Here is a 57370-nt window from a genome sequence, read left to right on the forward strand (position 1 = left end):
GCGGAGAGGGCGCGCGGCGTGGGCGGCGGTGCGGGTCAGGCGGTGGCGTCGGGGGTGTCGGTGAGCAGGCGGTAGCCCATGCCCGACTCGGTCAGCAGGTGTGCGGGACGGCCGGGATCGACCTCGAGCTTCTTGCGCAGCTGCGAGATGTACAGGCGCAGGTAGCCGGTGTCGGCCACCTGCTCGGTGCCCCAGATGTCTTTGAGGAGCGCCTGCCGGGTGACGAGCGACCCGGGGTTGCGGGCGAGGAACTCGAGGATCCGCCACTCCGTCGGTGTCAGGTGCACGCGCTCGCCGCCGCGTGTGACGGTCTTCGTCGACAGGTCGACGACGACGTCGCCGAAGCTCACGACGGGTGTTCCGGATGCCGCGCCCCGGCGCCGGGACAGCGCACGCAGCCGTGCGAGCAGCTCGTCGATCTGGAACGGCTTGGTGACGTAGTCGTCGGCGCCGGCATCCAGTGCCTCGACCTTGTCGGCCGAACCCGTGCGGCCGGACACCACGATGATGGGCGCACTGGTCCAGCCCCGCAGCGCCTCGATGACCTGGACGCCGTCGAGCCGCGGCATCCCGAGGTCCACCATCACGATCTCGGGGTGCTCCTTGGCGGCCAGTGCCACGGCCGCCGCCCCGTCCGGAGCCGCGACCACTTCGTAACCGTGCGCGGCCAGGGTGATGCGCAGCGCCCGGACGAGCTGAGGATCATCGTCGGCGACCAGTACCTTCACGACACGACCTTCACGACAGCACCCTCATGACCGCAGCATTGCCGGACCGAGCCTTCATGCGAGCGGCCTCTTCTCTGCGGGGACAGGTTCGGCCACGGGCAGTGCGATGACCATCGTGAGGCCTCCTCCGGGCGTGTCCTCGGGGGTGAGCGTACCGCCCATGCCCTCGGTGAACCCCTTCGACAGGGCGAGTCCGAGACCGAGTCCCGCGGTGTTGTCGGTGTCGCCGAGTCGCTGGAAGGGCGCGAACATGTCGTCGCGGCGTTCGTGCGGGATGCCGCCGCCGTGGTCGACGATGCGGATCTCGGCGGTGCCGCCGAGGCGGCTCGTGGCGACGCGGACGCGGGTCGCCGCGGGGGCATGACGCACCGCGTTCGCCAGCACGTTCACGAGCACGCGCTGCAGCAGCACGGGGTCGGCCGTCAGGGGCGGAAGGTCGGGATCGAGCGCGAGCTCGACCGCGTCGGGGCCGGCTCCCAGTTCGTCCAGCGCCGCGAGCACCACGCCCGGGGTGTCGACGGGCTGCAGCGACACCGCCAGCACCCCCGCCTGCACCCGGCTGACGTCGAGCAGGTCCGTGACGAGGGCCGACAGTGTCGCGAGCGACTCGTCCGCGGTGGCGATCAGCTCGGCGCGGTCCTCCGGCGAGAGCTGCGCCCCCGCGGCGCGCAGCCCGCCGACCGCCGCCACGGCGGCGGCCAGCGGCCGGCGCAGGTCGTGGCTGACCGCCGACAACAGGGCGCTGCGCACCTGGTCGGTCTCGGCGAGCACGCCGGCCGTGCGTGCGGTCGCGGTGAGGTCGGTGTGCTCGAGGGCGGCCGAGAGCTGTGCGGCCACGGCGTCGATGAGGCGGCGCTCGGACGCGTCGAGGTCGTGGCCGTGCAGCTCGAGCATGGCGGGAGGGCCGCCGTTGCGGCGGGCGACGGTGACGGCCTCGTAGCGTCCATCGCGCAGAGGTTCGCCGTCGGTGGCGACGACGGTTCCATCGGCGTCGACGAGGCGCACACCGGCGAGGCCGAGCGATTCACGGGTGCGGCTGATGAGAGCCGGCACCGCCGATTCGCCGCGCAGCACGCTGCCGGCGACGTTCGCCAGCAGCTCCGCCTCGGCCTCCGCACGCCGCGCGGCCCGCGCGGCCCGTGCGGCGCGATCGACGATGAAGCTGACGAGCACGGCGATGATGACGTAGAGGATCAGCCCCCAGACATTCCGCGGATCCGCGATCGAGACCGTGTAGTAGGGCTGGACGAAGAAGAAGTTGAGCGTGAGTCCTGACATCACCGCGGCGAAGAGCGCGGGCCAGATGCCGCCGACGAGCGACACCAGCACGACGAGCAGCTGGTAGGCGAGCACGTCGCTGATGATCGTGTCCTCATTGCGGATCGAGACCAGCAGCCAGGTCAGCAGGGGTCCGCCGACGATCGCCAGCAGGAAGCCGAGCACGCGGCGCTTCACGCTGAGCGCGCCTCCGGTCATGCGCGGCAGCCGGAACCGGTCGCCGGCCGCGGCGTGGGTCACGATGTGCACGTCGATGTCGCCGGACTCGCGGATGACCGTCGCACCGATGCCCGGCCCGGTGAGCGCGGATGCGATCCTGCCGCGGCGACTGACGCCGACGACGAGCTGCGTCGCGTTCACGGAGCGGGCGAACTCGACGAGCGCACGCGACACGTCGTCGCCGACGACCTGGTGATAGGTGCCGCCGAGCGATTCGACCAGCGTCCGCTGCTCGGCGAGGGCGCTCGGGTCGCCCGACCGCAGGCCGTCCTGGCTCGAGACGTGCACCGCGAGCAGTTCGCCGCCCGCCGAGCGGGCCGCGATGCGGGCGCCCCGCCGCAGCAGCGTCTCGCCCTCCGAGCCGCCGGGGAGCGCGACGACCACGCGCTCCCGCGCCTGCCAGGCGCCCTCGATGCCGTGCTCGGCACGGTAGGACTTCAGCGCGCTGTCGACCTCGTCGGCCAGCCAGAGCAGCGCGAGCTCGCGCAGCGCCGTGAGGTTGCCGAGCCGGAAGTAGTTCGAGAGTGCGGCGTCGATCCGCTCCGCCGGGTAGACGAGCCCCGCCGACAGGCGGTCGCGCAGCGACTGCGGCGAGAGGTCGATCACCTCGACCTGGTCGGCGGCCCTGACGACGGCATCCGGCACCGTCTCCTGCTGCGCGACGCCCGTGATCTTCTCGACCACGTCGCCGAGCGACTCGATGTGCTGCACGTTGACGGTGGTGATGACGTCGATGCCGGCATCCAACAGGGCATCGACGTCCTGCCAGCGCTTGTGGTGGGGCAGCCCGGGGGCGTTGGTGTGGGCGAGCTCGTCGACGAGGGCGATCTCGGGATGCCGCGCCCGCACCCCCTCGAGATCCATGTCGGTCAGCTCCACCCCGCGGTGCGAGACGGTGGCCCGCGGCACGACCGGCAGGCCCTCGGCGAGTGCGGCGGTGGCGGCGCGGCCGTGGGTCTCGACCACGGCGATGACGACGTCGCGGCCGTCGTCGGCGAGCCGCCGGCCCTCTTCGAGCATCTCGTACGTCTTGCCGACCCCGGGCGCCGCGCCGAGCAGCACCCGCAGCTTGCCGCGCTTCATGTGGTCACCCTACGTCCCCTCCTGGTGGTCGCGGCTCCCGCGTGGCGTGCGAAAAGACGGGTCGGTGACCCGACACGCCGGGCTGCGGCATCCGTCGCCCGCGTGTCGGCGTGACCGACCCGACTTTTCGCATCCGGGTGCGGGGGGATGACGGATGCCGGAGGCTGCGATCGCTCATGAGCCCAGGGCGTCGAGGGCGAGGTTGAGCTCGACGACGTTCACGCGGGGCTCACCGAGGTAGCCGAGGTCGCGCTGCTGGATGTGCGCCTCCACCAGGCTACGCACCTCGGCCTCGTCGAGGCCGCGCGCGGCGGCGACCCGCGGCACCTGGAGCAGGGCGTACGCCGGACCGATGTGCGGATCGAGACCCGAGCCGGAGGCGGTCACCGCGTCGGCGGGCACCTCGGAGGGTGCGACGCCCTCGAGCTCGGCGACCGCCGCCTGGCGCTCCTCGATCGCCGCGATGAGGTCGGCGTTCTCAGGGCCCTGATTGGAGCCGCTGGACGCCCCGCCGTCGTAGCCGTCGCCCGCGGCCGAGGGACGGGATTGGAAGTACTCGGGCAGCGCGTCGCCATCGGCATCCGTGAAGGCCTGCCCGATGAGAGCCGACCCGACGGTGTCGCCCGCGGCATCGTGCACCGGCGACCCGTTCGCCTGCCACGGCAGCGCCAGTTGCGCGATGCCCGTGACGACGAGCGTGTAGCCGACGCCGAGAGTGAGGGTGAAGACGAGCATCGCGCGGACGGCGACGCCGATGGTGCGGACGGTGGTGCGGCTGGACGTCGACATGGTGTCTCCTGGGTGCTCGGGTGTCAGAAGCCGGGGATGAGGCTCACGACGAGGTCGATGAGCTTGATGCCGATGAAGGGCGCGATGACGCCTCCGAGGCCGTACACGAGCAGGTTGCGGCTGAGGATCTGCGACGCGCTCGCCGGGCGGTACTTCACGCCGCGCAGTGCCAGCGGGATGAGGAAGACGATCACGATCGCGTTGAAGATGATGGCGCTCATGACAGCGGATGCCGGCGAGCTGAGGTGCATGATGTTCAGCGCCGCCAGCCCGGGGAAGATGCCCATGAACATGGCGGGGATGATCGCGAAGTACTTCGCGATGTCGTTCGCGAGCGAGAACGTCGTCAGTGCGCCGCGCGTGATGAGCAGCTGCTTGCCGATCCGCACGATGTCGATGAGCTTCGTCGGGTCGCTGTCGAGGTCGACCATGTTGCCGGCCTCCTTCGCGGCCGAGGTGCCGGTGTTCATCGCGACGCCGACGTCGGCCTGTGCGAGCGCCGGGGCGTCGTTGGTGCCGTCGCCCGTCATCGCGACGAGGTTGCCGCCCTCCTGCTCGCGCCGGATGAGGGCCAGCTTGTCTTCGGGTGTCGCCTCGGCCAGGAAGTCGTCCACCCCGGCCTCCTTCGCGATCGCGGCGGCGGTCAGCGGGTTGTCGCCGGTGATCATGACGGTGCGGATGCCCATGGCACGCAGCTCGTCGAAGCGCTCGCGGAGGCCCTCCTTGACGATGTCCTTGAGGTGCACGACGCCCAGGATCCGCGCTTCGACAGGCTCAGCGACCGGTTCCTGTGGCTCAGCGACCGGTTCCTGCGGCTCAGCGACCGGTTCCTGCGGCTCAGCGACCGGCTCCTGTGGCTCAGCGCCCGGCCCTCGCCCCGGTCCCTGAGCCTGTCGAAGGGTCGCGACGACGAGCGGGGTGCCGCCCGACTGGGCGATGGCGTCGGTCTCGGCCGCCAGCAGTGCACGCGTTGCGGCCGACACGGGCGATCCGGATGCCTCGAGCCATGCGAGCACCGCCGATCCGGCGCCCTTGCGCACCTGGGTGCCGTCAGCGAGGTCGACGCCGCTCATGCGGGTCTGCGCGGTGAACGGCACGACCGTGGATCCGTCGGGCTCGGCGACCTCCTGCCCCCGCAGCCGGGCGAGCTCGACCACCGAGACGCCCTCGGGGGTGGGATCGGCCAGCGAGGAGAGGGCGGCCGCGCGGGCGAGCTCGGCATCGCCCACCCCCGCCATGGCGACGAAGTCCGACGCGCGGCGGTTGCCGTACGTGATCGTGCCGGTCTTGTCGAGGAGAAGCGTCGTGACGTCGCCGGCCGCCTCCACCGCGCGTCCTGACATCGCCAGTACGTTGCGCTGCACGAGCCGGTCCATGCCGGCGATGCCGATCGCCGACAGGAGGGCGCCGATCGTGGTGGGGATGAGGCACACCAGCAGCGCGACGAGCACCGGGATGCTGACCGGGGCGCCCCCGGCGAAGCCCGCGGCGGATGCGGCGGCGTAGGAGGCGATCGGGTTCAGGGTCAGCACGACGATCACGAAGACGATCGACAGGCTCGCCAGCAGGATGCCGAGGGCGATCTCGTTGGGCGTCTTCTGCCGGCTCGCGCCCTCGACGAGCGCGATCATGCGATCGACGAACGTCTCGCCGGGCTTCGAGGTGATGCGCACGACGATGCGATCCGAGAGCACGCGCGTGCCGCCGGTCACGGCCGAACGATCGCCCCCCGACTCGCGGACGACCGGAGCGGACTCGCCGGTGATCGCCGACTCGTCCACGGTCGCGATGCCGTCGATGATGTCTCCGTCGCCGGGGATGAGCTCGCCGGCCGACACGATCACCACGTCGCCGAGGTGCAGCTCGCCCGAGGACACCTGAACGGTCTCGGCGCGGCGGGCCGCGGCATCCGTCTTCTCGTCGTACGAGGCGACCAGGCGCGCAGTCGTCGAGGTGCGTGTGCGGCGCAGCGTCGCCGCCTGCGCCTTGCCGCGGCCCTCGGCGACCGACTCGGCGAGGTTGGCGAACAGGACCGTCAGCCAGAGCCAGACCGCGATCCCCCAGGTGAAGCCGAACGGCACCGGGGTGCCGCCCGACTGCTCCGGGCCGCCGAGGAACGGCTCGGCGATCGCGATCGCAGTGGTGAGGGCGGCGCCGACCCACACGAGGAACATGACGGGGCTCCGCCACAGGGCCGCGGGGTTCAGCTTGCGGAGCGCTCCCGGGACCGCGGCCCAGAGCTGCGCCGCGCTGAAGGCGCGAGACGACCCCTTCGGCCGGGGCGGGATCGAGCGGCCGACGGGGGTCGGCAGAGGTTCGGGAATCGAGACGAGGGTGGGGGTGGACATGAGTCAGACGAGCCCTTCCGCCAGGGGACCCAGCGTGAGAACGGGGAAGTACGTGAGTGCGGTGATCACGACCGCGACGACGGCGAGGAGGCCGACGAACTGCGGACGATGAGTCGGGAGCGTTCCGGCGCTCGACGGCGTCGACTCCTGTGCGGCGAGCGAGCCGGCGAGGGCGAGCACGAGCACGATCGGCACGAAGCGCCCGAGGAGCATGGCCACGCCGAGCGCGGTGTTGAGCCATGGAGTGTTCGCGGTGAGGCCGGCGAAGGCGGAGCCGTTGTTGTTCGCCGCCGACGTGAACGCGTACAGCACCTCGCCCAGGCCGTGCACGCCCGGATTCCAGATCGACGTCGACTCCACATCCGACCGGATGGCCGGGATGCCGAAGCTCAGTGCTGTACCGGTCAGCACGAGGAGCGGGGTCACGAGGATGTACAGGCTGGCCAGCTTGATCTGCGTGGGCCCGATCCTCTTGCCGACATACTCGGGCGTCCGGCCGACGAGGAGCCCGCCGACGAAGACGGCGATGACGGCGAGCACGAGCATGCCGTACAGGCCCGAGCCCACCCCGCCCGGTGCGACCTCGCCGAGCATCATGTTGACCATCGGGATCATGCCGCCGAGGGCGGTGTACGAATCGTGCATCGAGTTGACCGCACCCGTGGAGGTGAGCGTGGTGGCGCCGGCGAACAGCGTCGAGCCGAAGATGCCGAACCGGGTCTCCTTGCCCTCCATCGCGGCGCCCGCGAGCTGCGGAGCGGTGCCGAGCCCGAGCGACTCGAGCCACGTCACCGCGACGATCGACACGACGGCGATCGAGCCCATCACGGCGAGGATGGCGTAGCCCTGCCGATCGTCGCCGATGATGCGGCCGAAGGCGCGGGGCATCGCGACGGGGATCGCCAGCAGCAGCAGGATCTCGAGCACGTTCGACCAGGGGGTCGGGTTCTCGAACGGGTGCGCCGAGTTGGCGTTGAAGAACCCGCCGCCGTTGGTGCCGAGCAGCTTGATCGCCTCCTGTGATGCGACCGGGCCGCCCGGGACCATCTGCGAGCCGCCTGTCACCGTGGCGACCTCGGTGAAACCGGCCGTGTTCTGCACGACGCCCGCGACCACCAGGGCGATCGCGGCGACGAGCGCGAGCGGCAGGAGCAGGCGGGTGATGCCACGGGTGAGGTCGACCCAGAAGTTGCCGATCGTCGCCGAGCCTCGGCGGGCGAACCCGCGGACGAGCGCCACCGCGACGGCGATGCCGACGGCCGCCGAGACGAAGTTCTGCACCGCGAGGCCCGCGAGCTGCACCGTGTAGCCCATCGTGAGCTCGGGGGAGTACGACTGCCAGTTGGTGTTCGTGACGAACGACACCGCGGTGTTGAAGGCGAGACCCTCCGGTACAGCGGGAAGGCCGAGCGAGTACGGCAGGAGACCCTGGAACCGCTGCAGTGCATACACGAACATCACGCCGACCGCCGAGAACGCGAGAACCCCGCGGGTGTAGGCCTGCCAGGTCTGCTCGGAGCGGGGATCGATCCCGACCAGCCGGTAGAAGCCGCGCTCGATGCGCGCGTCGCGACCCGTCGTGTAGACACGGGCGATCCAGTCCCCGAGCGGCCGGTACAGCAGCGCGAGGATCAGCAGGACGGTCAGGAGCTGCAGGATGCCGGTGGCGAGGGCTGCGGCATCCATCAGAACTTCTCGGGATCGAGGAGGGCGACCAGCAGGTACGCGATCGCGGCGAGGCCGAGAAGGCCGGCGATGAGCGAGAAGACGATCATCAGCGTGCCTTCCGGCTCAGGTCGCGCGAGGCGGCGGGGCGGGAGTGGCGGCCGAGCCGGTCGACGCCCACGGCGATCAGTCCGACGAGCGCGAACAGCGCGAGCGTCATGGCGAGGTAGAGGACATCGAGCACGTGGACTCCCGGTGACGGCGGTCCGCGCGGGGCGAGCCGCGCGGTCGTCCCCCGTGCGGAGGACGTGATGTCGATGCAACCCGCCGGCGGGCGCGCAGGTCGTCGTCCTCACGGAATCCGAACGACCCCGGAGCCGACCCTCACGCTCTTCTGACGCCGCCGTCCTCGCGGGCGTTGAGGTGATGTCGCTCCGACGTCGTCAGATCGCGAGCTCCCGGGAGATCAGATGATGGCGTGACCCGCCGCGGCCAGGATGCTCCGCGCCCGGCCACTGTCCGCAGCGGGGACCATGAGCACGTCTCCGTCGAACGTCGAAACGACGAACACCGGACAGGCTGCCGCGGCGAGCGGGGCGACCAGTGACGCGACCACACCTGTCAGGCCGAACGGGATGGGGCCACCCGCATACAGTCCCACCCAGGGGCCGTCGAGCTCCGCGCCCGCAGGTGCGAGTTCGACAGGGCACACGATGGAGACTTCCTGAGGCGTGCGGGTGAACGATACGAACCCGTCGGCGGGATGTGCAGCGAGCAGTTCGCCAGGAACGGGACCGTCCGCCGGGAACCGGGCGATGACATAGCTGCCGGGGAGGGACCGCAGTTCGACAGTGGGGGTGCGCATGCGTGCATCCTCGTGAGATCGCGCGGAAGGCCTCGGAAGCAGGCCACGGCATCGCGCCGGACTAGTATGGCACGCCCTTCGAGAGTGCGGTGTGAGCCGTGGCGCGGGCCGCGGCTCATGCGGCGTTGACGTGACGCCAATGTGATGTCACTCTGACGTCATGCAGATCGCCAGTCACGTCGAGGAACTTCAGCGGCAGCTCGCAGCGGCTGCGGCCGCCGGCGGGAGCGACACCGCCGAGCTCGCGGCACGGCTCGCCGCGGCGCTCGAGCCGGCCGCACGGCTGGCGATCCTCGAGGCGCTGTCGGAGGCGGCGGGGGAGATCACGCGCGAACTCGCACCGGGCTCCGTCGATGTGCGCCTGCGAGGCCGCGAGGTCGACTTCATCGTGTCGCGACCGGCCGCGGTGGCTCCACCCGGCGCGACCCCGAGCGGCCCCGGCGCGACCCCGAGCGGCTCCGTCCCCGTCGCAGGGGCGGCGGCCGCGGCATCCGTCGACGACAGCGACGACGCGACCGCCCGCACCACCCTGCGCCTGCCCGACTCGCTCAAGGTCCGCGCCGAGGCGGCGGCCGCCGCAGAAGGCCTGTCGCTCAACGCGTGGCTCGTGCGCGCCGTCACGACGTCGCTCGATCCCGCGCCGGGCGCCGCGGTGGGCGCGAGCTCGTCGTACACCGGCTGGGTGCGCTGAGAGGGGTGTGCTGATGACGACGTTCCCGGTGTCAGGCCCGGCCGCCGTACGGATCGAGCTGCAGATGGGGCGCATCGACGTCGTCGCCGAGTCGCGCCGCGATCTCGCCGTCGAGATCGGTCCCGCCAACCCGCATCGAGGCGGCGACCGCAGCGCCGCCGACGCCGTGCGGGTGATCCAGTCCGGCTCGGATCTGCGCATCGTCGGACCCGTGCGCTTCACCCTCTTCGGCTCCGGAGACTCCGTGGACGTCTCGGTGCGCGTCCCGACCGGCTCCGATGTCTCGCTGGCGCTCAAGTACGGCTCGATCCGTGTCGCCGGTGCGGTCGGCACGGCGCGCATCGCCCTCGACTACGGCGATGCCACCCTCGAGCGCACCGGCCGCGCCGACCTCGGCCTGGGTCACGGCGAGCTGCGGGTCGAGCACGTGCGGGGCGACGCCGACGTGAGCATCAGCTCGGGCCGGGCGCGCATCGGCATCGTCGACGGCGCGCTGCGGCTCAAGGGATCGGATGCCGGCATCGACGTCGGCTCGGTGTCGGGCGTCGCCGACATCGCGACCTCCAGCGGCGTCGTCCACCTCGGCGATCCCGGGCCCGCGCTGACCGTCCGCTCGGCGTACGGGCCGGTGCGCATCGGCGATCTCAACGGCGGCACGGCACGGGTCGAGGCGTCCTACGGAGCCGTGACGCTGGGCATCCGCTCGGGCACCGCCGTGTGGCTGGACGCCGCGAGCCAGCACGCCACGGTGCGCAACGAGCTGGCCGCCGCCACGGGCCCGGTCGACGGGGAAGCCTCGCAGGAGATCTACGCGCGCACGGGCTACGGCGACATCACGGTGCACCGCACGCATCCCGTCGCCGGCTGACCTCCGCCCGCGGTTCGGCGCCTGCGCTTGTCGAAGGCGCTTCGACAAGCTCAGCGGGCCGACCTCGGGGTGCAGCGACCGACGTAGGGGCGCAGCGACGGGTCGGTGTCAGGCGCGGGCGGCCGCGTCCTCGAATGCGACCCAGGCGAGCATCGCGCACTTCACGCGGGCGGTGAACTTCGAGACGCCCGACAGCGCGGCGGCGTCGCCGTACACCTCTTCGTCGAGCGGGATCTCGCCGCGCGAGCGCAGCGCCACACGGAAGCCGTCGACGAGAGCGGATGCCTCGGCCCGCGGCATCCGTCCCTCCTCCTCGATCAGTGCGGCGAGCATGGATGCCGACGCCTGCGAGATGGAGCAGCCGGCGCCGTCCCAGGTGACCTCGTCGACGGTGGTGCCGTCGTCGGACAGGCGCACGCGGAGCGTGATCTCGTCGCCGCAGATCGGGTTGCGCTGGTACGAGCTCGCGACCCGGCTGCCGTCGGCCTCGTCCGCGGCGGCGGACTCGCCGGCGAGGACCTTGCCGTGCGTACGCTTGGAGTGATCGAGGATCAGCTCCTGGTAGAGCGACTCCAGGCCGTTCATGAGCCGGCCCCGAAGAACGTGCGCACGCCCGACAGGGCGTCGAGGAAGACGTCGACGTCGTCGGCGGTGTTGTAGAGCGCCGTCGAGGCCCGCACCGAGGCGGTCAGGCCGAACCGGCGGTGCAGAGGCTGGGCGCAGTGGTGCCCGACGCGCACCGCGACGCCGCGGGCGTCGAGGAACTGCCCGACGTCGTGGGCGTGCACGCCCTCGACGTCGAAGGCCCACAGTCCGACGCGCTCCGCCCCAGGCGCGTCGCCGAGCAGGCGGATGCCGGGGATCGTGCGCAGTCCCTCGCCCATCCGTGCCTCGAGCGACTTCTCGTGCGCGTGCACGGCACCCATCCCCACACCGTCGAGGTACCGGACGGCCGCCGCCAGCCCGATCGCCTGCGACACCGGCTGCGTACCGGCCTCGAACCGCTGCGGCGGCGGGAGGTACGACGCCTCGTCGAGCGTCACGGTGGTGATCATCGAGCCGCCGGTGAGGAACGGCGGCAGCGCCTCGAGCGCGTCGGCCCGGCCGTAGAGGCCTCCGACGCCGTACGGCCCGAGCATCTTGTGTCCCGAGAACACCGCGAGGTCGACCCCCAGGCCGGGGAGGTCGAGCGGCAGGTGGGGCGCCGACTGGCAGGCGTCGAGCACGGTCACCGCGCCGACGGCCTTCGCCATGGCGACGAGCTCGGCCACGGGGTTCACGATGCCCAGCACGTTCGAGACGTGCGTGAAGGCGACGACACGCGTGCGCTCGCCGATGACGGCGGCTGCGGCATCCAGGTCCAGCGTGCCGTCGTCGTGCACCGGGATGTGCCGCAACACGGCGCCGGTGCGCGCGGCCAGTTCCTGCCAGGGGATGAGGTTGGCGTGGTGCTCGCTCTCGGTCACCACGATCTCGTCGCCCGCACGCAGTGCGAACCGGGCGCTCTGCGGGGCGCCGCGGCCGACCGAGGCGTTGCCGATCGCGTACGCGACGAGGTTGAGCCCGGCCGTCGCGCCGCTGGTCCAGACGAGCTGCTCGGCGGGAGCGCCGACGAAGCCGGCGACGGTGGTGCGGGCGTCCTCGAAGAGCTCCGTCGCCTCGGCGGCGAGCGTGTGTGCGCCGCGGTGGACGGCCGAGTTCGCGCGCGTGAGGAAGTCGACCTCGGCGTCGATGACCGCCTGCGGCTTCTGGCTCGTCGCCCCCGAATCGAGGTAGACCAGACGCTCGCCGTTCACGCGCTCGCCGAGGATCGGGAAGTCCGCGCTGAGGGCTGCGGCGTCGGGGAGCACGACCGGCGAGGGGGCGGGGGCGGAAAGGGTCACCCTTCCAGGCTACGCGGGATGCCGCGTCCCGGCGCCGGATCGACCGACGGGCGGCTCGGTGCCAGGGCTTCCGCCGCGGCCGGCGCTCCGGGCTCAGGGCTTCGCGGAGACGGGTGCGCTGGGTCGGGGCCCTGGCGACCGGCGCTCCGGGCTCAGGGCTTCGCGGAGACGGGTGCGCTGGGTCGGGGCCCTGGCGACCGGCGCTCCGGGCTCAGGGCTTCGCGCCGACCTGGGGTTTGGTGGCGTCCGCGCTCTCTGGCGGTCCCGCCGGGCGGATGACCCGTCGGCCCACACGGTGCGCATCGGGCGCCGACAGCTGTCCCGAACGGTCGTCGCCGGGAAGCGACCGCGAGCGGCGGCCGTAGATGAGCTCGGACGAATCGAGCAGCCACGGCACCAGCGTGATCGAGACGCCGTGCACGAGCATGAGCTGCTGCGCGATGCGGCGCGCGCGACGGTTGTGCAGCAGCGACTCCCACCAATGGCCGACGATGTACTGCGGCAGGTACACCGTCACCACCGCCGACCCGTGCTGCGCACGGTACTGCTTCACGAACTCCGCGATGGGGCTCGCATAGGTGCGGTAGGGCGACTCGATGATCTTCAGCGGGATGGGCATTCGGTGCGCCCGCCATTCCTCCTCGAGGGCCGCCGTGTCCTCCTTCGTCACCGAGATGTGCACGGCGAACGTCTTGTCGTGCTTCGCGGCCAGGGCGTAGTCGACCGCCTTCACCACGGGCTTCTGCAGCTTGTTGACCAGGATGAGGGCGACGTCGCCGGTCGAGCCGAAGTGCGTCTGGTCGTCCATCGCGATCTCGTGCTCGACGTCGCGGTAGTAGCGGTGCACGCCCACCATGAGGAACGACAGGATCGGGATCGCGAGGAACACCAGCCACGCGCCGTGCGTGAACTTCGTGATGGTGACGATCACGAGGACGGATGCGGTCATGGCCGCCCCGAGCGAGTTGATGAAGAGGCCCTTGCGCAGGCCGAACAGGTCGGTGCGGACCGCCTTGCTGTCGCGCTGATCGGCCGGAAGCAAGCGGATGTCTCGGATCCCTCGGGTCCAGTGGCGGATCATGCCGATCTGGCCGAGCGTGAACGAGACGAAGACGCCGATGATGTACAGCTGGATCAGGTTCGTGAGGTTCGCCCGGTAGACGATGAGCACGGCGATCGCGACGAGACCCAGGATGATCATGCCGTTCGAGTACACCAGGCGGTCGCCGCGGGTGTTGAGGGCCTTCGGGGCGTACCCGTCGCGAGCGAGCACCGAGCCCAGCAGCGGGAAGCCGTTGAACGCGGTGTTCGCGGCGAGCAGGAGCACGACCGCCGTCGCCGCCTGGATGACGAAGAAGGGGATCGAGTTCATCCCGAACACCGCCGACGACACCTGGGCCATGAGACTCGGCTGAGGGTTCGAACAGTCGAAGCCGATGAGATCGCAGGGGTTCTCGGCGTAGTGCACGCCGGACATGAGCGCGATCGCGGTGAGGCCGGCGAAGAGCAGGATCGCGATGCCGCCCATCAGCGCGAGGGTGGTCTGCGCGTTGCGCACCTTGGGCCGGCGGAACGCCTGCACGCCGTTCGACACGGCCTCGACGCCGGTCAGGGCCGAACAGCCGCTCGAGAACGCCCGCAGCACCAGCAGGATGACGGCCGCCTGGGTGAGGTCCTGGGTCTCGACCGAATACTGGGCGCTCGAGGCCACCGGCGGATTGCCCATCAGCACCTCGAAGAGCCCGACGACGATCATGACGCCGACCGACCCGATGAAGACATAGGTCGGGATCGCGAACGCACGTGACGCCTCGCGCACACCCCGCAGGTTGACGACGACGATGAGGATGACGAAGCCGACGGCCAGCTCGACACGGAACGGATTGAGGCCCGGCAGCGCCGAGATGATGTTGTCGACGCCCGAGGCGACCGACACCGCGACCGTGAGGGCGTAGTCCACGGCGAGCGCCGAGGCCACGATCACACCGGGGATCTCGCCGAGGTTCTTGCGGGCGACCTCGTAGTCGCCGCCCCCCGACGGGTAGGCCTTGATCAGCTGCCGGTAGCTGATCACGACGACGATGAGGAGCACGACGACCGCGGCCGCGACCCACGGCGCGAAGGCGAGGAAGGCAAGGCCGCCGGTCAGCAGGATCAGGAGCAGTTCCTGCGGGGCATACGCGACGGACGAGAGCGCGTCCGAGGCGAAGATCGGCAGCGCCATCTTCTTCGGCAGAAGGTGCTCGTCGGTGTCGGTGGAGGCCAGAGGGCCGCCCAGGATGAGGCGTTTGGCTTTCGGCGCCTCGTCGACCGACGGCTCACGACTTTCGTTCGTCACGGCGGGCCAGGTTACTCGTGAGGAGTTCGTGAGGACGCATCAGGATCGGCATCCTCACGGAATCCATACGGCCCCCTCGTCTGGGACACTCGAATCGTGGATGAACAGGTGATTCTCGGCCTGCTCGCGATCGCCGCGGGGCTCGCCGTCGGCGTGCTCCTGTTCGTCCCGTTCGTCGCTCTCAGCTACCGCAGACGTGGCGGCTTCGGCGCCGGCCGATTCGTCCTGTGGGGCGCCGCCCTCGTGTACGTCATGGCGATCTGGACGTACACGCTGCTGCCGCTGCCCGACCCCGACACGATCCGGTGCGCGGGCGTGAACCTCGACCTCACGGCGTTCGTCGGCGACATCCGCGGGGCGATCGCGCGCCCCGGACGCACCCTCACCGACCCGGCAGTGCTGCAGCTGCTGCTGAATGTTGTGCTGTTCGTGCCGCTCGGCTTCTTCGTCCGGGTGCTCGGCGGCCGCGGCATCCTCACCGCCCTCCTCGTCGGTCTCGGCGTCTCGGTGTTCATCGAGACCACGCAGCTCACGGGCGTCTGGGGCCTCTACCCGTGCGCGTACCGCGTGTTCGACGTCGACGACGTGCTGACCAACACGCTGGGTGCGCTCGTCGGATCGGTGCTCGCGCTCGCGGTGCCGCGGCGGCACTGGGGCACGCCCCGGTTCGCCGACGCCGATGATCCGCGCCCCATCACACGCCGGCGCCGCTTCCTCGGGATGGTGTGCGATGTGCTGGCCGCCTGGGTGCTGGGTGCGGCGGTCGCCGTCGGATTCCAGGTGCTGCTGTATGCCCTCGGCGCCGATCGGGCGGTGCGCGAGGGCACGGCCGCCTCGGTCGTCGCCGGCGCCGTGCCGATCGGGGTGTGGCTCGTCGTGACCCTCGCGACCGGGCGCACGATCGGCGACCACGCCGTGCAGCTGAGATACACCGGCGGGCAGCTTCCTGCCGCACTGTCACGGCCGCTGCGGTTCCTGGGCGGCATCGGCGGGTACCTTCTGCTGAGCGCCCTGCCCGGGGCCTGGGGCGTCGTCACGGGCGCCTTCGCGCTGATCTCGGCCGTGCTGGTGCTCACCACCGACGACCGCCGGGGCCTCCCCGGCATCGTCTCGGGCCAGAGCCTCGTCGACGCCCGCGAGCGCGTCGAGCGCTGACCGTCAGGACTCACCGCCCGGGCCGAACGGCCGAGACGAGACGCCCCGCCCGCCGGTCGGCCTCTGTTGACGGTCCGCCCCGGCCGGCGGTCGACCCTGCCCGCCGGTCGGCCGCTGCCGACGGTCCGCCCCGCGCCCGCGGCATCCACTCGTCAGGAGCCGGGTGTGTCCAGGAACTCGCGCGCGGCGACGACGAGGGCATCCACGCCGCGGCTCAGGGTCGGCTGCAGCACCGGTGCGAAGAACGGCGAGTGGTTCGTGGGGATGTCGTGCTCGACCGTGCCGGCGGCCAGTGCCTCGGCGAACGCGGCCGGGTCGACCCCGCCCCAGAACCAGAACACCAGCGGCACGCCGGCCTCGCGGGCGAACCACGAGACGTCCTCGCTGCCGGTGAACATGCCCGGGTCGATGACGGTGCCCTCGCCGAACGCGGCGTCGAAGGCGGCGACGAGGCGGTCGGTCGCGGCGACGTCGTTGATGGTCGGCGGGAGGGTGTGGTCGGTGACGATGATCGGCGGCTCCTCGGCGCCGGAGGCCTGCGCCTCGGCGCGCACGATGCGCTCGACCTTCTCGAGCACGCGTGCGCGGGCCTCGTCGTCGGGGTAGCGCAGGCTCAGCTCGAGCTTCGCCTCCGCCGGGATGATGTTGTTCTTCAGCCCCGCGTGAATCGAGCCGACGGTGACCACCGCGACGTCGCGCGGGTCGACCTCGCGCGAGACGATCGTCTGCAGCCGCATGACCGTGGCCGCCGCCATCACGACGGGGTCGATGGTGGCCTGCGGGCGTGAGCCGTGGCCGCCGCGACCCCGCAGGGTGACGGTGAGGCCGTCGGATGCCGCCATCTGCGTGCCGCTGCGCACGCCGATGGTTCCGGCAGGCAGCGGAGTGACGTGCTGGCCGAGCACGATGTCGGGCTTCGGGAACCGGTCGAGCACGCCGTCGGCGATCATCGCCTGCGAGCCGGCGCCGTACTCCTCGGCGGGCTGGAAGACGGCGACGATGGTGCCTGACCACTCGTCCTTCGTGGCGACCAGCCGCTCCAGCGCGCCGAGCAGCGCGGTGACGTGCATGTCGTGGCCGCACGCGTGCATCACCGGCACGTCCGTGCCGGACGGGTCGGTGCCGCGGGCGGTGCTGGCGTAGTCGAGGCCGGTCTGCTCGGGCACGGGGAGGGCGTCCATGTCGGCGCGCAGCCACACGACGGGGCCTTCGCCGTTGCGGATGACGGACGCGACGCCGGTCTTGCCGATGCCCTCCTCGAACTCGACGCCGAGCTCGGTGAGGTGCTGTGTGATGACTCCGGCGGTGCGGGTCTCCTGGAAGGACAGCTCAGGATGCCGGTGCAGATCGATGTAGAGCGCTTCGAGGTCGAGGGTCATGCCGTCGAGCCTATCCGCGGCGCACCCGGCGCCCCCACCGGGCCTCCCGGGTCCCGACGCGGCCCGGCGGCCGGTCACGGCGCGCCGGGCGTCAGGCGGGGAGGCGGGCCGTGGAGCCGCGCACGATGAGGTCGAACGGCAGTTCCCCAGGGCGATGCGTCGGAGCCTCCTCATCCGGCGACTCGAGGGCCTCGAGCATCGCGTCCGCGGCTCGCTCGCCCTGGCCGAGAGGGAACTGGTCGACCGTCGTGAGGCGGAAGAACTCGCCCAGCTCGTGACCGTCGATGCCGATGACCGAGAGGTCCTCGGGTACGCCGTAGCCGAGCTCGCGCGCGGCCAGCAGTGCGCCGATGGCCATCTCGTCGGAGGCCGCGAAGATCGCGGTGGGGCGGCTTCCGGGCCGCCCGAGCAGCTGCTTGGCGGCACGGAACCCGCCTTCGATCGTGAAGTCCGCCGGCTCGAACAGCGACGGGCGCACGGTGACGCCGGCATCCGCCAGCGCCAGCTCGAAGCCCTGGCGGCGCTGCGTGGGGATGTGGAAGTCGATGTCGAACTCGGGGCTCGCGCCGATATGCGCGATCTCGCGATGACCGAGCGCCAGGAGGTGCTCGGTCGCCAGGCGGGCGACGGCGACGTCGTCGACCGTCAACGTGGTGAGGCGCGGGTTCGGCCCGCCGATCGCGATCACCGGCAGGTCGAGGCCGACGAGGAGCTCGGTCTCCTCCTCGCCCAGCTCGAGCGAGATGGCGATGATGCCGTCCACGCGCTGCCGCCGCAGGAACGTGTCGAAGATGTCGCGGCGTTCCGCGCGATCCGCGGTGAGGCTGTACAGGGTGATGTCGTAGCCGCGGCGCATGAGCGCCGACGCGATGCCGCTCAGCACCGTCGAGAAGAACCAGCGGTCGAGGAACGGCACGAGCACGCCGATGTTGCGCATGCGGCCGGAGGCGAGGCTCGACGCCGACGCCGACACGACGTAGCCGAGGCTCTTCGCCGCGGCTTCGACCTTGGCCTTGGCGCCGGCCGAGACGTGGCCACGTCCGCTCAGTGCGCGGGAGACCGTCGCGGTCGAGACGCCCGCCTGGCGGGCGACCTCGTCGATGCTGACCACGTCGTCACCTCTCTTCGCTCCCGTTGACTTGCCCCATATGTACAACACGCCCGGCGTGTCGCGGACATATACGGCACGTCAGCGAGGGGGTTGCTGCGTCACCGCGGGGTCAGGCGGTGGCCACCCAGACCGTCGTGTCGGCGGGGAGCCTGCCGGCGGTCAGCGGACCGCTCGACGCGATCACGTTACCGTCCGGCAAGGCGATCGGCGTGGAACCGGTGTTCGCGACCACGGTGACATTCCCGTTGCGGAATGCCACGGCATCCGTTCCGTATCCGTCGACCCACTCGAGCGAGCCGGCACCGAGCGACCGCGCGCGGCGCTCTGCGAGCAGCGTGCGGTACAGCTCGAGCGTCGATCCCTCGACGCCCGACTGCGCGTCGCGGGCGAGCGTCGCCCACTCGGCAGGCTGAGGGAGCCACGACGCACCGCTGTCGTTGAAGCCGTAGGCCGGGGCATCCGCGTTCCACGGGATCGGCACGCGGCAGCCGTCGCGGCCGTACCGCTCGCCGTTCGTGCGGAACCAGGTCGGGTCCTGGCGGGCGTCGCCGGGGATGTCGATGACCTCGGGCAGCCCGAGCTCCTCACCCTGGTAGAGGTACGCAGAGCCGGGAAGTGCGAGCATCAGCGTCGTGGCCGCACGGGCGCGGGCGAGACCGACCTCGGGGATGGGCTGTCCGGGTGAGTCGGGACCGATGCCGTGCCCCTGGGGGTTCTCGGCGGTGAGCGCGAGCCGCGTGGCGTGGCGCACGACGTCGTGGTTGGACAGCACCCACGTGCTCGGCGCGCCGACGCCCGGGAACGCCTTCAGCGACACGTCGATGACCTTGCGCAGGTCGGCGGCGTTCCACTCGGTCGAGAGGTACGGGAAGTTGAAGGCCTGGTGCATCTCGTCGGAGCGCACCCACTGCGCGGTCCGCTCGGCGGTCGGCAGCCACGCCTCGGCGGCGAGGGCCCGGTCGCCCTGGTACTCCTCGAGGATCTTCCGCCAGTCGCGGTAGACCTCGTGCACGGCATCCTGGCCCCAGTAGGGCACGTTCTCCTCTTCGCCGCCCATCGAGCCGGCCTCGGGGTCGGGGATGTAGTCGGGGAGGCCTTCTGCCTTGATCAGACCGTGGGCGACGTCGACGCGGAAGCCGTCGACGCCGCGGTCGAGCCAGAAGCGGAGGATGCGGCGGAACTCCTCGCGGACCTCTTCGTTGGACCAGTCGAAGTCGGGCTGCGACGAGTCGAAGAGGTGCAGGTACCACTGGCCGAGCCGACCGTCGGGCTCGACGACGCGCGTCCACGCGGGGCCACCGAAGACCGACTCCCAGTTGTTCGGGGGAAGCTCGCCGTGCGCGCCCTGTCCGTCGCGGAACATGTAGCGCGCACGCTCGGCGCTGCCGGGAGCGGCGACGAGCGCCTGCTGGAACCACTCGTGCTGGTCGGACGAGTGGTTCGGAACCAGGTCGACGATGACACGGATGCCGCGGTCATGGGCTCCGGCGAGCATCGTGTCGAAGTCGGCCAGCGTGCCGAACAGCGGGTCGACGTCGCAGTAGTCGCTGACGTCGTAGCCGGCGTCCTTCTGCGGCGACCGCTGGAAGGGGCTCAGCCAGATCGCGTCGATGCCGAGGCTCTTCAGGTCGTCGAGGCGCGACGTGATGCCGGGCAGGTCGCCGATGCCGTCGCCCGACGCGTCAGCGAAGGAACGGGGGTAGATCTGATAGATGACGGCGGTGCGCCACCACTCGCCGCCGATGGGGGCGAGGAACGCGTCCGTGCGCTCAGCGGTCTCTGCGGAAGTCATGCGGCCAGTGTACTGCAAGCGCTTACAGTGCCTCGCGCGGCGGTTGCGGCATCCGTGGTCCCATCCTCGATCGAGGATCAGCCCTGCGGCGCCCGGGTTGCGTCCTCAGTTGAGGACGAGAGCCGAGACCTGCGGCACCCGGTTTGCGTCCTCAGTTGAGGACGAGCCGAGACCTGCGGCGCCCGGTTTGCGTCCTCAATTGAGGACGAGAGCCGAGATGAGGACCGACTCGCGGTGCCTCGTCCCTCATTCCCGCCAAGTTCCTCAGTTGAGGAACCATGCGGTGTCCTCAGTTGAGGAACGACGTCGGCGCACGTGGGCGACGTGGCCGGGTTGCGGCATCCGCTCGTTATCGGCCAACTGCCGAATGTCGGAGTTCTCCCGCCCCCTCGTCCGCATCTCGGCAGAACTCCGAGATCGAGCGGATGCTGGGACTCGGGGATCTGCCGGCACTCGGGCGTTTTCGAGGCAGGGGTCCGATCGCGGGCAGATCGCCGAATTCGGGCCCCTGGATGAGGCCGGGTGTGAATGTCGGGGGTTCTCGCCTCGTCCGTATCTCGGCAGAACTCCGAGATCGAGCGGATGCTGGGACTCGGGGATCTGCCGGCGCTCGGGCGTTTTCGAGGCAGGGGTCCGATCCCGGGCAGATCGCCGAATTCGGGCCGCGGGGTGAGGCGGGGTGGGAACGTCGAGTTCTCGCCTCCGTCCGTATCTCGGCAGAACTCCGAGATCGAGCGGATGCTGGGACTCGGGGATCTGCCGGCGCTCGGGCGTTTTCGAGGCAGGGGTCCGATCCCGGGCAGATCCCCGAATTCGGGCGACGGGGTGAGGCGGGAGGCCGGGCGTAGGGTGGGCGGGTGCTCTCCGAAGCCCTCACGCGCGCCGAATCCCTGATCCGCACGATCCCCGACTACCCGGAGCCGGGGGTGCTGTTCCGCGACATCACGCCCCTGCTGGCGGATGCCCGGGCGCTCCGCACCGTCGTCCACGCGATGATCGCGCCGTTCGAGGGGTCGTTCGACGTCGTCGCCGGCGTCGAGGCGCGGGGATTCCTGCTCGCCGGCGCGGCGGCGATGGAGGCCGGCGCGGGCCTGGTGCCGATCCGCAAGGCGGGCAAGCTGCCGGTGCCCGCGGCATCCGTCACCTACGCGCTGGAGTACGGCACCGCGACGATCGAGGCCCACGACGACGTCGCGGGTAGCCGCGTGCTCCTGGTCGACGATGTGCTGGCCACCGGCGGCACCCTTGTCGCGGCGCATCAGCTCGTCTCCGAGCTGGGCGGCGTGGTCGTGGGCACGGCCGTGCTCATGGAGCTCACGGCCCTCGGCGGCCGCGAGGTCGTCGGCGACGTGCACACGGTCTTCACCGCCTGACCTCGTCTTCGAGCCGAAGGTCTGCGCCGGGTGCGGGGCGTTTCGTCTCGCTCGTTCCTCGCTCGCTCAACGACCGGAACACGGACTCTCGCTCGCTCAACGGCTGGCACGCCGGAACACCGACCCCGGTCGTTGAGCGAGGGAGCGCGAGCGACCGAGACGAAACGCGGCGGGTCAGACGTACCGCAGCGGCCCAGCGGTCACCGGCGCATCGGCCCCTTCCCGGGTGCGGGGCGTTTCGTCTCGCTCGTTCCTCGCTCGCTCAACGACCGGAGTAGAAGCGCCGGCGACCGAGACGAGCCGCATCGCGCCGGCGAGCGGCGGCGGGTCATACGAAGGCCGGCAGGTCCACCCACGCGCCGGGCGCGGCATCCGCTCCGTCTCGCACGACCGTGCCCTCGATGAGGCCGTACGGGCGGTCAGCGGCGTAGAAGACCTCGTTGGGGTTCTCGAGCCCGAACGGCGACAGGTCGTACGCGAAGTGGTGCTTGTTCGGCATCGCGAAGCGCACCTCGGCGATCTCGGGGCGTGCCTCGATGGCGGCCTTGCCCATCTCGAACAGCGTCTGCTGCAGCGCGAGCGAGTGCACGGTCGCGAAGGTCGACAGCAGCACGCCGACCACTTCGGCGTACAGGCCGTTGTAGTCGATGCCGGCGGCGACGGCGTCGGGGAGGAACCGCCACCGCCCCGTGACCGAGGTCGCCATGATGCGGTCGGTCGCCTCGGGGAGGGTCGTGTACCGGTCGCGCGGGAACCCCGAGAACTCCGACCCGGTCGACTTCAGCACGGTCAGGTCCTTGACGCCGCCGGTGACATGAGTCGCGCCGTCGATCTTCTGCACGGTGGCGAGCCGGGTGCCCTGGCCTCGCCGCACGAACGAGTGGTCGTGCGGAACTCCGTCGACGACGATGCGCTCCCACTCGTACTGCTCGGCCTGCCAGAGGCCGCCCTCGATCCAGTCGAACGCCGACACGAAGTGGTCGCCGAGCTTCAGCAGGTACTCCTCGGGAGAGGGGATGCCGTGCTCCTTCGCGAAGGCGAACGCGGTGTTCTTCTGGGTGTCGGTGGCGACGATCATCGCGTTGTCGCCCTCGAGGAACGAGCTCGCCAGCGCCGCTCCCCGCAGCTGCGAGGTGACGCTCAGGTCGACGATCTCGTGGCGGGGCGTGTCACGGTAGATCCGCACGACGCGGTTCTCCGCCTTGCCGTACTTGTTGGCGCCGAGGCTCACCGAGACCATGACTAGCTCCCTCTGTAGGTCGAATACGCGAACGGGCTGAGGAGCAGCGGCACGTGGTAATGCCGGTCGGTGTCTTCGACGGTGAAGGTCACGGTGACGAGCGGATAGAACGACGCGATGCCGCGGTCGGCGAACCACGCCCCGGTGCCGAAGGTGAGCGCATACATGCCGGGCTCGAGACGCTCGGGGCCGAGGGCGGCCCGTCCGTCGGCGTCGGTGAATCCCTGGGCGACGCCGGAGGTGCCGCCGCCGGGCAGGTGCCGGGCGAGGGACACGACGACGTTCTCGGCGGGGGTTCCGCTCGACGCGTCGAGGACGTGGGTGGTGAGGTGGCTGCTCATGCGTTCATCCTTGCGTCACGGTGGCCCGCAGGCGCAGCAGGGCGATCTCCGCGAGCTGGCTCAGGGCTTCGCGCGCCTCGGTCTCGTCGTCGTTCGCGAGCCGGCGCTCGAGCTCCGCGAGCATCTCCTCGGGCGAGCGGCCCGCAGCGCGGATGAGGAACACGCGACCGAAGCGCGCCTCGTAGGCGGCGTTGCCGTCGGCGATCCGCGCGGCGACGTCGTCGGCGGCATCCGTCATCGAGGCCTGTTCGCGACGGGATGCCGCGGCCCCGGCATCCGCACCGGTGACGCGGGCGCCGATCCGGGGGTGATGCGCGAGGGCGGCGTCGAGATCGGCGCGCGTCCAGTCGCGGGCGGCGGATGCTGCGGCGGTCGCCAGCTCATCGACGTCGCGGTACGGCCTGCCGTCGACGACGGCATCCACCCATGACGGGATCGCGGCCCACACCGCGACGCCGGCACGGGCCGCCTCGGTGTCGAGCGCGTCGAAGTCGTCGATGTTCATCGCCGCCCTCCCACACCTGACGCGCCGGCCATGCCGGTGGCCCACTCACACATGACCGGCCACCGCGTGCACGAGGTCGGAGATCTCGCGCTTGTACTCGTTGAAGTCCGGACTCGTGATGTCGCGCTCGCCGGGCAGGTCGATGGTGACGACGCGGCTGATGTGACCGGGCACTCCGTGCGAGGCGCCGCCGGTCATCACGACGACGCGGTCGGCGAGGAAGACGGCCTCTTCGATCGAGTGGGTGACGAACACCACGGTCGTCTTCGTCTCGATGTGGATGCGCTTGAGCTCCGTCTGGAGGTCAGACCGGGTGAGCGCGTCGAGGGCGCCGAACGGCTCGTCCATCAGCAGGACCGTGGGCTCGTTCGCGAGCACGCGCGCGATGGCGACGCGCTGCTGCATGCCTCCCGAGAGCTGGCCGGGGTACTTGTCGGCGAAGCGGGTGAGACCGACGGTGCGGATGAACCGCTCGGTCAGCTCTCGCACCCGCGCACGAGGCAGCCGACGCCGGCGCGGACCGTAGGCGACGTTCTCGTGGACGGTGAGCCAGGGGAACAGCCCGTAGTCCTGGAACACGACACCCCGTTCGGGGCCGGGCGCGGTGATCGGCGCGCCACCGACGGTCACCGTGCCGCCGGTCGCCGCTTCGAAGCCGGCGAGGATGCGCAGCACGGTGCTCTTGCCGCAGCCGGAGGCGCCGACGATCGCCACGAACTCGCCCGAGGCGATGTGCAGGTCGACGTCGGCGACGGCCAGTACGCCGGCACCCTCCGGGCCGTAGCGCTTGGAGAGGTCGCTGATGTCGACCTCGGCGGTGGTGATGGTGGTGTCGCTCATGGCGGGTCCTGTCACTTGATCAGCGGGCGGCCGCGGGTGAACAGCCGGAACGCGCCCATGAGGATGCGGTCGGAGAGGAAGCCGGCGACGCCGACGACCATCATGCCGACGACCACCATGTCGGTGCGCACCACGTCGCGGGCGAGGATGATGTTGGCGCCGAGGCCGACGCTCACCCCGACCCCCTCGCCGAGGACGAGCACGACCCAGGCGATCCCGAGACCCACCCGCATGCCGTTGACGACAGCCGGTGCGGAGGCCGGGACGACGACCTGGGCCAGCACCTCCCAGCGGCGGGCTCCCAGCATCCGTCCGGCCTCGATGAGGCGCGGCGGGACCTCTTTGGAGCCGCTGATGGCGCCGAGGACGATCGGGAAGAACGCCGACAGCGCGATGAGGAAGATCGTGGCCTGGTCACCCCACCCGATCAGGAGGCCGACGAGCGGCACCCAGGCGGTCGCGGGAATGGGGCGGAAGAGGTTGATGAACGGATCGAAGAGCGCGTCCATCGTGTAGTAGCGGCCCATCAGGATGCCGAGGGGCACGGCGATCGTCGACGCGATGGTGAACCCGACGAGCACGCGCAGCGAGGACGTGCCGAGGTTGACCCACAGGTCGCCCGAGAAGGCGTCGTCGTGGACGCCGCCGAAGGCGTAGTCCCAGAGCGATGCGACGACCTCGGCGGGAGAGGGCAGGAACCCCATGCGGATGCCGACGACGGGGATCTCCCACGCCTGCTCGCGTCCGACCTGCCAGAGGACGAGGAACAGGATCGGCACGATGCTGCCGAGCAGCACGCGGTTCAGTGCGGAGCCGCGGGCGAACGGTCGGGGCCGGGGGCGCGGCGCAGGCGAGGGAGCGGGGGCGAGGTCGGTCACGATGGCCTGGGCCACGATGACCTCCTTTCGAGCGGATGCCGGATCCGGCGGTGGTGCGGTGCGGTGAAGCGGTGCGGTGAGGGGAGGGCGGTGGCGGCGCGGGGCCCGCCGCCACCGCCTGACGTCACGGGGCGAACGTCGTATCGACGATGTCCTCGCCCGTGGGTGCGTCCGTGATGAGGCCGATGTCGGCCATCGCGGAGGCGAGCGCCTCGAGCTGGCCGACGTACTCGTCGGACAGGTCGGAACGCAGCCAGAAGTTCTCGAGCGCGGAGGCGAAGACCTCCTCATCGCCGCCGAACTCCTCGACCATGCCCGGCAGCCACTCGTCGATGTTGTCGGCCATGTACTCGGTGGTGGCGGCGTGGGTGTCGACGACCTTCTGCACGAGCTCGGGGTTCTCCTCGATCAGTGCGCCGGTGGTGATGAGACCGATGTTGACCTTGCCGATGGGCGTCGAGTACGGGTCGACGACCTCGGTGCCGCCGTTCGCCTTCGCGATGGAGACGCCGATCTCGACGCCCATGAATGCCGCGATGTCGCCGGCCGCGAAGGCGGAAGCCATCTCGGGCACCGGAATGACGGTGAGGGCGAAGTCCTCGGGGGTGAGGCCGGCGTCCTCGATCAGCAGCCGCAGGGCGACCTCCTGCGCCGAGCCCTGGACGATGCCGATCTTCTCGCCGACGAGCTCGTCGAGCGACGACTCGCCGTTGCCGATGAAGCCCGAGCCGCCGTCGGCGGCGCTGGCGACGACCTTCAGGTCGCGGTCCTGCGAGATGGAGGCGATCGTCGGCGTGACGCCCGAGATGGCGAAATCGATCGATCCCGACACGAGGGCGTCCGAGAGCGCCGGCGTGGTGTCGAGCGTGACGACCTCGAACTCGACGCCGTCGACGGCGTGGTCGTTGTAGAGGAACGGCTGGTAGAAGTGCGGCTGGCCGCGGAGCGTGCCGATCTTGACCGTGACGGTCTCCTCGCTCGACGAGCCGCCCGACGACGCGTCGGCGGCGGACGAGGAGCCGCTGCAGCCGGCGAGTGCGAGGACTGCGGCGGTGGCGAGGGCGGCAGCGCCGGCGAGGCGCTGGGTGAGGGTGCGATGAGAGTGGGGGCGCATGGATGGGACTCCTGGATGGGCTCCGGCGACGGAGGGCGGGGGATGCTGTGTGTGGGACTGGCCCCATTCAAGGACGCCCGTTCGCGCGGGGCGTGAAGGCCGTGTAACGAGCGTGTTAAGTGATCGCTTAACGCCCCGATCGGCCCCGCCGCCCGCCGCGCGGGGTCTCGGCCATCGTCGCCGGCGTCATACGATGTGGCGCACAGCCCGGCCGGCAGCCGGAGTCAGGAGACCGCCCATGGGTGAGGTGCCCACGCAGATAGGACCGCGCCTGCGCACGCTCCGGATCGCCACGGGGCGGTCGCTGTCGTCCGTCGCGCACGAGCTGGGGATCTCGTCGAGTGCCCTGTCGCAGATCGAGACGGGGGTCATGCAGCCCTCCGTCAACCGGCTGATCGAGCTCGTAGGGGTGCTCCGCGTGCCGGTGTCGGCGATCTTCGACGACCCCGGCGTCTTCGCCCCGCGACCGCAGGACGATCGCGCCGACGTCACCGAGCAGCTGCCGGGCGTGCTCGTCGCGTATGCCGAAGGGATGTCGCCTGCCGAACTGGCCGAGGGGGTCACGTATCGGCGGCTCTCGCCGGCGTCGCTGCCGGGAGTCGACTGGTTCGAGTCGACGTATCCGCCCGGCTCGTCGTCGAGCATCGACGGCACGATGCTCGTACACGCGGGGTACGAGAGCGGATGGGTCGCCCGGGGCGAGCTGACCTTCGAGTTCGCCGACGGAAAGGTGCGGCTGGGCCCGGGCGGGTCGCTCTCGTTCCCGGCGTCGCGCCCCCACCGCGTCCTCAACGACACGGCCGAACCGGCCGTCGCGATCTGGCTCACGCTCACCGGGCCGGGCACCGGCGCAGCCGTCGGCGCCGGGGGCGATGCCGGCGCCGAGCCCTAGTCACGAGGGTGTTACACGGGAGAAACCCGCGCGGCGATATTAAGCAATAGCTTTACGGATGCCGCACCCCTGCGCCGCGGCATCCGTTCATCGACACCCTCTGGAGATCGCCCATGACCTCTCCCGCCACCCCGCACCGGCCGGGGATCGAGACGCGATGACACGCGGGCGTTCGGTCATCCGCGCCCAGCGCACCTGGATCGGAGGGTCGTTCCGGCCGGCCGCGGTCGTCGTCGAGCGAGGGATCATCGCCCGGATCGTCGATGTGCGGGCGCATGTCACCGGCGCACGCACGGTGCTCGTGCCCGACGACGCGGTGCTCCTCCCGGGACTCGTCGACTCGCACGTGCACGTGAACGAGCCGGGCCGCACCGAGTGGGAGGGCTTCCGATCGGCCACTCTCGCGGCCGCCGCGGGCGGCGTCACGACCATCGTCGACATGCCGCTGAACTCTCTGCCGCCGACCACCACGCCGGAGGGGCTCGAGGTCAAGCGTGCAACGGCCGGGCCGTCGGCGTTCATCGACATCGGCTTCTGGGGCGGGGCGGTGCCCGAGAACCTGGGCGCCCTCGCGCCCCTGCACGAGGCCGGAGTGTTCGGGTTCAAGTGCTTCCTCTCCCCGTCGGGCGTCGACGAGTTCGGCCACCTCGACCGTGCGCAGCTGCTCGCCGCGATGACCGAGATCGCGGCCCTCGGCTCGCGGCTGATCGTGCACGCCGAGGACCCGGCGCTGCTGCACGACCACGGTGCGCTCGGCCGTGAGTACGGCGCGTTCCTGGCGTCGAGGCCCGCCCGGAGCGAGGCATCCGCCATCGACGCCGTGATCGACGCCGCCCGGCGCACCGGCGCCCGCGCCCACATCCTGCACCTGAGCGACGCCCACTCACTGCCCGCGATCCGGGCGGCCAAGGCCGAGGGGGTCGCGCTCACGGTCGAGACGTGCCCGCACTACCTGACGATCGCCGCCGAGGAGATCCCCGACGGCGCGAGCGAGTTCAAATGCTGCCCGCCGATCCGCGAGGCGGCGAACCGCGACCTGCTCTGGGAGGGCATCGTCGACGGCACGATCGACGCGATCGTGAGCGACCACTCGCCCTCGACCGTCGACCTGAAGCGCTCCGGCGGCGGTGACTTCGGCCTGGCGTGGGGCGGGATCTCCGGACTTCAGGTGGGTCTCGCGGCGGTGTGGACCGAGGCGCGGAGCCGCGGCATCCCGCTCGAGACGATCCTGCCGCTCTACACGACCGGGCCGGCCCGGGTCGCCGGGCTCGACGACGTCGGGACCATCGAGGTCGGTGCGCCCGCGCACCTGACGGTGTTCGGCGTCGACGACCCCTTCGCGATCGACGCCGCGCGGCTGCTGCACAAGAACCCGATCACCGCGTACGACCGACGCGTGCTGACCGGCCGCATCCGCCGCACGTGGCTGCACGGCGAGTCGGTGTTCGACGTCACGGCGGGCGGCCCTGGCGAGGCGCCGCGGTTCCGCGGTGAACCGCGCGGCCGCCTGCTGCGGGCGGCGGCCCGCGGCGATGGTGCCGGCAACGCGGGCCTGCCGGCAGACGCGCCGGGAACGAACCGGCAGACGCCGACCAGCCCGACCGCGCCGCCGGTGCTGCAGCGCGGCACCGGGCTGATCCCGGGCGATCACTACGTGCCGGCCGCGCCGGACACCGTGATGTGGGGCAGGCTGCCGTGCGGGACGGATGCCGCGGTGCTGACGATCGCGCCGGGTGACACCGTGACGTTCGACACCGTCAGCCACGAAGGCATCCTCGAGGATCAGGGCAAGGACCCGCTGGCCTTCTTCACGGGTCACGGCGTGGCTTCGGCATCCGTCCTCGACGATGCGATCGAGATCGCCGCGACCCTGTCGCGCGACCCCGCCGCCGACGGGCCGCACGTCGTCACGGGCCCCGTCTTCGTCGAGGGCGCCGAGCCCGGGGACCTGCTGAAGATCACGGTGGAGCGGCTCGTTCCCCGCGTGCCGTACGGCGTGATCTCGAACCGTCACGGCAAGGGCGCCCTCGTGGGCGAGCTGCCCCGGGGTGCGGCGAACGTGAGCGTCTTCACCCCGGTGGAAGAGCGCGCGTCGGGGCTCGTGGGTCTCCTGCCCGTGACCGAGGGCGGGCAGCGCGTCGTCGAGTTCCCGCTCGCCCCCTTTCTCGGCACGATGGGCGTCGCGGTGGCCGGCGCGGAGCGGCCGCACTCGGTTCCGCCCGGCGCGCACGGTGGCAACATCGACATCAACCTCCTCACCGAGGGTGCGGTGCTGTACCTCCCGGTGCAGGTGCCCGGGGCGCTCGCGTACGTCGGCGACCCGCACTTCGCGCAGGGTGACGGCGAGGTGGCGCTGACCGCGCTCGAGGCATCCCTGCGTGCCACGCTGCGCTTCGAGGTGGTGCCACGCGCGACCGCGCTCGCCGAGTTCGGCGAGGTGGCCGGCCCCCTCGCCCGCGCGGGCGGCTATCTGGTGCCCACCGGACTCGACCCCGATCTGAACATCGCGATGCGCAACTGCGTGCGCGCGGCGCTCTCGCTGCTGCAGGCGCGCTACGGCATGGACGAGCACCTCGCCTACGCGTACCTCTCGGCGGCGACCGACTTCGACATCTCGCAGGTGGTCGACATCGTGTGCGGGGTGCACGCGCGCATCCGCGAGGCGGACTTCGCGGGGGCGGATCGTGGCTGAGCCCACGCGGGGGACCGTCGTACCCGGTGCCGAGTCGGTGCCAGGCGACCTGCTCGCCGCGTTCGAGCGGTACGAGACGGCGATCGTCGCCGACGATGTCGCCGTGCTCGACGAGACGTTCGCGCCCGGTCCCGATACGCTCCGCGGTGACAGCGCGGGCCTCCTCGTCGGGCACCACGCGATATCGGCCTTCCGCGGTACGCGCGGCGGCGTCGCGCCGCGGTCGATCGAGCGCATCGAGCACCGGGCGCTGGGGACGGATGCCGCGCTCCTCGTCTCCGTCTCGCGCTACGCCGGCGGAGGCCGAGGCCTGCAGACGCAGGTCTGGCAGCGCATCGACGGGGCGTGGCGGATCACCGCGGCCCACGTCTCGCCGCGCCCGCAGCCGCTGGACCGCACCGTCTGGCGCACGGTCGGCGACCCGCTGTGGCAGGGCGCGTGGGAGGGAGCGCTGACGGGGCTCACGATCGCGGTCAAGGATCTCTTCGCGATCAAGGGCTATCGCATCGGCGCCGGCAACCCGGCCTTCCTGGACTCCGCGCGCCCCGAGACCACCACCGCCCCGGCGGTCAGCGATCTGCTCCGCGGCGGGGCATCCGTGCGCGGCATCGCCCGCACCGACGAGTTCGCCTACTCGATCGCGGGCGACAACGTGCACTACGGCACCCCGCCGAACGGCGCGCTGCCCGGGGCTCTTCCCGGCGGCTCGTCGAGCGGGCCGGCGAGCGCCGTGGCCACCGGCCAGGCCGACATCGGATTGGCGACCGACACCGCCGGGTCGGTGCGGGTGCCGGCCTCGTATCAGGGGCTGTGGGGACTCCGCACGACGCATGGCCTCGTGCCGCGTCAGGGCCTCCTCCCGCTCGCGCAGTCCTTCGACACCGTCGGGTGGCTCACGCGCGACGGCGACACGCTGCAGCGCGTCGTGGACTGGTGCCTCAGCTACGACGGTGCGTCGTCGGCGAGCGAGGGCGCCGAGCCCGACGGAGAGCCGGCAGCGGAATCCGGCCGCGGACGCTGGGGCGAGTCCGGCGCCGACCTGCCGTGGCGCTTCGTCGTGCCCGACGAGGCGCTCGCCGCAGCCGAGCCGGCCACGCGCGACGCCGTCGCGTCGCTGCTGGCTCGACTCGCCGCCGCACCCGATGGTCCCGCCGTGTCGCGCGCATCGCTCGGCGACCTCGACGCCTACCTCGTGCCCTTCCGCACCGTGCAGGCCGCCGAAGCCTGGCGCAACAACGGCAGGTGGGTGCGCGAGCATCCTGGCGCCGTCGGTCCGGCTGTGGCCGAGCGGCTCGCCGCCGCTTCCGCCGTCACCGCCGAGGACGAGGCATCCGCTCGCGCCCTTCTTGCGCCGCTGCGTGACCGTGTGCGGGAGCTGGTGCAGTCCTCGGTGCTGCTCCTGCCGACCGTGCCCGGCCCGGCGCCGGCACGCGGCCAGAGCGGTGAGGGCATCGACGCCGTGCGCCTGGCCACGCTCCGCATGACGACGCCGGCCGCCGTCGCGGGACTGCCCGCCCTGTCGGTGCCGCTCCTCACGGTGCCCTCCGTCCTCGGCCCCGCGCCGGTCGGGCTCTGCCTCGTCTCGCGCGAGGGCACCGACATCGCGCTCGTGCGCCTCGCGCGGCGCCTCGCCGCGGCCGTCTCAGCTTCTGGAGTCACGCCATGACCGACCTTCCCGGACCGATCGACCCGCCCGCACGGCTCCTGATGGGCCCCGGTCCGATCTCGGCCTATCCGAGTGTGCTGCGTGCGATGTCGGCGCCCCTCGTCGGGCAGTACGACCCGTTCATGACCGCGACCATGACCGAGACGCAGGAGCTCTACTGCGGTGTCTGGGCCACGGGCAACGAGGCGACCCTGCTGATCGACGGAACCTCGCGCGCCGGCATCGAGGCCGCGATCGTGTCGCTCGTGCGCCCGGGCGACCGCGTGCTGGTGCCGGTGTTCGGCCGCTTCGGCCATCTGCTCGCCGAGATCGCCGAGCGTGCCATGGCCGAGGTGCACACGATCGAGACGGCCTGGGGTCAGGTCTTCCCGGTGTCGGTCATCGAAGAGGCGATCGTGCGGGTGAAGCCCACGCTCCTCGCGCTGGTGCAGGGCGACACGTCGACCACGATGAACCAGCCGCTCGACGAGATCGGCGCGATCTGCGCACGGCACGGCGTGCTGTTCTACACCGACGCGACGGCGACGCTCGGCGGCAATCCGTTCGAGGCTGACGCCTGGGGGCTGGATGCCGCCACCGCCGGTCTGCAGAAATGCCTCGGCGGCCCGTCGGGGTCGTCGCCGCTCACCCTGTCGGACCGCGCCGTCGAGGTGGTGCGGTCGCGCACGCGGGTCGAGGCGGGCATCCGCGAGGCCGACGACGTCTCGGCGGCCGATTTCGTGCGCTCGAACTACTTCGATCTCGGCATGATCCTCGACTACTGGGGTCCGCGGCGCCTCAACCACCACACCGAGGCGACGTCGATGCTGTACGCCGCCCGCGAGTGCGCGCGGGTGCTGCTGATCGAGGGGCGGGATGCCGTCATCGAGCGTCATCGCGTCGCCGGGGCGGCGATGCTGGCCGGCGTCCAGGCCCTGGGCCTGGAGGTGTTCGGCGACCTCGCCCACAAGATGAACAACGTGGTCGCCGTCGAGATCCCGTCCGGCGTGCCGGGCGATGAGGCCCGCCGGGTCATGCTCGAGGACTTCGGCATCGAGATCGGCACCTCCTTCGGGCCCCTTCACGGCCGGGTCTGGCGCATCGGCACCATGGGCTACAACGCCCGCGAGGACGCCGTGCTGACGACGCTCGCCGCCCTTGAGGCGGTGCTGCGGCGGTTCGGCGCGTCGGTGCCGGCCGGTGGCGGGACGGATGCCGCGGCCGACGTCTTCCGGAGCTCCTGACGATGGCCCTGCTCGCGGTCGACCGCGACCGCATCGCCGCGGCGGCGCGTCGCGTGATGGCGCGGTGCGACGAGCTCGCGCGCGTGTCGGCGACGAGCCGCGGGATCGAGCGCGTGTACCTGTCGCCCGAGCACGCACGGGTGAACCGGCTCGCCGCGGAGTGGATGCGCGAGGTGGGGATGGCGACGAGCCAGGACGCCGCGGGCAATCAGCTCGGGCGGATCGCGCCGGCGTCGGGCGATGTCGATGCGCCGGCACTGCTGCTCGGCTCGCACCTCGACACCGTGCCCGACGCGGGACGCTTCGACGGGATCGTCGGCGTGCTGATGGCCCTCGAGGTCGCGCGCCTGCTGCGGGCACCCGGCGACGGGCCGGCCCGCACCGGCCTGCCGTTCGCACTCGAGGTGATCGCGTTCTCGGACGAGGAGGGCACCCGCTTCGGCAAGGCGCTGCTCGGCTCGTCGGCCGTCGCGGGGACGTGGGACGACGAATGGTGGACGCTGACGGATGCCGACGGCACGAGCCTGCGCGAGGCCTTCCTGGAGTTCGGGCTCGACCCCGGACGCGTGGGCGAGGCGGCGCGTCGGCCCGCCGAGCTCGTGGGGTACCTGGAGGTCCACATCGAGCAGGGCCCTCAGCTCGACCGCCGCGGCGAGTCGCTCGCGGTGGTGTCGTCGATCGCGTCGGCGCGGCGCTTCCAGCTCACCATCGAGGGCGAGGCGCGCCACGCGGGCGGGACGCCCTACGACATGCGGCGCGACGCGCTGCTCGGCGCCTCCGAGGCGGCGCTCGCCGTCGAGCGCCTCTGCCGCGCCGAGCATCACATCATCGGCACCGTCGGTCAGCTCGAGGCATTCCCGGGGGCGGTCAACGTCGTGCCCGGCGAGGCGCGGCTGTCGCTCGATCTCCGGGGCGAGTTCGACGGTGAGCGGGATCGCGTGTGGCTCTCGATCGAACGCGAACTCGACGCGATCATGGGGCGCCGGGGCCTGCGGTGGCGGGCCCACGAGGTGCACAGCGCACCCGCCGTGTTCTGCGCGCCCCTGCTGCAGGATGTCGTGCGCGAAGGCATCCTGTCGACGCTCCCGGGCGACGGTGCCGGCGAGCCTGCCGTCCTGTTCAGCCCCGCGGGACACGACGGCATGGCCATCGGCGCGATCACCGACGTCGGCATGCTGTTCCTCCGGAACCCCGACGGCATCAGTCATCACCCCGACGAGGCGGTGTCGGCCGGCGACGTCGCCCGCGGCATCCAGGCCCTCGCAGAGTCCGTGCTGCAGCTCGCCGCCGATCGGTGAACCAGACGCGGCTCCGCACCCCTCCGCGAAACCGGGGAATGTCGTCGAACCCGAGGACATCGCCCTATGGTTCGACGGAATTCCCCTGGTTCGCGTTCGCGAAGGCGGAGGATCGCGTTCGCGCGGTGGTGCGGGCCGCAGCTCAGCGCCCGGAGGTGGGCATGCCCATGCGGGCCAGCACGACGTTCTCGACGACCTGGACGATGTTGTAGAGCAGCAGCGTCACGATCGTGATGAGCGCGACCGACGCCCACAGCTCGTCGAAGCGGGCGGAGGCGCTGAACTTCTGGATCATCCCGCCGATGCCCTGACCCGTCGACAGCCACTCCGCGAGCAGGGCTCCGGTCACCGCACCCGGCACCGAGACCCGTGCCGCTGCGAAGAGCGACGGCAGTGCTCCCGGGACGTTCACCTTGCGCAGCTGCGTCGCGCGACCGCCGCCGTAGACGTGGACGAGGTCGAGGCTTTCCTTCGACGCCCGGCTGAGGCCGAACATGATCGAGGCGAGCGCGGGGAACAGGACGACGATCGAGCCGATGACGGCGACGGATGCCGGGGTTCCGCGTCCGGTGATCAGGATGATGACCGGGGCGATGGCCACGAGCGGCACCGAGCGCAGCAGCAGCGCGAGCGGCATGACGCCCATCTCGACCGACCGCGACAGCGAGAAGGCCAGGGCGAGGACGACGGCCACGAGCATGCCCACCACGAACCCGATCGCGGCATCGGTGAGGGTCTGTGCCAGCAGCGGCATCATCTCGGCGCGGTTCGCGGCGGCCTCGTCGGACGTGAAGAAGAACTCCCACACGTCGGCGGGGCCCTTGGCGACGTAGGGCGAGATGCCGGTGAGGTTCACCACCGCCCACCACAGCGCGAGCACGATGACGAACGTGAGCAGGGCGTTCAGCAGTGAGCGGCCGACCGTGCGCGAGACCGCGGTGGCGCGGGCCGAGCGCGGCACGGAGGTGGTCGGCGCGGAGGGGGCAGGAATCGTCGCGGTCATGCCGCCACCGCCTTTCCGGAGACCCAGGGCGTGACCGCTCGCGCGACCAGGCCGACCAGCGCGTACCCGATCAGCGCGACGATCGCCGAGAGCAGGAACACCGCCCAGACGCGCGCCGAGTCGAGGTCGCCCTGCAGGCGGATCAGGGTGATGCCGACGCCGCGGTCGGTGCCTCCCATGTATTCGCCGAGGATCGCGCCGAGGAAGGCGGAGGGCACGGCGATCTGCAGCGCGTTGAGGATCGCGGGTGTCGCAGCGATGAGCCGCACCTTGCGCAGCTGCGTGAACCGCGATCCGCCGTACACCCGCACGACGTCGAGGCTCGAGCGGTCCGCCGCCCGGAAGCCGAGCAGGGCGCCGACCACCGTTGTGAAGAAGACGGCGAGAGCGGCGAGGAAGATCGCCGTCGCACTCGGATCGCCGGCGCGCTTCGCGCCGCCCAGCACCACGATCGCGATGCCCCCGACCGCGACCACCGGCAGGCAGTAGCTGACGACGGCGATCTGCACCACGACGGTCTCGATGCGCGGCACCAGCAGCACCGTCGCCGCCACCAGCAGCGCGATGCCGTTGCCCCACGCGTAGCCGATCAGCGCCTCGGTGATCGTGACCTGGAAGACGCTCCAGTACGCGGCCAGCCCGTCCTGCCAGATCGTCTGGAACACGACGAACGGCGACGGCACCGGCGTGAACGTGGTGCCCGGCGGCGGCTGGAAGACGGTGACGGAGAACAGCCACCAGGCGGCGATCAGCGCGATCGCGCCGATGAGCCCCGCCAGCCAGCCGGGGAGGGAGCGCCCGCGCATCAGGACTCCGCGGCGGCGCGGCCGTCCGCGCCGAAGAGCAGCTCCGACGCGCGGTCGACGAGGAGGTGGAACTCGGGGGAGCGCTGCATGTCGGGCGTGCGCGGATGCGGCAGGTCGACCTCGATGATCTCCTTGATGCGGCCGGGACGCGGCGACATCACCGCGACACGGTCGGACAGGAAGATCGCCTCCGAGACGCCGTGCGTCACGAGCAGGGTGGTGGCCGGCTTCTCGGTCCAGATCCGCAGCAGCTCGAGATTGAGGTTCTGACGCGTCATGTCGTCGAGCGCGCCGAACGGCTCGTCGAGCAGCAGGACCGAGGGCTTGAGGGCGAGGGCGCGCGCGATCGACACGCGCTGGCGCATGCCTCCCGACAGCTGCGCGGGCTTCGCCTTCTCGAAGCCGGTGAGGCCGACGAGGGCGATGAGCTCGTCGATGTAGGCCTTGTCGACCCGGCGGCCGGCGATCTCGAAGACCAGCCGGATGTTCGCCGCGACGCTGCGCCACGGCAGCAGCGCGTGGTCCTGGAAGGCGATGCCCAGTTCGCTGTCGCGGCGCAGCTGCGCCGGCGTCTTGCCGTCGACGAACACCTCGCCGGTGGTGGGCGTCTCGAGGTCGGCGAGGATGCGGAGGATGGTCGACTTGCCGCAGCCCGAAGGGCCGAGCAGGGCGAGGAACGACCCCTGGTCGGTGTGCAGGTGGGTGTCCTGCAGGGCGGTCACGCTCTGCCCGCGACCCGTCTGGAACGTCTTGCTGAGTCCATCGATGCGGATGCCGGTGCCCGGGGCGGGCGCCGCCGGCGAGGTGTCCCCCGCCGGCGACGCCGCGGCCGCGGCATCCGTCGCCCTGGTGCTGTTCAGGTGCGTGTCGGTCATGATGATTGCCGCCCGGTCTCGGGGACTACGGCAGGTAGTCCTTGAGCTCGGGGTTCTCCTCGTAGATCTCGTCGATGATCGTCGTGTCGAACAGGTCGTCGACCGAGACGTCCCAGCCGGCCGCGGCGAGCGACGCGACGGTCTGCTCCTTGAGCTCGTCCGAGATCGTGAACAGGCCGTTCGCCTCGGTCTCGTCTGTCGAGATCAGCAGCTTCTCGGCCTCGAGACCCTTGGCGGTCTTGACATGGTCGAGGGCGCCGAAGACGGCCTCCAGGCCGTCCTCCGACTCGGATGCCGCCTCGTTGTAGTACGTCTCGATGAGGGAGACCGTGTCATCGGTCGACTCCTGGAAGACGTCGGTCCAGCCCTTGATCTCGGCGATCAGAAACGCCTTGAGCAGGTCCTTGTTCTCCGCGAGGAACTGGTCGGTGACGCTGAACGCCTCCGCGACGTACGGCACGCCGTTCTCGGCGTAGGAGAGGTTGGTGACTTCGTAGCCGGCGAGTTCGACGGTGAGGGCCTCGTTCGTCAGGTAGGCCATGAAGCCGTCGACCTCGCCGTTCATCAGCGGGGTCGGGTCGAAGTCCACCGGCACGACGGTGACATCGGCCGGGTCGATGTCGTTGGCGTTCAGCAGCGCGGCGAACACCGAGGCGTTGGAGTCCTGCACGCCGATGGTCTTGCCCACGAGGTCCTGCGGCGTGGTGATGTTGCCGCCGTCGGCGAGGGACAGGATGGTGAAGGGGTTCTTCTGGAAGGTGGTGCCGATGATCTTCAGCGGCGCCTCCTCCTCGGCGACCGCGGCGCCGATCGAGGCCGCGTCGCTGAGGGCGACCTCGACGGTGCCCGAGAGCAGCTTGGCGACGCCGGTGTCGGGTCCGGAGATGCCGATCACCTCGTCGAAGCCGGCCTCGTCGTAGTAGCCGTTCTCGTAGGCGTAGAACTCGCCCGCGAACTCCTCGTTCTTGATCCACGAGTACTGGACGCTGATCTCGCCGTACGAGGCCTCCTCTTCGCCACCGCCGCTCGCACCGGGCGCGGAGCCCCCGGATGCGCAACCTGCGAGGACGAGGGCGGAGGTGAGGAATGCAGCTGCTGCGGCCGCGATGCGGCCGGGCCGCGTCAGGTTGCTGTGTCGTGCCATCGGGTGTGGCTCCCCTTCTGATGCGATGTGATCTGAGCGACGCTATGACCTCGACGTTTCGCCTCGTGCGCCCCGGTGTTTCCGGGGTGTGACGAGGTGCGCCGAGTGGCCGAACCGACGGCGGGGAGCTCGGCTTCAGCGGCCGACGGATGCCTCGACCGGGACGGATGCCGCCGCCCCGGCGCCGTCGTTCACGAGGCGCCACACCCGCTCACGGGTGAACGGCTGGTGGTACGGCCGACGGCCCACGGCACGTGCGATCGCGTTGCCCACGGCTGCGGCGACCGGGTTGTAGGGGGACTCGCTCATGGACTTCGCGCCGAACGGCCCCACCGAGTCGTGGGTCTCGGCCAGCAGCACCTCGGTGGTCGGGACGTCGGCGAACTGCGGCACGCGGTACAGGCGGAACGCAGGATTCGCGACGGCCCCCGTGTCGTCGATCAGCACCTCTTCGTAGAGCGCGCTGCCCAGGCCCTGCGCGGCACCGCCCTCGATCTGCCCCCGGCACTGCGCCGGGTTCATCACGAACCCCGCGTCGGCGGACTGCACCGACTGCAGCACCCGCACCGTGCCGGTCTCCGGATCGACGGCCACGCGGACGGCGTGGACGTTGAACGACAGGCTCCGCTCGTCGCCGTGCTCGCTGCCGGTGCCGACGATGCCCTCCGCCGTCCGGTGTGCAGCCACGGCGGCTCGCACCAGTTCGGTGTACGAGACCAGGCGACCGCCCGCCTGCACCCCGCCGGGAGCCAGGCGCACGGCGTCCGTGCCGGTGATCCGGCGCGCGGACTCGAGCATGCGCGTCTTCAGCTGCCGGCACGCGGCGGTCAGCGCCTTGCCGGCGCCGGTGACGCCGGCCGAGGCGAACGCTCCGGTGTCGTGCAGGACGAGATCGGTGTCGGCGCCGCGCAGCACGATCCGCTCCGGCGTGGCCTCGAGCACGGTCGCCGCGATCTGGCGCATCACGGTGCTCGTGCCGTTGCCGAACTCGGCCGTTCCCACTGCGAGTGCGATCGTGCCGTCGGTGCGGAGCGTCGCCGACGTGTGCGCGTGGTGGCCGCCGGGGGCCATCGCGGCGATGAACGACAGCGCCATGCCCTCGCCGACGAGCCAGCCGTCGGGCGCCGTCACGCCGTTGCCGCGACGCAGCGCGCCCTGCGCCAGATCGAGGCACTGGTCCAGGCCGTAGCTGCCCCACACCAGGTCTTCGTCGTGCTCATCGCGCACGGTGAGAAGCGGGTCGCCTGCACGCACGGCGTTGAGGCGGCGCAGGTCGAACGGATCAATGCCGAGCCGCTCGGCGAGCATGTCCATCGCCGACTCGACGCCGAGGATCACCTGGCCGAGCCCGTAGCCGCGGAAGGCCCCGGACGGCACGTTGTTCGTGTAGACGACCTCGGCGTCCACGCGCTTCACCGAGCAGCGGTAGACGTTGATCGACTCGGCGCAGCCGTGGAACATCACGCCGATGCCGTGGTTGCCGTAGGCGCCGGTGTCGCTCAGCACGTCGAGTCTGATGGCCGTGAGGACGCCCTCCGCCGTGGCGCCGAGGGTCACGCCGACCCGGAACGGATGCCGCACGGAGGCGCGCCGGAACTCGTCGGCGCGCGTGAACTCGTACGCCACCGGGCGTCCGGTGCGCAGCACGGCGAGGGCGACCAGGTCTTCGGCGAACATCTCCTGCTTGCCACCGAAGCCGCCGCCCACGCGTGCCGCATGGACCCGGACACGCTCGCGGGGCAGCTCGAACAGCCGCGCCAGCTCGTCGCGCACGAGGAACGGCACCTGCGTGCTCGAGCGGATGACGAGCCGGCCCTCCTCGTCGAGGCGGCCGACCGCGCCGTGGGTCTCGAGCTGCGCGTGCGAGACACGGCTCGTCCGCCACGTGCCCGTGACGGTGACCGCGCTCGCCGCGAGGGCCGCGTCGACATCCCCGCCGATGCCGTCGTGCAGCGTCGAGAGGACGTTGCGGGATGCCTCGGCCACGCGATCCTCGGCCGTCAGGCCGGCGTGCAGCACCGGTGCGCCCGGACGCCGCGCGTGTTCCGGGTCGAACACCGCCTCGAGCACGTCGTACTCGACGGCGATCAGACGGCAGGCCTCGTCGGCGGCCTCGGCCGTCTCGGCGACGATGGCGGCCACCCGCTGCCCGACGAAGCGCACGACGTCGTCGAGGATGCGGGTGTCATCGGGGTCGTCCTCGCGGTGCTCGTGCCGCGCGGTGGAGAACCGCCGCCCCGTGACGTTCTGGTGCGTGAAGACGGCGACGACCCCGGGCACCGCACGCGCCGCCGTCGCGTCGATCGAGACGATGCGGGCGTGCGCGTGAGGCGAGCCGACGACGCGGAGCACGAGCGCCTCGGCGGTGTCGGTGTCGAACGTGAAGGGCTCGAGTCCCTGCACGATGCGGCGGCCGGGCTCGGGCCGCACGGACTGCCCGACGTGCCCTTCGACAGGCGCAGGGACCGGGGGTGCAGGCTCAGGGACCGGGGGTGCGGGCGCAGGGACGGTCGATCCGGTCGCGGGGACGGTCGACCCGGTCGCTGGGACGGTCGATCCGGTCACTGAGCCTGCCGAAGCGCGCCCGGTCTCGCGCACCGGGCCGAGCACCGCCGCGTGGATCGCGTCTCGCACCGGCCGGTATCCCGTGCACCGGCACAGGTTGCCCTTCATGCGCCGGTCGAGGTCGGGCAGGTCGTGGGGACCCAGCGTGGAGGCGGTCACGGCCATCCCGGGAGTGCAGAACCCGCACTGGAATCCGAAGTGCTCGACGAGCGCCTCCTGCACCGGGTGCAGGTCTTCGCCGGGTGCCAGCCCCGCCGCCGTCGTGACCGAGGCGCCGTCGGCACGCACCGCCGGGATGATGCACGAGTGCACCGGCACGCCGTCGAGGATCACGCCGCACGCGCCGCAGTCTCCGGCGTCACAGCCCTTCTTGACCTCGTGATGGCCGGTCTCGCGCAGCAGCGTCCGCAGGCACTGCCCGGCGCGAGGCTGGGCCTCGATCGGCTCGCCGTTGACCTCAAGCCTCATGACGCAGCCTCCTCGACGGCCAGTTCGCGGCGGATCCGTTCGGCCAGCACGACGCTCATCGCGCGCCGCCAGTCGGCGGCTCCCAGCGGGTCGCTGTAGTACCCCGGCGCGCCCTCGATGACCTCGGCAAGGAGCGCCTCATCCGGCACATGCGGGAATCGGAATACGACCGGCCGCTCCGTCGCCGCCGTCACCGTGACCACGCAGCCGCCGTCGACGTCGAGCCGCCCGGTCACCACCGCGCCCGATCGTCCATGCTCAGCGAGGGCGACCTTGCGCAGCAGCAGCCGCGATCGCATCGCGTGCGCGGGCAGCTCCAGTGCGCGCAGCACCTCCCCACGGCGCAGCGAATTCTCTCCGTTGCCGGTGATGAGGTCGGCGACGGGCAGCGTGTACTCCCCGCCCCCCGCGGTCCACACCTCGGCGGTGCCGTCCAGGGCGACGGCGAGCGAGATCATCGCACCCGCGGCGAACGAGCGGCACACGTTGCCGCCGACAGTGGCCGTGTTCCAGATCTTGAACGACGCGAGCAGCGCGTTCGCCGCGTCCGGAATGACGGATGCCGCGGCCCACTCCGCAGGCACGCCCTGCGCCCCGCGGCCTTCGGCCCATGCGACGAGGTCCGCGATGGTGCACGTCGCTCCGATGCGAAGGCCCTGGTCGGTGATCTCGAGGGCGGGCCATCCCATGGTCGTCAGGTCCACGAATCCCGTCGTTCCGGGCTGCTGCTCGCTCATGAGCCAGGTGCCGCCGGCGAGGAACGTCTCACCCGCCACGAGGCGCAGATCGTCCCGCGCGCGCGCCCGGCGGTACGAGGTGACCGAGGTGATGTCCACGCGCGTCCTTCCACTGCGACTGCCGGCGTCGCCCCTCGAGGGGCGCTCGTCGACAGTCAAGCAATGCGCCGTTTCGCCGGTGTTTCGCCCGATTGCGGGCGCGCGGCGATTCCGCGGCGACGAGCCGCCGAGGCCGCGAGGAGGCGTCAGTCGTCGTGATCGCCGCCGGCATCGACCGGGTGCGGGGCAGTGGCGGGGCGCGGCCCGTGATGAGGGATCTGCTGCGGCGAGTCGCCACGGGACCGATGCGGCGGCTCCGGCGGAGCCTCCGCTCGCACGCGCCCCTCGAAGGGGATCAGTGGATCGGCCCGACCGGAGCGCTTCGGGAAGCGCCGGCCCGTCACGGTGCTCGCGGTGATCTTGATCGCGAAGAGCTTTCGCGTGGGACTCCAGGACTCCAGCTCGCGCACGCCGCTGCGGCGGAGCTCGTCGTCGCTGGTGACGCGAGCCGCCCGGCCGCGGACGACGACGCTCCACAGCGAGTCCGCTGTGTCGCCGTCGACCTCGAACGCGACCAGCGGATGCTGTGCGATGTGCAGGAGCTTCGCGTCGCGGGCGGTGCGCACGAAGAGCGAGCCCTCGTAGCTGGTGAAGTTCACGGGGAAGACGTCAGGCGCGCCGTCGGCGTGGATCACGGCGAGCCGTCCCAGTCGCGCCTCCTGGAGCAGCGTCCAGCATTCCGACGTCGGGAGGCGCTCCACCTGCGCGGGCGCACCGGGAGCAGCCTCCTCTGCGGCCGATGCGGCCGCCGTGTCCGTCTCGCGCCCGCCCGATCGGGAATCATCCATCGCCGCTCCTCTCCTGCTTCGGTCATACCCCCGACCGGCGCGATACGGAAGGGCCCCCGGCGTGCCGGACGGCGCGGCGCGGCATCCGTCGCCGTCCTTCCGCACCCCGGTCGCAGTGCCGCTGGTCGAGGGCTGTCCGTCAGAGACGCTCCGCGAGAGCGACGGATGCCGCGGCCACCTCGCGAGCGAGACGCCCCTCGTCCACGGTGACCAGCGTGGCGTCCTCGACCACCGTCCTGCCGCCGACGTAGAGGCGCTTGAGCGGCGGCAGTGCCCCGAGTCCGAGGGCTGCCACCGGATCGAGGATGCCGGCGTGCTCGATGCGGTCGACCTGCCACACGGCGATGTCGGCGAGCTTGCCGGGCTCGAGCGAGCCGATCTCGTGCTGTCTGCCGAGCACGCGGGCGCCGCCCATCGTCGCGATGCGCAGCCCGTCGCGGACGCTCATCGACTCGGAGCCGGTGCGCAGGCGGTTCATCAGCACGGATTCCCGGATCTCGATGCCCAGCTGCCCCGACTCGTTCGACGCCGAGCCGTCGACCCCGAGCCCGACCGGGACGCCGGCGTCGAGCAGCGCCCGCACCGGCGCGATGCCGGCGGCGAGCCGCGCGTTCGACGACGGGCAGTGCGCGACCCCGGTGCCGGTCGCGGCGTAGCGCTCGATCGCGGCGGCGTCGAGGTGCACACCATGCGCCATCCACACGTCGTCGCCGAGCCACCCGAGGTCTTCGAGGTACTGCGTCGGCGTCCGGCCGAAGTGCTCGGCGCAGTACGCGTCCTCCTCGACCGTCTCGGACGCGTGCGTGTGCAGCCGCACGTCGAGCGAGCGGGCCAGCAGCGCCGCCTCGCGCAACAGATCGGCCGTCACCGAGAACGGCGAACAGGGGGCGATCGCGATCCGCACCATCGCGTCGAACGACGGGTCGTGGTAGCGCTCGACCGCCTCCTGCGACGCCTGGAGGGCGGCATCCGTCGTCTCGACCGCGAAATCCGGCGGGAGCCCGCCCTGCGACTGCCCGAGGTCCATCGACCCGCGCGTCGCGTGCAGGCGCACGCCGATGGTCGACGCCGACTCGACGAGCGCGCCGACGATGTCACCGGACCCGCGGGGGAAGACGTAGTGGTGATCGCCGACCGTGGTGCAGCCCGACCGCGCGAGCACCGCCATCCCGCCCGCGGCGCCTATGCCGGTGAGTCCCGCGTCGATACGGGCCCACAGCGGGTACAGCGCCGTGAGCCAGTCGAACAGGATCGAGTCCTGCGCGTAGCCGCGCGTCAGCCACTGGTACAGGTGGTGGTGGGTGTTGATGAGCCCCGGCGTCACGAGGCAGCCGCGCGCGTCCACGATGTCGGCGCCCTCGCGCCAGCGCCCGTCAGCGCGTCCGGCGCCGACCGCGGCGATGAGTCCCGCCTCGACGACGACGTGCCCGCCGGCGTGCTCCGTGCCGACGGCGTCGACGGTGACGATGTGCGCGTTCTCGATGATGGTGCGGGTCACGGGGCTCCTGACGGGAGACGGATGCTGCAGCCCGAGGTCTCGCGGGCGGCAGGGGACTGCGGCGCAGGGGCTGCGGAGATCGTGGCGTCCGCCGACGTCTCGTTGGAGGGAGCCTCGCCCGAGGGCGACTCCGCAGTATGCGGCGCTGCGGCAGCGCGTCGCCGGTGGAGCGATCCCGAGCGCGTGCTGAGGGGGAGGCCCGATCCACCGTGCCGCGTCGCGATGATCTCGGCGAGCACCGAGATCGCGGTCTCCTCGGGGCTCGCCCCGCCGAGGTCGAGGCCCAGGGGCGACCGCACCCGCGCGATGTCTGCCGCCGGGACGCCGGCCTCGCGCAGCAGCGCCGTGCGGTGCGCCACGGTGCCCCGGGCTCCCATCGCGCCGACGAACCCGACCGGGAGAGCGAGAGCTGCGGCGAGGGCAGGAACATCCAGCCGCTCGTCATGGGTCAGGACGCAGACGGCCGTCCGGTCGTCCACGACGGACGCGTCGAGCGCGGCGAGGTGCTCGTGGGGGAGTCCGACGACCAGCTCGACGGCGGCAGGGAACCGCTCGCGCGTCACGAGCGTCTCCCAGACATCGCACACGGTCACCGCGAAGCCGGCGGCCGTGGCCACGCGGCACAGGGCCGCCGCGTGCTCGCCGGCGCCGATGACGATGAGACGGGATGCCGGAGCGTGTGAGAGCACGAGGACGTCGCGGCCGTCGAGCGCGCCGGTGAGCACGACGGTGTCGCGATCACGGATGGCGGCGTCGAGCGCGCCTGCCGACTCCGAGGAGCCCGCGATCGCGGAACGCAGTGCGCGCTCGTCCAGCATCGTGCCCGCGACCGGCCCGGCGAGCACGAGGCCGACGGTGATGCCGTGGCCCGCCGCGGCCGCCTCGAGCGCCTCGATGACCGAAGGCTCGGGGCGCACGGCGTAGGCCGCGACATCCACGCTCCCGCCGCAGGCGAGTCCCGCGGCGTGGGCGGCGTCGTCCGAGAAGCCGAGGCGCGCGGTCCGGGGTGCGCCGTCGCGGCGGGCGCCGTGCGCCAGCAGGATCGCGTCGCCCTCCACGCACCCGCCCGAGATCGACCCGATCACGCGTCCGTCCGCCGTCACGGCCATAGTCGCGCCGGCGCCGCGCGGTGCGCTCCGGGCCACCCCGGTGACCGTCACCGCCGCGACCGCGACGCCGTCCCGCAGCAGCGGCAGCAGTTCACGGGCGCGTTCGAGCATGCGCACACGCTAGGCCCGCTGTGTTTCGCGCGGACTACGCTCAGGAAACGCCGTCGGCACCGCGGCGGCATCCCATCCGGAGGAGGCCCGTTCGTGCGCATCTGCGGGATCGTGCTCGCGGCGGGCGCGGGGACCCGATACGGGTCGCCGAAGGGTCTCGCGCGCACGGCGGACGGCGAGCCCTGGGTCGCTCGCGCCATCCGCACGCTGCGGGACGGCGGATGCGACCAGGTGCTGGTGGTCGTCGGGGCGCGCGCCGACGAGGTCGCCGCGCTCGTGCCGGACGCCCGCGTGGTCGAGGCCGCAGACTGGGCCGCCGGACTCTCGGCGTCGCTGCGAGCGGGACTGCGCGCGGCGCAGGGCTCGGCATCCACCGCCGATTCGGTGCCCGGAGCCGATCACGGCGCGTTCGACGCCGTGATCGTGCTGCCCGTCGACACGCCCGACGCGCCGGCCGCCGTCGTCCGTCGAGTCATCGCGACGCTTCGCCGCGGAGCGCCCCTCGTGCAGGCCGTCTACGAGGGCATGCCGGGGCATCCTGTCGCGATCGAGCGCTCGCACTTCGCCGCGCTGTCCGAGGCGTTGGGGGGAGACCGTGGTGCGCGTCCGTATCTCGTCACCGGCGGCGTCGTCGAGGTCGAGTGCGGCGACCTCTGGTCGGGCGCCGACATCGACCACCGGTGACGCCCCGCGGCGCGTCTCCCGTTCCGGTCGTTGAGCGAGGCGAACGCGTTCCTCGTTCCGGTCGTTGAGCGAGGCGAACGCGTTCCCCGTTCCGGTTGTTAAGCGAGGGAGCGCGAGCGACCGAGACGAAACGTCTCGGGTCTCGCTGCAACGCCGGGTGCGGCGCGTTTCGTCTCGCTCGTTCCTCGCTCGCTCAACGACCGACGGCACACTCCCGGCGCGGCCGTCGAGCGAGGCGAACGCGTTCCCCGCTCCGGTCGTTGAGCGAGGGAGCGCCCGCGACCGAGACGAAACGTCTCGGGTCTCGCTGCAACGCCGGCTGCGGCGCGTTTCGTCTCGCTCGTTCCTCGCTCGCTCAACGACTGGGTGACTCGCGTTCTCCGTGTTCTCTCACCCGCTCGACGGCACACTCCCGTCCCGGTCGTTGAGCGAGGGAGCGCGAGCGACCGAGACGAAACGCCTCGAGCCGACGTTCAACGCCGGCTGCGGCGCGGGCCGTCAGAGGAGCAGCGTTGCGATGAGGATCGCGGCGCCGAGGAAGGCGCACCAGCCGCGCACGTGGTTGCCGATCGTCCATTGGCGGGCCGTCGCCCGCCAGGTCCGCTGCGCCGCCGCGTCGTCGGGCGACAGCCGGTCCACGGCGGTGTTGCGGGGGATGTGGAAGCCCGCGGTCACGAAGAAATGGGCGATGATCAGCACATCGCCGACGAGACGCCAGGCCGGGACCGCGCCCTGCCAGGCGACCAGCTCCGCGATCGCCGAGGCGACGGCCACCGCGGTGGACCCGACGAACAGCAGCAGGAACACCGGCCCGACGGACCGGTTGATCTGCTGCATGACACGCAGCGCCGCGTCGTCGGGCGAGCGTGAGAGACCGGGCATGACGAGCAGCGAGAAGCCGAAGTAGACGCCGCCCATGGCGGCGCCGAGGAGAGCGGCCGACGCCGCCAGTGCGTCCTGGATGTTCACGTTCCGTCCCCCGGGATCAGGCGCCGAGCACCACGTTCAACGGCGGCTCGCCCGCGACCAGGCGTTCGATCTGCGTGCGCACCAGCTTCGCGACGCGCGGGCGCATCGCGCTCGAGGCCCCGCCCACGTGCGGCGTGATGAGCACGCCGGGGAGGCTCCAGAGCGGGTGTCCCTCGGGCAGCGGCTCGGGATCGGTGACGTCGAGCGCTGCCCGGATGCGGCCACGGCGGACGTGATCCACGAGCGCCTCGGTGTCGATGAGCGAGCCGCGGCCGACGTTGATGATGAGCGCGCCGTCGGGCAGCGCCGACAGGAAGGCGTCGTCGACCAGCTTCTGGGTCGCGGCGCCGCCGGGCAGCGTGAGGATCACGATCTCGGCGCGGGGGAGCAGGGTCGGCAGCTCGTCGACGCCGCGCACGGTGACGCCGTCCTCGTCGCGCGCATGCGAGGCGACGGGCGTGAGCTCCACCTCGAAGGGTGCGAGGCGCGCGGCCACGGCCTTGCCGACGCCGCCGTACCCGAGCAGGAGGACCCGACGGTCGGCGAGGCTCTGCGCGAAGACCGGCGCCCACCTGCCGGCGGCCGTGTCGATGGCGAACGCGTCGAGGTGCCGCTGCGCGGCGATGGCGAGGCCGACGGCCAGCTCTGCCGTGGAGGTCTCGTGCACGGAGGCCGCGTTGGCGAAGGTGAGCCCCGCGGGCAGGATGTCGGCCACGCCGTCGTATCCGATCGACTGGCCCTGCACGAGGCCGACCTCGACGCCCTCGAGGCGCTCGAGCACGCGCGCCATCGACATGTAGGGCGGCACGACCATGTCGAAGCGGTCGCGCGGGGCCGCGGCATCCATCGGCCACACCACCAGTTCGACGCCGGCGGGGAGCTCCCCGAGATCGGCGGCGAGTTCTTCGGTGGGGACGCTGACGACGAGATTCGGGATGCCGGTGCTCACCCTCTCCACGCTACCGGCGAGGCGCGGGCTCGGCGTTCGCGCGCGGCGCTACGCTCTCGGCCAGCGGGCACCGCGGCCCGAGCGGTGTCCCGACCGAGGAGGCGGACATGGTTCCCGAGATCAACTACTGGGCGGTGCTGATCGCGACAGCATCGAGCATGGTCGTCGGTTCGATCTGGTACACGCCGAAGGTGTTCGGCACGCGCTGGGCCAAACTCGCGAACGTCGACATGAACCGCCCCGGCGCGAGCGCCGTCGTTCCGATCGTCGTCACCGTGATCGTGAGCTTCGTCACGGCATGGGTGCTCGCCGGCGCCTCGTCGATCGCGTGGCACTTCTACGGGGGCGGTTACCTGCTCGCCGCTCTCGGCACGGGTGTCATCCTGTGGGCGGGCTTCACGGCCGCGCGGTTCATCACGCATGACGCCTTCGAAGGCCGACCGTCGTCGCTGACGGTGATGAACATCGCGCACGAGCTGGTGACCATCGTGATCATGGCGCTCATCATCGGCGTCTGGCCGCCCGCCGGCACGGTCTGAGCCCTCCGTCTCCACGCGAGAGTGCAGCTGGTGGACGAGGGATAGGGAACGCCCCTACCCCTCGGCGACGAGATGCACTCTCACCGAATGGGATGCCGCGGCTCAGGCCGCGGCGCCGACCACGGCGGCGATGGCCGAGGTGAAGAACGACAGGCCGTCGACGCCCGACCGCATGGCGACCGCGGTGTCGGGGCCGAAGCCGGGCTCGACCGCGTGCTCGGGGTGGGGCATGAGGCCGACCACGTTCCCGCGCTCGTTGGTGATGCCGGCGATGTCGCGGAGCGACCCGTTGGGGTTCACGCCGACGTACCGGAACACCACGAGACCCTCGCCCTCGAGGCGATCGAGCTCGTCCTCCGAGGCGATGTACCCGCCGTCGGCGTTCTTCAGCGGGATCACGATCTCCTGGCCGGAAGCGAAATCGCTGGTCCATGCCGTGTCGTTGTTCTCGACGCGGAGGCGCTGGTCGCGGCGGATGAACTGCTGGTGCGCGTTGCGGATCAGGCCGCCGGGCAGCAGGTGCGCCTCGACGAGCATCTGGAAGCCGTTGCAGATGCCGAGGATGGGCATGCCCTGGGCTGCGGCATCCTTCACCTCCGACATGATCGGTGCGAGCGCCGCGATGGCTCCGGCGCGCAGGTAGTCGCCGTAGCTGAAGCCGCCGGGAAGCACGAGGCCGTCGACGCCGTCGAGGTCGTGCGAACCGTGCCAGAGGGCGACGGGCTCGCCGCCCGCGATCTCGATCGCCCGCTGCGCGTCGCGGTCGTCGAGCGAGCCGGGGAAGGTGATGACGCCGATGCGGGCGGTCATTCCACGACCTCGATGCCGACGACGTCCTCGATCACCGCGTTCGACAGGATCTCGTCGGCGATGCGCTGAGCCTCGGCGAGCACCTCGTCGGTGACCTCGCCCTCGACGGTGAGCTCGAATCGCTTGCCGATGCGCACCGCGCTGAAGTCGGAGACCCCGAGGCGTGCGAATGCGCCCGAGACGGCCTTCCCCTGCGGGTCCAGAAGCTCGGCCTTGGGCATGACGTCGACGACGATGGTGGGCATGTGACAGCTCCGGATGTCGCGGGCAGGGATCCCCTCCAGTCTACGGGCCGCGGCATCCGTCGTATCGACGCCCGTCTTTCCGGGCCGTGACGCAACCGTGACCAAACCATGGGAGCGCTCCCTTGACTTCGTGGGAGCGCTCCCGTAGCGTGACCTCTCGATCGATGGGACCGCTCCCACGGTCGCACCACGGCACGGATTCGTTCCGCGCCGAACCTGCAAACACACGACCCTGACAACACAAAGGAGTGACAGTGAACGCACGCGCCTTCCGCAGAAGCGCTGTGGCAATCGCCGCATTCTCGGCTTCGGCCATCGTTCTCGCCGGCTGCGCCAGCAGCGGCAACGACGACGCCGGCAGCGAAGACGGCCAGATCACGCTGACCCTGGCGACCTTCAACGACTTCGGCTACGACGATGAACTCCTCCAGGAGTACATGGACGAGAACCCGAACGTGAAGATCGTCCACAACAAGGCGGCCATCACCGATGACGCCCGCACGAACTACTTCGCGAAGCTCGGCAAGGAAGGCCTGGCCGACATCGAGGCCGTCGAGGTCGACTGGTTCGCCGAGGCGATGCAGTACTCCGACCTGCTCGCCGAGGTGCCCGACAGCGCCAAGGGCCGCTGGGTCGAGTGGAAGGAAGAAGCAGCGACCGACGCCGATGGGCGTCTCGTGGGCTTCGGCACCGACATCGGACCGCAGGCCGTCTGCTACCGCGCCGACCTGTTCGCCGCCGCCGGACTGCCCTCCACGCCCGACGAGGTCGCAGGCGCGATCGACGGCGACTGGAACACGTTCTTCGACCTGGCCGACCAGTACAAGGCCGCGACCGGCAAGCCGATGATCGACGCCGCGAACTCCGCGTTCCAGGGCATCGTCAACCAGATCGAGTTCCCGTACGACGAGCCTGACGGCACCGTCGTGGCGACCGACAACCCGGACCTCGAGGCGGCGTACAACCTCGTCGTCGAGCGCGCCATCCCCAACTCGGCCTACTCGGGCCAGTGGTCGGACGACTGGAACGCCTCGATGGCCAACGGCGAATTCGCCGCGATGCTGTGCCCGCCGTGGATGCTCGGCATCATCTCGGGCAACGCACCCGAGGTCACCGGCTGGGAGATCGCGAACGCGTTCCCCAACGGCGGCGGCAACTGGGGCGGCTCGTACCTGACCGTCCCGGCCAACGGCAAGAACGTCGATGAGGCGCTCAAGCTCGCCGACTGGCTGACCGCTCCGGAGCAGCAGGAGAAGACCTTCGTCAACGTCGGCGCGTTCCCGAGCGCCATCGACGCGCAGGCCGCTCCCTCGATCACGGACTCGACGAACGAGTACTTCGCCGACGCCCCCACCGGCTCGATCTTCGCGGAGCGGTCGGACGCGATCACGGTCACGCCCTACAAGAGCGCTGACTACTTCAAGTACAACACTGCGCTGCAGGACGCCATCACCCGCGTCTTCGACGGCACGGAGGACGCCCAGACGTCGTGGGACAACTACGTCGCCGAAGTCGAAGCGTTCTGATCGGTCGACACCGATGACATGTCCGCTCGCGCGGCCATGATCTGACAGCAGTACCGGAGTGCGTGCGGGTCCACCGCGACCCGCACGCACTCCCCCCAGCGCCCATCTCTCCATCCGGATCGGAGCCCCCCGGTGACCTCGACCGCAACCCGCCCCACGGCATCGGGGCCGGCCGATCGGCCCACACCCGAACGCGCCCCGCGCGTCCTGTCCTTCTCCCACCGCGTGAGCCGCTGGGACCTGAAGTTCTCGCCCTACCTCTACATCTCGCCGTTCTTCATCCTGTTCGCGATCGTGGGACTCTTCCCGATCGTCTACACGGCGATCATCTCTTTCCAGGAGTGGGACCTCGTCCGCAACTCCGGCACGTTCGTCGGCTTCGACCAGTACACCTGGATCCTGTCGCAGGCGGACTTCTGGATCGCCCTGCGCAACACGTTCAGCATCTTCCTGCTGTCGTCGGTGCCGCAGCTCGTGCTCGCGCTGTTCATCGCGGCGATGCTCGACCGCAACATCCGGGCCAAGACCTTCTGGCGCATGAGTGTTCTGCTGCCGTACGTCATGGCACCCGTCGCCGTCGCGCTGATCTTCAGCAACATGTTCGGCGACAACCACGGCCTAGTGAACAACATCCTCACCAGCATCGGCCTCGACCCGATCGCGTGGCACAAGGATCCGTTCTGGAGCCACATCGCCATCGCGACGATGGTCAACTTCCGCTGGACCGGCTACAACGCGCTGATCCTGCTCGCCGCGATGCAGGCCGTGCCCCGCGAGTACTACGAGGCCGCCACCGTCGACGGCGCCAACGCCTTCCGCCAGTTCTGGAGCATCACGCTGCCGTCGCTGAAGCCGACCCTCATCTTCGTGATCATCACCTCGACCATCGGCGGACTGCAGATCTTCGACGAGCCGCGCATGTTCGACCAGACCGGTCGCGGCGGCGCAGCCGGCCAGTGGCTCACGATCACGCTGTACCTCTACAACATCGGCTGGGGCGAGTTCAACTTCGGCCGCGCCGCAGCCCTGGCGTGGATCCTGTTCATCATCATCCTCGCCATCGGCCTGATCAATCTCGGCATCACCCGTCGCCTCGTGCGCGACGAGGGTGGTCGCGGCGTCATCCAGCGCCGCCGTCGCCGGAAGGGAGCCCAGCAGTGAGCGCCATCAGCACCCCGCCCCTCGCCGTCGTGGAAGAGAACCTTCCCAACGGCCGTCGCAGCGGGCGCACCACCAAGATCCGCGGCGTCCGCGCCGGGTTCTGGGTGTACGTGGGCCTCGGAGTCGTCATCGTCTCCGCGATCTTCCCCTATTACTGGTCGTTCCTGATCGGCTCGGGCGACGCCAGCACCATCAACAACCCGAACATGTCGTGGCTGCCGGGTGGCAACTTCATCGCCAACGCCCTGTCGGTCGTGAACGACCCGGCGGTGAACTTCTGGCTGGCGCTGTGGAACTCGATCTTCAGCTCGACCGTGATCGCGGCATCCGTCGTCGTCTTCTCGACCCTCGCGGGCTGGGCGTTCGCGAAGCTCCGCTTCCCGGGCGGCAAGTGGCTGCTCGCCTTCGTGGTCGCCACGATGGCCGTTCCCATGCAGCTCGGCGTCGTGCCGCTGTACATCCTGTTCTCGGACCTCGGCTGGACCGGGCAGATCGGCGCCATCATCGTCCCGGCGCTCACCAGCGCGTTCGGCGTGTTCTGGATGACGCAGTACCTGTCGCAGACGGTGCCGGACGAGCTCATCGAGGCGGCGCGCGTGGACGGGGCATCCATGATCCGCACCTTCTGGACGGTCGGGGTCACCGCGGCCCGCCCCGCGGCGGCCATGCTGTTCCTCTTCACCTTCGTCGGCGCCTGGAACCAGTTCTTCTGGCCCTTCATCGTGCTCGACCGGCAGAGCCCCACGCTGCCCGTCGCGCTCTCGCTGCTGCAGTCGAACTACTTCGTCGACTACTCCATCGTTCTGGCCGGCGTGCTGCTCGCCACGATCCCGCTGCTCATCCTGTTCGCCTTCGCGGGCAAGCAGCTGGTCAGTGGAATCATGGCCGGTGCCGTCAAGGGCTAGGCCTACCGCCTCGGCACGGCCTCAGTCATCCTGAATTCAACGCATCCAGAGAGGACCCTACCCTCATGACGACCGCGATCCCGCGCGCCTTCCCCTCGGACTTCCTGTTCGGCGCCGCCACCGCTGCGTACCAGATCGAAGGCGCCGCCCACGAGGACGGCCGCCGCGACTCGATCTGGGACGCGTTCAGCCGGGTTCCGGGCGCAGTCATCAACGCCGACAACGGCGACGTCGCGTGCGACCACTACCACCGCTACGCGGACGACGTGGCGCTCATGAAGGACCTGGGGCTGCAGACGTACCGCTTCTCGACGTCGTGGTCGCGCGTGCGGCCCGACGGCGGGGCGGTCAACCCGCAGGGCGTCGACTTCTACAAGCGACTGACCGACGAGCTGCTGGATGCCGGCATCCTGCCGTGGCTGACGCTCTACCACTGGGACCTTCCGCAGGCCCTGCAGGAGAAGGGCGGCTGGGCGAACCGCGACACCGCCGACCTGTTCACCGAGTACGCGCTGACGATGCACGACGCACTCGGCGATCGGGTGAACGTCTGGACGACGCTGAACGAGCCGTGGTGCTCGTCGTTCCTGAGCTACACCGCCGGCATCCACGCACCGGGCCACTACAGCGTCGAAGAGGGTGTGCTCGCCGCGCACCACCTGCTGCTCGGCCACGGGCAGGCCGTCCGCGAACTGCGTGCGCGGGATTCGTCGCTGAAGCTGGGCATCACGCTCAACCTCACGGTCGCCGAGCCGGTCGACGAGAACGACCCCGCCGACGCCGACGCCGCGCGCCGCATCGACGGCCAGTTCAACCGGTGGTTCCTCGACCCGATCTTCCGCGCCGAGTACCCGGCCGACATCGTCGAGGACATCCGGAAGGTGGATGCCGCAGCCGTCGCCGCGTGGGAGTCCGCCGTACGTCCGGGCGACCTCGAGACCATTGCGACCCCGATCGACACGCTCGGCGTCAACTACTACCACGGCGAGTACGTCGGTGGTCACGAGCCCGTCGCCCCGCCGATCGGCGGCGACGCGCCGACCGACCGCCCGGGCCACTCGCCGTTCCCCTCGCACGAGGGCATCTTCTGGCACGAGCGCGGGCTGCCGCGCACACCCATGCAGTGGGAGGTCCAGCCCGAAGGGCTCACCACCCTGCTGCACCGGGTGTGGGACGAGTACGCCGAGGCCGCCGGCGCGGTGCTCTACGTCACCGAGAACGGCGCGGCGTACGACGACGAGCTCGTCGTCGACGGCGGCGAGAAGCGCGTCCACGACGCGGATCGCGTGGAGTTCCTGCGCGGCCACCTCGGGGCGATCCTCGACGCCGCGGAGGGCGGCGTCGATGTGCGGGGATACTTCTACTGGTCGCTGCTCGACAACTTCGAGTGGGCGTGGGGGTACGAGAAGCGGTTCGGCATCGTGCGTGTGGACTACGACACGCAGGAGCGCACGCCGAAGGACAGCGCGCTCGAGTACCGCCGGATCATCGGCGCACGCGCGCTCGACCTGGAGTCCGCCCGCGCGGCGGCCACCACGCCGTAGCGGCCCCGGCCCTCACATCGGGTCGTAGCATTCGGGAGGAGGACAGATGAGCACCGAGATCATCCGATCGGCTGTCACGATCGAAGAAGTCGCCGCCGCGGCGGGCGTCTCCCGCTCCACCGTGTCGCGCGTCGTGAACGGCTCGACGGCTGTCAGCCCCGAGGCCCTCGAGTCGGTCAAGCGCGCCATCGCCGATCTCAACTACGTCCCCAACCGGGCCGCACGGTCGCTGGCGAGCCAGAAGACCCACGCCGTCGCGCTCATCGTTCCCGAGGACACCACGCGATTCTTCGGCGACCCCTTCTTCGCCGCCATCGTCTCGGGCATCAACTCGCGGCTGAGCCGCTCGGACTACGTCCTCAACCTGTTCATCGCGAGCGACGACCCGGGCGACAAGACCACCAGCTACGTCCGCAGCGGTGCCGTCGACGGCGCCGTGGTGGTCTCGCATCACACCAGCGACACGTTCATCGACCGCATCGCCAGCGTCGTGCCGGTCGTCTACGGCGGCCGGCCGGTCCGCGAGCGCGAGCGCGACTACTACGTCGACGTCGACAACGTGCGCGGCGCGTACGACGCCACGGTGTACCTCATCGAGAGCGGCCGCCGGCGCATCGCGACGATCACCGGGCCGCGCGACATGCCCGCCGGCATCGACCGGCTGCAGGGCTACCGCGATGCGCTCGCGGCATGGGAGCTCGACGAGATCGCCATCGAGGACGGCAACTTCACCGCCGACGGCGGCGCCGACGCGATGCGGCGGATCCTCGCCACGGGCGCCAAGCCCGATGCGCTGTTCGTCGCGAGCGACCTGATGGCGCGCGGTGTCCTCACGGTGCTCGCCGGCGCGGGGCTCCGCGTCCCGGAGGACATCGCCATCATCGGCTTCGACGACTCGCCCGTGGCGACGTCGGTCACTCCGCAGCTGACGACGGTGCGCCAGCCGTCGTTCCAGCAGGGCGAGCGCATGGCGTCGGTGCTGATCGATCTGCTCGCGGGCCGGCATCCGCGTCACGTCACGATCCTCGAGACCGAACTCGTCGTCCGCGAGTCCGTCTAGCGCCGCGCTCCGGCGTGCCCACGAGGCGCTTGCCTCGTCGAGACAGGGGATTCGCGTCGAAACCGAGGGCGATGCCCCTTGTCTCGCCGGGATTCCCCTGTCTCGGCGAATCCGAGGGGAGCCTGCGGGCCCGATCGCCGAGGCCGGGACGGCTGCGGTCAGCCGCGACCGGGGACGGTGGCGTGCAGGAGGTTGCGCCACGGGTCGTCGAACGAGAGCGTGCGGCCGTCGTCGCGCACTTCGAGGCCGTGGTGCCGCAGACGCTCGGCGAGTGCGCCGAGCGCGTCGGCGTCGGGCAGCGACAGGTCCACGCGGCCGAGGCCGAGTGCCGGCATCCGTGGTCCGGCGCCCCGCGAATTCCACACGTTCATCGCCATGTGGTGGTGGTACCCGCCGGCGCTCACGAACAGCGCCTGGTCGCCCATCGCGACGGTCTGATCGAACCCGAGCGCGTCGACGTAGAACGCCCGCGCGCTCGCGACGTCGCCGACCGACAGGTGCACATGACCCACGGATGCCGCGTCCTGCCCGCTCGCGCCGCTCAGTGCCCGCTCGGTGAGATGCTCGCGGAGGAAGGTGTTGGGGTCGAGGTAGAGCGTCGCCATCTCGATGCTGCCGTGCGTCCACGACCACTCGGTGCGGGCGCGGTCCCAGTACAGCTCGACGCCGTTGCCCTCGGGGTCCGTCAGGTAGAACGCCTGGCTCACCAGGTGATCGGCCGAGCCGGTGAAGGTCTGCGGCGCGCGCTGGGCGAGGCTGTACAGCGCGGCGGCGAGTGCCTCCTGCGTCTCGAACAGGATCGCGGTGTGGAAGAGCCCGGCCGCCCCGGGCGTGGCGTGCCGCAGCGCCGGCTCATGACGCAGCACCACGACCGCGCGGCCGGCGCGGCCGAGCACGACCTCGTCGCCGTCGGCGGTCAGCACCTGGAGCGTGATGACGTCGCGGTAGAACGCCGTCATGCCGTCGAGGTCGCCCACGAGGAGCGTGACGGCTCCCATCGAGGTGTCGGCGGCGAGACGGTCGGGCACCGCGAGTTCTGCATTCACATGAATGAGAACCGCCCGCCTCCGCCCTTCATTCCCCCGCACGATGCGTCGGGGTCGCCCGGAGGCCCCGGGTCATTCTGCGTTCGGGGCGCGCCGCGATCGTTCGGGGCGCGCGCGGCACGCCCCGAACGAGCGCCGTGCGCCCCAAATCCGAGATGGACGACGGATGCCGCCACCCGGTGCCGACTCGACGGCCGGGGTGACGGCATCCGTCGTCCACTACTGCGGGTCGCCGCCCAGCTGGCCGACGGCCGGGATCGGTCCGCCGTCGTCCGCGCCGGTCTTGCGCCAGCGGGCGATGGCGTTGCCGAGGTGGTAGATCAGCAGGGCGGCTGCCGCGCCGATCACGATCGCACCGAGCTGGAAGTCGCCCCACTGCATCGTGAATCCGGCGATCGCGATGACGAGCGCCACAGCGCCGGTGTACTGGTTCACCGGGCGCGAGAAGTCGACGCGGTTGTCGACCCAGATCTTG

Annotated in this window: 51 protein-coding genes and 1 pseudogene (1 of these 52 cut by a window edge); 17 read left to right on the forward strand and 35 right to left on the reverse strand. The window is 71.2% G+C overall.

Features of this window, described 5'->3' with window-relative positions; translation table 11 throughout:
• Window positions 1-35: 35 nt before the first annotated feature.
• The 8 genes from ACI3KY_RS04315 to ACI3KY_RS04350 form a co-directional block, all read right to left on the reverse strand.
• Window positions 36-728: a response regulator gene (locus ACI3KY_RS04315; RefSeq protein WP_404928975.1), complete on the reverse strand. Its 693-nt coding sequence runs from the start codon at window positions 726-728 to the stop codon at window positions 36-38.
• Window positions 729-782: 54 nt separating this feature from the next.
• Window positions 783-3308, reverse strand: coding sequence for a DUF4118 domain-containing protein (locus ACI3KY_RS04320; protein ID WP_404928976.1), 2526 nt, complete (start codon window positions 3306-3308; stop codon window positions 783-785).
• 174 nt (window positions 3309-3482) lie between these two features.
• Window positions 3483-4097, reverse strand: coding sequence for a potassium-transporting ATPase subunit KdpC (gene kdpC, locus ACI3KY_RS04325; RefSeq protein ID WP_404928977.1), 615 nt, complete (start codon window positions 4095-4097; stop codon window positions 3483-3485).
• A gap of 23 nt (window positions 4098-4120) precedes the next feature.
• The gene (gene kdpB, locus ACI3KY_RS04330; protein ID WP_404928978.1) at window positions 4121-6445 is read right to left on the reverse strand and encodes a potassium-transporting ATPase subunit KdpB; all 2325 of its coding nucleotides are present in this window, start codon (window positions 6443-6445) and stop codon (window positions 4121-4123) included.
• Between the two features lie 3 nt (window positions 6446-6448).
• The gene (gene kdpA, locus ACI3KY_RS04335; protein ID WP_404928979.1) at window positions 6449-8131 is read right to left on the reverse strand and encodes a potassium-transporting ATPase subunit KdpA; all 1683 of its coding nucleotides are present in this window, start codon (window positions 8129-8131) and stop codon (window positions 6449-6451) included.
• Window positions 8131-8220 carry a potassium-transporting ATPase subunit F gene (locus ACI3KY_RS04340; protein WP_404928980.1) on the reverse strand — a complete coding sequence of 30 codons (90 nt, stop codon included), beginning with the start codon at window positions 8218-8220 and terminating at the stop codon, window positions 8131-8133. The genes kdpA and ACI3KY_RS04340 overlap by 1 nt, the downstream gene beginning before the upstream one ends.
• Entirely contained in the window at window positions 8220-8354 is a 135-nt protein-coding gene (locus tag ACI3KY_RS04345) for a hypothetical protein (protein ID WP_404928981.1), read from the reverse strand. Before ACI3KY_RS04345 ends, ACI3KY_RS04340 begins: the two co-directional genes overlap by 1 nt.
• Before the next feature lie 222 nt (window positions 8355-8576).
• Complete coding sequence (locus ACI3KY_RS04350) at window positions 8577-8975, reverse strand: ACT domain-containing protein (RefSeq protein ID WP_404928982.1); 399 nt, start codon at window positions 8973-8975, stop codon at window positions 8577-8579.
• 160 nt (window positions 8976-9135) lie between these two features.
• Here ACI3KY_RS04350 and ACI3KY_RS04355 point away from each other — a divergent pair, with 160 nt between their 5' ends.
• Both ACI3KY_RS04355 and ACI3KY_RS04360 read left to right on the forward strand, forming a co-directional pair.
• A complete protein-coding gene (locus ACI3KY_RS04355) occupies window positions 9136-9666 on the forward strand; it encodes a toxin-antitoxin system HicB family antitoxin (protein ID WP_404928983.1) in 531 nt (176 codons plus the stop codon).
• 13 nt (window positions 9667-9679) lie between these two features.
• Window positions 9680-10534 carry a hypothetical protein gene (locus ACI3KY_RS04360; RefSeq protein WP_404928984.1) on the forward strand — a complete coding sequence of 285 codons (855 nt, stop codon included), beginning with the start codon at window positions 9680-9682 and terminating at the stop codon, window positions 10532-10534.
• Window positions 10535-10642: 108 nt separating this feature from the next.
• Here ACI3KY_RS04360 and sufU read toward each other — a convergent pair whose 3' ends face one another.
• The 3 genes from sufU to ACI3KY_RS04375 form a co-directional block, all read right to left on the reverse strand.
• Window positions 10643-11119 (reverse strand): Fe-S cluster assembly sulfur transfer protein SufU, encoded by a 477-nt coding sequence (gene sufU, locus ACI3KY_RS04365; RefSeq protein WP_404928985.1) that lies wholly within the window; start codon window positions 11117-11119, stop codon window positions 10643-10645.
• The gene (locus ACI3KY_RS04370) at window positions 11116-12417 is read right to left on the reverse strand and encodes a SufS family cysteine desulfurase (RefSeq protein WP_404928986.1); all 1302 of its coding nucleotides are present in this window, start codon (window positions 12415-12417) and stop codon (window positions 11116-11118) included. The genes sufU and ACI3KY_RS04370 overlap by 4 nt, the downstream gene beginning before the upstream one ends.
• A gap of 211 nt (window positions 12418-12628) precedes the next feature.
• Complete coding sequence (locus ACI3KY_RS04375; protein WP_404929057.1) at window positions 12629-14641, reverse strand: APC family permease; 2013 nt, start codon at window positions 14639-14641, stop codon at window positions 12629-12631.
• 210 nt (window positions 14642-14851) lie between these two features.
• Here ACI3KY_RS04375 and ACI3KY_RS04380 point away from each other — a divergent pair, with 210 nt between their 5' ends.
• Window positions 14852-15910, forward strand: coding sequence for a VanZ family protein (locus ACI3KY_RS04380; protein ID WP_404928987.1), 1059 nt, complete (start codon window positions 14852-14854; stop codon window positions 15908-15910).
• 152 nt (window positions 15911-16062) lie between these two features.
• Here ACI3KY_RS04380 and ACI3KY_RS04385 read toward each other — a convergent pair whose 3' ends face one another.
• The 3 genes from ACI3KY_RS04385 to ACI3KY_RS04395 all read right to left on the reverse strand — a co-directional run bounded on the left by ACI3KY_RS04385 (window position 16063) and on the right by ACI3KY_RS04395 (window position 20192).
• Window positions 16063-17289, reverse strand: a complete 1227-nt coding sequence (locus ACI3KY_RS04385) for an amidohydrolase (protein WP_404928988.1) — start codon at window positions 17287-17289, stop codon at window positions 16063-16065.
• Window positions 17290-17380: 91 nt separating this feature from the next.
• Window positions 17381-18400: a LacI family DNA-binding transcriptional regulator gene (locus ACI3KY_RS04390; RefSeq protein WP_404928989.1), complete on the reverse strand. Its 1020-nt coding sequence runs from the start codon at window positions 18398-18400 to the stop codon at window positions 17381-17383.
• Between the two features lie 109 nt (window positions 18401-18509).
• Complete coding sequence (locus ACI3KY_RS04395; RefSeq protein ID WP_404928990.1) at window positions 18510-20192, reverse strand: alpha-amylase family glycosyl hydrolase; 1683 nt, start codon at window positions 20190-20192, stop codon at window positions 18510-18512.
• An 857-nt stretch (window positions 20193-21049) separates the two neighbouring features.
• Here ACI3KY_RS04395 and ACI3KY_RS04400 point away from each other — a divergent pair.
• Complete coding sequence (locus ACI3KY_RS04400; protein WP_404928991.1) at window positions 21050-21565, forward strand: adenine phosphoribosyltransferase; 516 nt, start codon at window positions 21050-21052, stop codon at window positions 21563-21565.
• 328 nt (window positions 21566-21893) lie between these two features.
• Here ACI3KY_RS04400 and pucL read toward each other — a convergent pair whose 3' ends face one another.
• From pucL to ACI3KY_RS04430, 6 genes are all read right to left on the reverse strand, one after another.
• Window positions 21894-22805 carry a factor-independent urate hydroxylase gene (pucL, locus tag ACI3KY_RS04405; protein WP_404928992.1) on the reverse strand — a complete coding sequence of 304 codons (912 nt, stop codon included), beginning with the start codon at window positions 22803-22805 and terminating at the stop codon, window positions 21894-21896.
• Window positions 22806-22807: 2 nt separating this feature from the next.
• Complete coding sequence (uraH, locus tag ACI3KY_RS04410; RefSeq protein WP_404928993.1) at window positions 22808-23146, reverse strand: hydroxyisourate hydrolase; 339 nt, start codon at window positions 23144-23146, stop codon at window positions 22808-22810.
• 4 nt (window positions 23147-23150) lie between these two features.
• Window positions 23151-23651: a 2-oxo-4-hydroxy-4-carboxy-5-ureidoimidazoline decarboxylase gene (gene uraD / locus ACI3KY_RS04415; protein WP_404928994.1), complete on the reverse strand. Its 501-nt coding sequence runs from the start codon at window positions 23649-23651 to the stop codon at window positions 23151-23153.
• Between the two features lie 45 nt (window positions 23652-23696).
• Window positions 23697-24491: an ABC transporter ATP-binding protein gene (locus tag ACI3KY_RS04420; RefSeq protein WP_404928995.1), complete on the reverse strand. Its 795-nt coding sequence runs from the start codon at window positions 24489-24491 to the stop codon at window positions 23697-23699.
• Between the two features lie 11 nt (window positions 24492-24502).
• A complete protein-coding gene (locus ACI3KY_RS04425; protein ID WP_404928996.1) occupies window positions 24503-25384 on the reverse strand; it encodes an ABC transporter permease in 882 nt (293 codons plus the stop codon).
• Window positions 25385-25493: 109 nt separating this feature from the next.
• Window positions 25494-26483 carry an ABC transporter substrate-binding protein gene (locus tag ACI3KY_RS04430; protein ID WP_404928997.1) on the reverse strand — a complete coding sequence of 330 codons (990 nt, stop codon included), beginning with the start codon at window positions 26481-26483 and terminating at the stop codon, window positions 25494-25496.
• 238 nt (window positions 26484-26721) lie between these two features.
• Between ACI3KY_RS04430 and ACI3KY_RS04435 the strand changes: the two genes are divergently transcribed.
• From ACI3KY_RS04435 to ACI3KY_RS04460, 6 genes and pseudogenes are all read left to right on the forward strand, one after another.
• Entirely contained in the window at window positions 26722-27375 is a 654-nt protein-coding gene (locus ACI3KY_RS04435) for a helix-turn-helix domain-containing protein (RefSeq protein ID WP_404928998.1), read from the forward strand.
• Between the two features lie 157 nt (window positions 27376-27532).
• A pseudogene (allB, locus tag ACI3KY_RS04440) lies at window positions 27533-28840 on the forward strand (allantoinase AllB); the annotation flags it as partial.
• 147 nt (window positions 28841-28987) lie between these two features.
• On the forward strand, window positions 28988-30067 hold the full coding sequence (locus tag ACI3KY_RS04445; RefSeq protein ID WP_404929058.1) for an acetamidase/formamidase family protein: 1080 nt from the start codon (window positions 28988-28990) through the stop codon (window positions 30065-30067).
• Window positions 30060-31733, forward strand: coding sequence for an AtzH-like domain-containing protein (locus ACI3KY_RS04450; protein WP_404928999.1), 1674 nt, complete (start codon window positions 30060-30062; stop codon window positions 31731-31733). Before ACI3KY_RS04445 ends, ACI3KY_RS04450 begins: the two co-directional genes overlap by 8 nt.
• Entirely contained in the window at window positions 31730-32956 is a 1227-nt protein-coding gene (locus ACI3KY_RS04455; protein WP_404929000.1) for a pyridoxal-phosphate-dependent aminotransferase family protein, read from the forward strand. The genes ACI3KY_RS04450 and ACI3KY_RS04455 overlap by 4 nt, the downstream gene beginning before the upstream one ends.
• A gap of 2 nt (window positions 32957-32958) precedes the next feature.
• Window positions 32959-34254, forward strand: a complete 1296-nt coding sequence (locus ACI3KY_RS04460; RefSeq protein ID WP_404929001.1) for a Zn-dependent hydrolase — start codon at window positions 32959-32961, stop codon at window positions 34252-34254.
• Between the two features lie 142 nt (window positions 34255-34396).
• On the opposite strand, the gene ACI3KY_RS04465 is transcribed toward ACI3KY_RS04460, so the two are convergent.
• From ACI3KY_RS04465 to ACI3KY_RS04505, 9 genes are all read right to left on the reverse strand, one after another.
• Window positions 34397-35257, reverse strand: a complete 861-nt coding sequence (locus ACI3KY_RS04465) for an ABC transporter permease (RefSeq protein WP_404929002.1) — start codon at window positions 35255-35257, stop codon at window positions 34397-34399.
• Window positions 35254-36063 (reverse strand): ABC transporter permease, encoded by an 810-nt coding sequence (locus ACI3KY_RS04470; protein ID WP_404929003.1) that lies wholly within the window; start codon window positions 36061-36063, stop codon window positions 35254-35256. The genes ACI3KY_RS04465 and ACI3KY_RS04470 overlap by 4 nt, the downstream gene beginning before the upstream one ends.
• Window positions 36063-36938, reverse strand: a complete 876-nt coding sequence (locus ACI3KY_RS04475) for an ABC transporter ATP-binding protein (protein WP_404929004.1) — start codon at window positions 36936-36938, stop codon at window positions 36063-36065. The genes ACI3KY_RS04470 and ACI3KY_RS04475 overlap by 1 nt, the downstream gene beginning before the upstream one ends.
• A gap of 25 nt (window positions 36939-36963) precedes the next feature.
• On the reverse strand, window positions 36964-38082 hold the full coding sequence (locus ACI3KY_RS04480; RefSeq protein WP_404929005.1) for an ABC transporter substrate-binding protein: 1119 nt from the start codon (window positions 38080-38082) through the stop codon (window positions 36964-36966).
• Between the two features lie 135 nt (window positions 38083-38217).
• Window positions 38218-41115, reverse strand: a complete 2898-nt coding sequence (locus ACI3KY_RS04485) for a molybdopterin-dependent oxidoreductase (protein WP_404929006.1) — start codon at window positions 41113-41115, stop codon at window positions 38218-38220.
• Complete coding sequence (locus ACI3KY_RS04490) at window positions 41112-41951, reverse strand: FAD binding domain-containing protein (protein ID WP_404929007.1); 840 nt, start codon at window positions 41949-41951, stop codon at window positions 41112-41114. Before ACI3KY_RS04490 ends, ACI3KY_RS04485 begins: the two co-directional genes overlap by 4 nt.
• A gap of 146 nt (window positions 41952-42097) precedes the next feature.
• A complete protein-coding gene (locus ACI3KY_RS04495; RefSeq protein WP_404929008.1) occupies window positions 42098-42739 on the reverse strand; it encodes a pyridoxamine 5'-phosphate oxidase family protein in 642 nt (213 codons plus the stop codon).
• A gap of 139 nt (window positions 42740-42878) precedes the next feature.
• Window positions 42879-44237 (reverse strand): 8-oxoguanine deaminase, encoded by a 1359-nt coding sequence (locus ACI3KY_RS04500; protein ID WP_404929009.1) that lies wholly within the window; start codon window positions 44235-44237, stop codon window positions 42879-42881.
• Complete coding sequence (locus ACI3KY_RS04505; RefSeq protein ID WP_404929010.1) at window positions 44234-45457, reverse strand: XdhC family protein; 1224 nt, start codon at window positions 45455-45457, stop codon at window positions 44234-44236. The genes ACI3KY_RS04500 and ACI3KY_RS04505 overlap by 4 nt, the downstream gene beginning before the upstream one ends.
• Before the next feature lie 93 nt (window positions 45458-45550).
• Here ACI3KY_RS04505 and ACI3KY_RS04510 point away from each other — a divergent pair, with 93 nt between their 5' ends.
• A complete protein-coding gene (locus ACI3KY_RS04510; protein ID WP_404929011.1) occupies window positions 45551-46141 on the forward strand; it encodes an NTP transferase domain-containing protein in 591 nt (196 codons plus the stop codon).
• Between the two features lie 498 nt (window positions 46142-46639).
• On the opposite strand, the gene ACI3KY_RS04515 is transcribed toward ACI3KY_RS04510, so the two are convergent.
• A complete protein-coding gene (locus tag ACI3KY_RS04515; RefSeq protein ID WP_404929012.1) occupies window positions 46640-47110 on the reverse strand; it encodes a DUF1772 domain-containing protein in 471 nt (156 codons plus the stop codon).
• A gap of 16 nt (window positions 47111-47126) precedes the next feature.
• Complete coding sequence (locus tag ACI3KY_RS04520) at window positions 47127-48059, reverse strand: 2-hydroxyacid dehydrogenase (RefSeq protein WP_404929013.1); 933 nt, start codon at window positions 48057-48059, stop codon at window positions 47127-47129.
• Window positions 48060-48166: 107 nt separating this feature from the next.
• On the opposite strand from ACI3KY_RS04520, the gene ACI3KY_RS04525 reads away from it, so the two are divergent.
• On the forward strand, window positions 48167-48598 hold the full coding sequence (locus ACI3KY_RS04525) for a DUF1761 domain-containing protein (protein WP_404929014.1): 432 nt from the start codon (window positions 48167-48169) through the stop codon (window positions 48596-48598).
• 102 nt (window positions 48599-48700) lie between these two features.
• On the opposite strand, the gene purQ is transcribed toward ACI3KY_RS04525, so the two are convergent.
• Entirely contained in the window at window positions 48701-49408 is a 708-nt protein-coding gene (purQ, locus tag ACI3KY_RS04530) for a phosphoribosylformylglycinamidine synthase subunit PurQ (protein WP_404929015.1), read from the reverse strand.
• On the reverse strand, window positions 49405-49653 hold the full coding sequence (gene purS / locus ACI3KY_RS04535; RefSeq protein ID WP_194412072.1) for a phosphoribosylformylglycinamidine synthase subunit PurS: 249 nt from the start codon (window positions 49651-49653) through the stop codon (window positions 49405-49407). The genes purQ and purS overlap by 4 nt, the downstream gene beginning before the upstream one ends.
• Before the next feature lie 254 nt (window positions 49654-49907).
• On the opposite strand from purS, the gene ACI3KY_RS04540 reads away from it, so the two are divergent.
• The 5 genes from ACI3KY_RS04540 (at window position 49908) to ACI3KY_RS04560 (ending at window position 55849) form a co-directional block, all read left to right on the forward strand.
• A complete protein-coding gene (locus ACI3KY_RS04540; protein ID WP_404929016.1) occupies window positions 49908-51179 on the forward strand; it encodes an ABC transporter substrate-binding protein in 1272 nt (423 codons plus the stop codon).
• 132 nt (window positions 51180-51311) lie between these two features.
• A complete protein-coding gene (locus ACI3KY_RS04545) occupies window positions 51312-52340 on the forward strand; it encodes a carbohydrate ABC transporter permease (protein WP_404929017.1) in 1029 nt (342 codons plus the stop codon).
• A complete protein-coding gene (locus ACI3KY_RS04550; protein WP_404929018.1) occupies window positions 52337-53245 on the forward strand; it encodes a carbohydrate ABC transporter permease in 909 nt (302 codons plus the stop codon). The genes ACI3KY_RS04545 and ACI3KY_RS04550 overlap by 4 nt, the downstream gene beginning before the upstream one ends.
• Window positions 53246-53310: 65 nt before the next feature.
• A complete protein-coding gene (locus ACI3KY_RS04555) occupies window positions 53311-54789 on the forward strand; it encodes a glycoside hydrolase family 1 protein (protein WP_404929019.1) in 1479 nt (492 codons plus the stop codon).
• Window positions 54790-54835: 46 nt separating this feature from the next.
• Complete coding sequence (locus ACI3KY_RS04560; protein ID WP_404929020.1) at window positions 54836-55849, forward strand: LacI family DNA-binding transcriptional regulator; 1014 nt, start codon at window positions 54836-54838, stop codon at window positions 55847-55849.
• Window positions 55850-56007: 158 nt separating this feature from the next.
• Here ACI3KY_RS04560 and ACI3KY_RS04565 read toward each other — a convergent pair whose 3' ends face one another.
• Together ACI3KY_RS04565 and ACI3KY_RS04570 are read right to left on the reverse strand one after the other, a co-directional pair.
• Complete coding sequence (locus ACI3KY_RS04565) at window positions 56008-56847, reverse strand: VOC family protein (RefSeq protein WP_404929059.1); 840 nt, start codon at window positions 56845-56847, stop codon at window positions 56008-56010.
• A 267-nt stretch (window positions 56848-57114) separates the two neighbouring features.
• Window positions 57115-57370: the 3' end of a uracil-xanthine permease family protein gene (locus tag ACI3KY_RS04570; RefSeq protein WP_404929021.1), read on the reverse strand. The gene runs 1076 nt beyond the window's last position; the window shows 256 of its 1332 coding nt (coding positions 1077-1332); its start codon lies beyond the right edge, outside the window; its stop codon occupies window positions 57115-57117.

It is taken from the genome of Microbacterium sp. ZW T2_14, assembly GCF_044987405.1.
GTDB lineage: Bacteria > Actinomycetota > Actinomycetes > Actinomycetales > Microbacteriaceae > Microbacterium.

Bases quoted from the DNA above. Each gene is read 5' to 3' on its own strand.
- ACI3KY_RS04320 (WP_404928976.1), bottom strand. From the start codon at position 3,308: ATGAAGCGCGGCAAGCTGCGGGTGCTGCTCGGCGCGGCGCCCGGGGTC.
- kdpC (WP_404928977.1), bottom strand. From the start codon at position 4,097: ATGTCGACGTCCAGCCGCACCACCGTCCGCACCATCGGCGTCGCCGTC.
- kdpB (WP_404928978.1), bottom strand. From the start codon at position 6,445: ATGTCCACCCCCACCCTCGTCTCGATTCCCGAACCTCTGCCGACCCCC.
- kdpA (WP_404928979.1), bottom strand. From the start codon at position 8,131: ATGGATGCCGCAGCCCTCGCCACCGGCATCCTGCAGCTCCTGACCGTC.
- ACI3KY_RS04340 (WP_404928980.1), bottom strand. From the start codon at position 8,220: ATGATCGTCTTCTCGCTCATCGCCGGCCTTCTCGGCCTCGCCGCGATC.
- ACI3KY_RS04350 (WP_404928982.1), bottom strand. From the start codon at position 8,975: ATGCGCACCCCCACTGTCGAACTGCGGTCCCTCCCCGGCAGCTATGTC.
- ACI3KY_RS04355 (WP_404928983.1), top strand. From the start codon at position 9,136: ATGCAGATCGCCAGTCACGTCGAGGAACTTCAGCGGCAGCTCGCAGCG.
- ACI3KY_RS04360 (WP_404928984.1), top strand. From the start codon at position 9,680: ATGACGACGTTCCCGGTGTCAGGCCCGGCCGCCGTACGGATCGAGCTG.
- sufU (WP_404928985.1), bottom strand. From the start codon at position 11,119: ATGAACGGCCTGGAGTCGCTCTACCAGGAGCTGATCCTCGATCACTCC.
- ACI3KY_RS04375 (WP_404929057.1), bottom strand. From the start codon at position 14,641: ATGGCGCTGCCGATCTTCGCCTCGGACGCGCTCTCGTCCGTCGCGTAT.
- ACI3KY_RS04385 (WP_404928988.1), bottom strand. From the start codon at position 17,289: ATGACCCTCGACCTCGAAGCGCTCTACATCGATCTGCACCGGCATCCT.
- ACI3KY_RS04395 (WP_404928990.1), bottom strand. From the start codon at position 20,192: ATGACTTCCGCAGAGACCGCTGAGCGCACGGACGCGTTCCTCGCCCCC.
- pucL (WP_404928992.1), bottom strand. From the start codon at position 22,805: ATGGTCTCGGTGAGCCTCGGCGCCAACAAGTACGGCAAGGCGGAGAAC.
- uraH (WP_404928993.1), bottom strand. From the start codon at position 23,146: ATGAGCAGCCACCTCACCACCCACGTCCTCGACGCGTCGAGCGGAACC.
- uraD (WP_404928994.1), bottom strand. From the start codon at position 23,651: ATGAACATCGACGACTTCGACGCGCTCGACACCGAGGCGGCCCGTGCC.
- ACI3KY_RS04420 (WP_404928995.1), bottom strand. From the start codon at position 24,491: ATGAGCGACACCACCATCACCACCGCCGAGGTCGACATCAGCGACCTC.
- ACI3KY_RS04430 (WP_404928997.1), bottom strand. From the start codon at position 26,483: ATGCGCCCCCACTCTCATCGCACCCTCACCCAGCGCCTCGCCGGCGCT.
- ACI3KY_RS04435 (WP_404928998.1), top strand. From the start codon at position 26,722: ATGGGTGAGGTGCCCACGCAGATAGGACCGCGCCTGCGCACGCTCCGG.
- ACI3KY_RS04455 (WP_404929000.1), top strand. From the start codon at position 31,730: ATGACCGACCTTCCCGGACCGATCGACCCGCCCGCACGGCTCCTGATG.
- ACI3KY_RS04460 (WP_404929001.1), top strand. From the start codon at position 32,959: ATGGCCCTGCTCGCGGTCGACCGCGACCGCATCGCCGCGGCGGCGCGT.
- ACI3KY_RS04465 (WP_404929002.1), bottom strand. From the start codon at position 35,257: ATGACCGCGACGATTCCTGCCCCCTCCGCGCCGACCACCTCCGTGCCG.
- ACI3KY_RS04470 (WP_404929003.1), bottom strand. From the start codon at position 36,063: ATGCGCGGGCGCTCCCTCCCCGGCTGGCTGGCGGGGCTCATCGGCGCG.
- ACI3KY_RS04475 (WP_404929004.1), bottom strand. From the start codon at position 36,938: ATGACCGACACGCACCTGAACAGCACCAGGGCGACGGATGCCGCGGCC.
- ACI3KY_RS04480 (WP_404929005.1), bottom strand. From the start codon at position 38,082: ATGGCACGACACAGCAACCTGACGCGGCCCGGCCGCATCGCGGCCGCA.
- ACI3KY_RS04485 (WP_404929006.1), bottom strand. From the start codon at position 41,115: ATGAGGCTTGAGGTCAACGGCGAGCCGATCGAGGCCCAGCCTCGCGCC.
- ACI3KY_RS04495 (WP_404929008.1), bottom strand. From the start codon at position 42,739: ATGGATGATTCCCGATCGGGCGGGCGCGAGACGGACACGGCGGCCGCA.
- ACI3KY_RS04505 (WP_404929010.1), bottom strand. From the start codon at position 45,457: ATGCTCGAACGCGCCCGTGAACTGCTGCCGCTGCTGCGGGACGGCGTC.
- ACI3KY_RS04525 (WP_404929014.1), top strand. From the start codon at position 48,167: ATGGTTCCCGAGATCAACTACTGGGCGGTGCTGATCGCGACAGCATCG.
- purQ (WP_404929015.1), bottom strand. From the start codon at position 49,408: ATGACCGCCCGCATCGGCGTCATCACCTTCCCCGGCTCGCTCGACGAC.
- purS (WP_194412072.1), bottom strand. From the start codon at position 49,653: ATGCCCACCATCGTCGTCGACGTCATGCCCAAGGCCGAGCTTCTGGAC.
- ACI3KY_RS04555 (WP_404929019.1), top strand. From the start codon at position 53,311: ATGACGACCGCGATCCCGCGCGCCTTCCCCTCGGACTTCCTGTTCGGC.
- ACI3KY_RS04560 (WP_404929020.1), top strand. From the start codon at position 54,836: ATGAGCACCGAGATCATCCGATCGGCTGTCACGATCGAAGAAGTCGCC.
- ACI3KY_RS04565 (WP_404929059.1), bottom strand. From the start codon at position 56,847: ATGGGAGCCGTCACGCTCCTCGTGGGCGACCTCGACGGCATGACGGCG.